This is a genomic window from Amycolatopsis sp. NPDC104587 (assembly GCF_055583645.1).
In genome coordinates this window covers 1-55,377 of sequence record NZ_JBVJNO010000022.1, presented here as the reverse complement: position 1 = coordinate 55,377, position 55,377 = coordinate 1, and the positions used below count along the sequence as shown (strand labels likewise).

The following is a 55,377-nucleotide window of genomic DNA, read 5'->3' as shown; positions in this document are numbered from 1 at the left end:
CAGAAGGTGCTCAACGACCGCCTCGACGGCACGGCGTGGATGTACGCCCTGACCGGCGTCCACCCGGTGGCCGCGCACTACGACGCCGGCGTGGTGCCCTTCGACGCCGACTACCTGGCCCGCCACTTCCGCGACTACGACAGCGACCCGCAGGTGCGCGCGGCGACGCAGCGGCTGAACGTGCACTACGTGCTGATCGGCAGCGGGACCATCCGCCGCGACACCCCGATCGCGGCGGGCCTGCAGCACCTGGACGGGCACGACTTCCTGCAGGTCGTGTACCGGAACCCGGGCGCCGTGATCTACCGGATCGTGAAGTAAGCGAAGTAAAAAGCCCTCGTGGCCGCGGCGCCCCGTGCCGCGGCCACGAGGGCCTCCCGTCCCCCAACCACCCCCCGGGGTGATCTTTGACGTCTGCCTGAAGGACGCCGTCGGGACGGCAATCGGTTTCCCGGCTAGGCGAATGTCACCCGTTCGGCCTAGCGTGCAGTTCCGGCAGGACGTCGCTCGCCACCTGCTCCAGCACCGCCTCGCGCCCTTCGTACGGCGCCGACGAGCGCGGCCAGTGCGCGATGACGTCCGTGAAGCCCAGCTCTTCGGCGCGGCCGGCGGCGTCGCGGAACGCCTCCACGCTGCTCAGCGAGAACACCGGGGACGCGTCCAAGCTCAGGTGACGCTGGATGCTCGCCCGCTCGCGGCCGACGTCGTCGAGACGCCGGTCGAACACCTCCGTGAGCTCCTTGATGCCGCTCCACCAGTCGTCCTCGGTCGCACCGCCCTTGCCGGTGGTCACCCAGCCCGCGCCGAAGCGCGCGGCCAGCGTCATCGTGCGGGGGCCGTTCGCCGCGACCACGAACGGCAGCCGCGGCCGCTGGACGGTGCCGGGCAGGTTGCGGGCGCCGCGGGCGCGGTAGTACTCGCCGTCGAAGTCGAACTTGTCGGTCATGAGCAGTCCGTCGAGGGCTTCGACGAACTCGGTGAAGCGGTCCACGCGCTGCTTGGTCGTGAGCTCCGGCGCGGCCAGCACCTGGCCGTCGTAGTGGAGGTGGTCGACGCCCGCGCCGACGCCGAGGACGAACCGGCCGTCCGAAACGTCGTCCAGGGTGGTCAGGTCACGCATGAAGGGCACCGGGTGCCGCGCGACCGGCGACGCCACGAACGTGCCCAGCCGGATGCGGGACGTCACCATCGCCGCCGCCGTCAGGGTCGGGACCGCCGAGAACCACGGCCCGTCGACCAGGTTGCGCCAGCCCAGGTGGTCGTACGTCCACGCGTGGTCGAAGCCGTACTCCTCGGCGGCGCGCCACTTCGGCTCGGCCGCCCACCAACGATCTTCCGGAAGAATCACGATGCCTACTCGCACAATGCCGGACCGTATCGGTAACCACCGACAATCGCTCGGACGGGGACGCGGCCACCCGAACGGGTCAGGGACAATGGCGGAGTGGAGAGACCCCTTCTGATCGCGTCCGACGTCGACGGCACCCTGCTCGGCCCCTCCGAAGCCCTCAGCGCCCGCACCATCGCGACCGTCCGCCGGGTGGTCGACGCCGGGGTGCCGTTCGTGCTCGCGAGCGGCCGGCCGCCACGCTGGATCGCGCCGATCGCGAAGCCGCTCGAGCTGACCGGGTACGCGGTGTGCGCGAACGGGGCCGTCCTCTACGACTGCGGCACCGAAGAGATCGTCGAGGTCCACGGCCTGCTCGCCCCGGAGCTGCTCAACGACATCGCGAGCGCGCTCGACAAGGCGCTGCCCGGCTGCCGGCTGGCGTCCGAGCGGGTCGCGACCGGCGCGGTCGACCACGACATGCGCAACTTCGTGATCGAACCGGACTACCACAACCCGTGGGGCGACGGCGAAGGCCGCGTCGGGCCGCGCGCCGAGGTGGTCGGGCACCCGGCGATCAAGCTGCTGGTCAGCCACCGCGGCATGTCGTCGGAGGAGATGGCCGACGCGCTGAACTCGCTGTTCGACCGCGAGGTCGACGTCACCTACTCGTCTTCGGGCGGCCTGGTCGAGCTGTCCGCGCACGGCATCACCAAGGCGACCGGCCTCGCCGACGTCGCCGAGCGGTTCGGCGTCGAGCCCGCGCGCGTGATCGCCTTCGGGGACATGCCCAACGACGTCGAGATGCTGCGCTGGGCCGGCCACGGCGTCGCGATGGAGAACGGGCACCCGAAGACCCAGGACGTGGCCGACGAGATCACCGGCCCGGCCGGTGAAGACGGTGTCGCGCAGGTCCTCGAGCGCTGGTTCTAGCGGCGGTCGAGCTCCGCGGCTTCCTCCGGGGTCGGCGCGGTCCCGCCCAGGTGGGCGGGCAGCCACCAGCGGTCCTCGTCCGACGCGGGCTGGTCGGGGTACTCGGCCTGGGCCCGGTCGAGCAGCGCGCTCATCCGGTCGCGCAGCTCCTTCGTGACGACGTCCCAGTCGTCGCGCTTCGCCGGGCGCATCGGCTCGCCGACGAGGATCAGGACGGGCACGTGCCGGCGCGTCAGGTCCTTCGGGCGGCCCTTCGTCCACAGCCGCTGGGTGCCCCACAGCGCCATCGGCACCACGGGGACGTCGGCCGCCGCGGCCATCCGGACGGCGCCCGACTTGATCTCCTTGACGGTGAACGACTGGCTGATCGTCGCTTCCGGGAACACGCCCACGACCTCGCCGGCCTTCAGCTTCTGGACCGCTTCGCGGTAGGAGGCCAGCCCGGCGGAGCGGTCGACGGAGATGTGGTGCATGCCGCGCATCAGCGGTCCGGCGATCCGGTTCGCGAAGATCTCCTGCTTCGCCATGAACCGCGTCAGCCGCTTGGCCGGGCGCGCGCCGAGGCCGCAGAAGATGAAGTCGAGGTAGCTCACGTGGTTGCACGCGATGACCGCGCCGCCGTGCCGCGGGATGTTCTCCGCGCCCTCGATCCGGATGCGGTTGTCGAGTACCCGGAACATCGTCCGGGCCGCCGCGATCACGGGCGGGTACACGAGGTCAGCCATCCCGCCAGGTTACGGGACCGTAGGTTCCGGGCGGCCGTTCAGCGGGGAAGAACACAAAACGGGCGAAGCTCACGCCGTCCGCACGGCTCGCCGCCGGACCGGGATCGCCAGCACGAGGGCCAGCAGGATCGTGAACAGCGCGACGGACTGGTGCTTGGTGCCTTCGATGCCGTCACCGAGGGCCGCCGTGCCGAACTGCGTCAGCGAGACGACCAGCAGGAACCCCAGCACTACACCCAACGGCCCCCGGCGTAAGAACCAGGCTCTGACCAGCACGAACAGCCAGATCGGCACCAGCACGAACAGGCCGAGCGGGGCGATCAGGCCGGTCAGCGAGGACACCACGGGCACCCGGTGCTCCTGCGCGTGCGGCGCGAAGCCGGCCGACTGGTCGAAGCTGCCGAGGTAGTCCGGGCGCGCGGTCAGCTGGTCGGTCGCCGCACGGTTGAGCACCTCGAGCGTCCGGCCGGGGTGCGTCGCGAAGTAGGTGACGACGTTGCGGCGGCTCATCTGGCCGCGGTACTGCGCGTAGAGCGGATCCGTCGTGGCCGGGTGCGGGTGCCACCAGCCGTTGCCCGCGTACTGCGCGAACGACGGCGGCAGCCCGAGGTCGGCCAGGTCGGCCTGCGTGTCGTGCCGGCCGTCGACGATGTTCAAGAAGATCGAGTTGAAGACGTTGATCTCGCGTGAATCGTCCCCGGGCCGCGCCGCGAGCGAGCCGTCGGGCGCGACGGCCGGTTCGACGCTCTGCTGCGCGTAGAGCGTCACGGCGCCGAGCGCGCCGATGACCAGCGCCGCCGACGCCCACCGCCGCGCGCCGCGCAGGCTGCCCGGCCGGACCAGCAGGATCGCCACCACGAGGATCGGCAGGATGGTCAGCGTCTGGACCTTGGCGTTGACCGCCAGCACGCCGCCCACGAGCGTCACGACCATGCCCGCGTAGCTCCACCGGCCTTCGCGGGCGGTCAGCAGCAGGCCGCCGACGGCGAGCAGCAGGCCGAGGAAGGCGGCGCCTTCGCCGAGCACCGCGGCGAAGTACCCGAAGAACGCCGAATCCGCGACGACCAGCAGCAGCCCGGCCGCGACGGCGAGCCGCGCCCGGCGCCCGTACGGCAGCCCGAGCACGATCGCGGCGACCGCTCCCGCGGCGATGATGCTGCTGAGCAGGCCCAGCACGACCAGGCTCAGCGTCGCGTGGGCGCCGACCACCCCGCCGAGGCGGACGGCCACGTCCGCGAGCCAGCTCTGCGTGAGCAGGTAGGTGGGCCGGCACGGCGCCGAGCCCGGCTCCGCGCGGTAGGCGAGGTGGATGAACGCCTCGGGCCCGCTGTGCCAGGTGATCCCGGCGCCGCACAGCACCCGGGCGCCGTCCCCGTTGTTGGACATCGCGACCGGGCGCGGCACCAGGAACCGCACCACGAACAGGGTGAGCGCCGCGCCGAACACCCCGAGCCCGAGCAGCGCTTCGGCGTCCAGCTGCCGTTTCGGGACCTCGAGCTTCACGAAGGACAGGGTACGTAGCGGAAGTCCGGGCCCCGGTCGAGGTCGATGACCACGGACTTCGCCTGCTCGGCCCGCGGGTAGACGGCGACCCAGTAGGGCGTGCCGACCCGGCGGAACGTCGCGACCTGGTACTTGCCGGCGTAGACCGGGTCGATCACACAGCGCTGGGTTTCGGCGTACCCGCCGTCGGAGGGGACGGCGACGGTCGGCCGGCGGCCGTTGACCACGTAGTCGTAGTCGGTCGTGACGCCGCCGTCGTGCCGGCCTTCGCGGGCGATGTGCTCGTCGGTGCGGCCGAGGACGTCGATGATGAGCAGCTGCCCGCCCTCGGCGGCGAGCGCGCCGGGCGCGGCGGCGCTGACCACCGAGCCGGGCGGGAGGTACGTGCCGAGCCAGCCGCCGATTTCGGTGAGCTCGGAGCCGTACGCGCGCCAGTCGCGCACGCGGTCGAGCATCTCGGGGCTGAACACGGACACGAGCACCGCGATCCCGGCCAGCCCGCCGGCGGTCACCGGGACGAGCCGGGTCGCGGCGGGCCAGGCCCGCGGCCGGGGTGACGGCTTCCCTTCGACGTCCGCCGTGAGCACGCCGTACACGGCGACCGACGCGACGGCGACCAGCGGCGGTACGGGCGCCAGCAGCCGCCACGCCGGGTCCAGGTCACCGCCGGCCAGCACGGCCACGGCGGCGAGCCCGACGACCGTCGCGAACAGCAGCCAGATCAGGGCGCGGGCCTCGAGCGCGACCCCCTTGGTCCGGCGCAGCGGCAGGGCGACCGCCGCGACCAGGCCGAGCAGCAGGAAACCCTGGTGCGCCAAGGCGAACCCGGACAGGTACGGCCAGCCGGCGGCGACCTGCGACCCGAGCGGGCCGTCGAGCTTCGCGGCCAGCGGCGCGGGGAGGAAGTGCTGGTAGAACGTCGCCCGCCAGGCCAGCCGGGGAATGAGGAACACGACCGCACCCAGGACGAACCCCACCGGCGCCCACCAGCTGTGCTTCTTCTTCAGCGCGGCGCCCAGCAGCCAGAACCCGCCCAGGACGGCGATCACCAGACCCTGCGGGCTCGTCATCACGGCGAAGGCGACGAGCACCCCGGCGACCACCGGGCGGCGCGCCGCGAGCGAGTAGCAGACGGCGAGGGTCAGGAGCACGAACAGCGGGACCTCGGAGCCGGACGGCCCGTAGACCGCGAGGCCGCCGGCACTCGCCGTGAGCACCGCGGCGGCGACCCCGATCGCCGGCCGCGGCTCGGCGCCCTCCGGCGTGGCCGCCCCGACGATCCGGTTCACCAGGAAGAACGAGACGAGCACACAGCCCAGGGTGGCGAGGACGCCGAACACGACGGCCGTCGTCCGCACGTCGGCGCCGAACGCGGCCCGCGGCAGCGCGATCAAGACCAGCCAGAGGAAGTTCGTGTAGCCCTCGACGCGTTCACCCGGGTTGAAGACCGGGCCGTTGCCGTCCGCGATGTTCTGCGCGTAGCGGAACGAAACGAGCGCGTCTTCGGTGACGGTCGCGAACATCAGCTGGTGGAGCAGGGACAACCCGAGGGTGAGCGCGACGACGAGGCCGCGCCAGCCGCGGTCGGTGTCCAGGCGTCCCCAGGTCAGCACCACGATCGCGGCGAGCACCAGCCATGCCACCACGACCGCGTAAACCACCCGGCCCCCTCGTGAAGATCACCCCGCCGGCGCCAGTCAAGCAGGGAAAGACTCTTGTCAATATAACCCGATCGGGTATCGCCTTTCGAAGTCCGCAATTGGTCCCGTTCGAACCGGCCTCCGGCGGCTTAGTCTCCACCGTGCTCTCCGTCAGCGTCGCCATTCTCGTGATCGCCCTGCCGGGCCTGCTGACCGGTCTCGCGGCCGGTTTGCGCGGCTGGGCCCTGGCCGGGCTGGCGCCGTTGCTGAGCTACGCCATCGGCGGGCTGACCGGGCCGTGGACCGCGGCGCTGGGCTGGTCGTTCACGCCGTTGACCTACGCGCTTTCGACGGTCGTGTTCACCGCGATCGCCTGGGGTGTCCGGAAACTGACGGTGCGCCGCTGGGCGCCGGAGCCGGAGCCGGGCTTGTGGGCGCGGCGAGGGCACCTGGCGGTGCTGGCGTGCCTGCTGTTCGCGGCGGCGGTCGGTCTCTCCGCGACAGTGCTGGGACTCGGCCGGATCGGCGCGCTGCCGCAGGGTTTCGACGCGGTGTACCACGGCAACGCGGTGCGCTACATCGCCGACACCGGCGACGGCGGTCTGTTCGGGACGGGCCAGGTGAACTGGTACGGCGACGCGGCACCGGTGTTCTACCCCAACGCCTACCACCTGCTGGCGTCGGTGACGTACCGGCTCAGTGGGACGTCGATCCCGGAGACGCTCGACGCGAACACCGTGCTGCTGCCCGGTTTGCTCGCGTTGTCGCTGGTGACGCTGGTGCGCGAGTTCCGCGGCCGCGCGGTGCTGGCGGGCGCGGTGGCGCTGACGGCGGTGGCGCCGGTGATGGGTGTCTACGAGTCGATGGATCGCGGACCGTTGCTGCCGTTCGCACTGGGCGTGACGCTGACGCCGCTGGCCGCGGTGGCCTTGCGCCGGTACCTGGAGTGGGTCGCGCCGGACACCGGGCTGGTGCTGGTGCTGGCCGCGGTGGGGTTGCTGTGCATCCATTCGTCGACGTTGTTCGGCGGAATCCTGTTCGCCGGGCCGCTGCTGGTGCAGCGCTGGCTCTCGTCGTGGCGCCGCATCGGCCGTGATTTAGTGGCGTTGTTGCCGATCGCGGCGGTGTCGTTGCTGGTGGCGTGGCTGCAGCTGTTCGGCGCGCTGGGCCTGGCGACGAGCGCGGTGCCGTACTACGGCTGGCCCAGCGAGTACCGCGCGTCGACGGCGCTGGGGGCGTTGCTCGGTTTCCAGCACTACGAACCGCATCCGCAGGTGTGGCTGTCGGTGGCGCTGTTCCTGGGGATCGTGTTCTTCGCCCGCGCGGGCGCACTGCGCTGGATCGGCCTGACGGCGGCGGTCACGGGCCTGGCGTACATGGCGGTGGCGTCGTCGAACGCGCCGATCGTGATGGCGTTGTCCCGCCCCTGGTGGGACGACCCGTACCGGTTCTTTTCGATGGCGGCGATCCCCCTGTGCGTCCTGGCGGCCCACGGCTTGGCGTCCACCCAGGCGTGGCTGCGCGACCGGCTCCCGTCCCGGGTGCCGGCGGTGGCGGTGGCTGCGGTGGTGTTGCTGGGTTTCGTGTTGCTGTCCAACGGCTTGTACTTCCGCTCGAACGGCGCGCGTGTGTACCCGGGGTACCAGGCGGCGGACCCGTCAACGCTGCGCGTGACCCCGGCCGAGGCGACGGCGATGGAGAAGCTGGGGACTCTGGCGGCCCCGGGCGAGTGGGCGATGAACGACCGTTTCGACGGGACGGCGTGGACGTACGCGCTCTCGGGGGTCCGGACCGTCGCCGGGCACTTCGACGAGACGTTGCTGCCTTCGGATGCGGTGCTGCTGGCGGGGCGGTTTCGGGACTACGAGACTGATCCGGCGGTGCGGGCGGCGGTTCGGCGGTTGGATATTCGGTGGGTGATTTTGGGGAAGCCGTCGAGTGAGCCGGGTAAGCCGTATCAGGCGGGGTTGGTGGGGCTGGCGGGGGAACCGTTCTTGAAAGAGGTTTACCGCAATTCGGATGCGGTGATCTATCGCTTGGTGTCGTGAATTCCGGTTAGTTTCTGACGCCTGGCGTCCCCAATGCCCCACTCGCGACGGCAGGGTCCGGACCGAGCTCGCGACGGAACCGATCTTGCGGCGCCCGCTCCTTCGGTGGTTTCGACGGTCGTCGCGGCACCGATGCTGGTGGTAGCGCCGGGCAGCCGCCATGCGTTCTGCCGGGCCGGCCGTTCGCGTACTCGCTGACTCTCCCGCCGGCACGCTGGCGGCTTGGGTGAACCGGCGGTTCAGGTGCATCTCGGTCCACCTGGTTTCGGGCCAAACGACCGCCGCCGTCCGAGCGGCCCCCGCCCTTCCCGGGCGGTTTCTAGCGGTCGTTGCAACACCGCTACTGGTCGTGGGTGTCCAGTAACTGTGTCATGCGTTCGGCTGGGGTGTCCGTGGCCGCCGCTGATCCGGGCGCACGTGCGGTCGGCAGGCGATGCGGCCGCTGCGCAACCAGCCCGCCACCTCGCGGCGCAGACCGCCGCGGGGCCTGGACACAGAGGGCCTGACAGACGGTTTCGCAGCTCACATGCCACTCCAGGCGGCCGGGATGGTCGCGGCACAGCCGGCGGGTGATCTGCTGCGGGCTCCGCCGGGCAGCCAGCCCATCGGCTCCTCAACCAACGACCTACCACGCCGCTCAGCTCGCCGCCCTGGGGCACTCAAGGCACGATCCCGATCCGGTCTGGACACGAGGCAACTCCCGAACACTCAGGTGCTGCAACCATCCCTAAAAACCGCCCTCCCAGGGGGCGTCCCCGAGTCCATTCTATCCGGGACGGGGGGGCAAAAGGCCTGGGTGAGCGGTTCTCGGGCTCAGTTGTCCACATGTGCGTAACGGCTGTGGACAACTTGGGTACAGGTGGTGGACAGCCTGGTCAGGCGGCTGTTGGCGCTGGGGGGCGGACCGTGCGGGCCGCTACTGCTGCCATGCCTGCCGTCAGGAGGTCGGCCACCGTGAACATCACTCGGGAGGCCACCGCGAACGCTGTGGCCTGGCCGACCGTCAGGCCGCTGGCCGTCAGGACCGCTACCTGCGCCACCTCGCGGACGCCCACTCCGCTCGGGAGGATGAACGCGAACGTGCCCACCGTCATCGCCACCGCCATCGCGCCCACGCAGAGCACGAAGCCGCTGAAGCCCGGGGTGCCGACCGAATTCGCCAGGAGCCACAGGTGGATTCCCTGCAGGCACCAGGCCGCCGTCGAGGCGCCGAAGACCTTGCCCACCACGCGCCAGCCCAGGGGGTGGGCCAGCGGGGGGCGGCGCAGCACCCGCAGCACCAGGGACGTGCCCCAGGTCAGGATCTTCGGGTGCAGCATCGCCAGGCCGACCGGGATGAGCACGAAGAGCCACAGCGCGCGCGGGCTGTTGCTGAACACCGCCGGGGCGGCCAGCAGGGACACCACCAGCGCCGACACCACGCCGACGCCGAGCTGGATCAGGGAGCCCGTGAAGATGCGGGCGCGGGCCAGGCCGGCCTTGCGGCCCAGCTCCATCTGCAGCAGGTACGCCCAGACCGAGCCCGGCACGTACTTGCCGAGGGAGCCGACCAGGCAGATCTGCGCGCCGCGGGCGTAGCCGATCGGTTTGCCCAGGTCGTCGACCATCACCTGCCAGCCCCAGGTCGAGACCATGATCGCCGCGACCAGGGCGACCAGGCTCAGCAGGGACGACTGCCACGCGACGTCGCTCAGGGTGTGCCAGAACTCGCCCCAGTTGGAGGCCAGCTGCTTCGCCGCGAAGCCGATGACCAGCAGGATCGCGACCCAGCGGACGACGTCGATGATCTTCGCCTTGGTCGACTTCGGCTGCTTTCCGGCAGCCGGGGTCTCCCATTCCGGCGACTCAACTGTCGTCATCGACGCATCTCCTCAGGCCTGGACCGTGACCAGGCGGCTGAATTCGGCCAGCAGATCGTAACCGTCCCAGACCGCGGAGAACGTCAGGGCGCTGCCGAACGGCACGATCCGGTCGACGCCGCGGCCCGCCAGCTCGTGCGCGAACGCCGTCAGCTCCTCGGCCGTGAAGCCGAACTGGCCGACGGTCTGGTCCTTGCGCAGGACGATCGGCACCAGATCAGACAAAGAGGACACTCGTGCGTTGGCGAACGAGCCCGCGCCGAGCCACTCGCGCGGCAGGACCGCCGGGTCGGTCAGCTCCAAAGTGGCCAGGCCGTTGCCCGCGAACTCGATGCCGCTCACCAGCCCGTCGGCCGCCGCGCCGTACGCCGAGACGCGCTTCTGGACCGCCATCGCCGGCTCGGTCACGTGCTGTTTCGTCTCCAGCACCGACGCCAGCAGGGCGCGGAACTCACTGCCCGCTGCCTGCGCGCCGGCCTCGTCGCCGACCCAGAACACCGCGCGCGGGGACGAGCAGGCGGCCTGGTCGAACCAGTACGAGTCGTTGTAGAACCCCTCGGCGGCCGCGCGACGCTCTTCCGCGGACGCCCGCTGCCAGCCCGCCACCGACGCGACGGCGAACGACGAGCGGTCCGGGAACGTCAGGTCACGCGCGTGCGGCGCGAGCGGGTACTTCCGCAGGGCCGCGACGGAACCGTCACCACCCCAGATGACGCGCAGGTCCGCGGCCAGGGACAGCGCGCCGCTCACCTCGTCGCTGCGGTCGTACGTCACCATCCGCTGGGTGGCCGTGATCGCGGCCGCGGTCGCCGAGTCCACTTCGGACAGAGCCGCGTTCAGTGCCTCCAGCACCGCCTCGGCGGCGCCGGCCGAGCGCGACGACACCCGCACGACGTTGTGGTTGCCCGCCAGCGCCGACAGCGCCCACGAGTAGACGAAGATCGTGTCGACGTTCGCCGGCGGCACGTGGAACACCAGCCCGCGCGGGAACCGCAGCGCGCCACCGGCTGTGTCCAAAGTGGACAGCGCTTTGGCGATCTCGCCCTTGCGCAGGAAGAAGCCGAGGGACGCCAGCTCAGGGAAGCGGCGTGCGGTGGCCGGGGCCAGCAGCTTGCGCGCGAACTTCGTGATGAACTCGACGACCCGCGGGTCACCGACGCGCAGCCGACCGCCGGGCGGCGACGCGCGCAGCTCGTCGACCAGGTCGGTCACCGAAACGGAAGGAGCAGCGGGAAAACGCTGGGTCAGGGAAGTCACGCCGCCGCTCCCGAGAACGTGTCCGAGCAGCCGCGCGCCTCGGCCTTGGGCAGCCGGCCGAGCACCGAGAAGTGCTTGCCCGGCCAGTCACCGTCGTCGATCCCGTTGTAGACGCCGAGATCCTCGGTGAGCAGGACGTGCCCGGGGTACGACCGCGGCAGCGTCGAGACGACCTCGATCACGCCCGGCTCCCCGACCGGCTGCTCTTCCCACGTCTCCGGGTTGCGGATCACGACGTCGGCGAAGTCCGGGCAGTACAGCGAGTTCCCGGACGGGCCTTCGAGGAACACCGTGCCGATCTGCTCGATCATCCCGTAGTAGTTGTGGATCCGGGTGAGCCCGGTGTCTTCCTTGAAGCGACGCCGGAACTCGGTGTTGTCCACCGCGCGGTCGATCAGCTTCTTCCAGCCACCACTGTGGATCAGGATGCCGTTCGACAGGTCGAGACCGTTGTCCCGCGCGACCTCGTACAGGTACAGCCACACCATGAACGTGAAGCCGAAGATCAGGAACGGCTTGTCGCCGTACTCGGCCAGGAACTTCTTGACGGCTTCGACGTCCGGCTTGTCGTTCTCGTCGAGCACGTACGTGTGCTTGCGGCCGAAGTTCGCCATGCCCAGCACGCCCGCGCCGCGCGCGGAGAACGAGCGGCGGTTCTTGATGATGCCGATGGTGTCGACCATCAGCATCGGCAGCCGCTCACCGCCGAGGACCTCCTGCAGGGTCGCGCCGAGCTGCTTGGTCTGCGCGCCCGCCGCCTCCTTGTCCAGGTAGATCCGCGACGCGCCGGCGCCGGTGGTGCCGGACGACGTCAGCGTCTTGAAGACTTCACTGTCCGGAACGGACTTGAGGTCGTGCGTCTTGAACATCCGCACCGGCAGCCACGGCAGGTCCGCGATCGTGGCAAAGGACGCGTCCGACGCGATCCCGAGCGACGACAGGATCCGGTCGTAGCCTTCGGAATTCGCCCGATGGTGTGACGTCAACGCGCCCAGCTCGGGCAGCAGCAGCTTCTCCCGGTCTGCCTGCGACCGAGTGAACACGCTCATACCTTCGCCTCCAATGACCGGTAGTCGATCTTTCCGCTGGCCAGCAGCGGCACGGTGTCGATCGGGCGCACGTCGAACCCGCTGGCGTGCAGGTGCAGCCGCTCGGACAGCGCCTTCGACGCGTCCTTGCAGATCGCCTTGTCGACGCCCTCGGCGAACAGCACCACCTTGTCGCCGGCGGGCACCGCGGCCACCACGTCGATCCCCACCGCCGCCGCGCGGGCGGCGTTTTCGAGGTCGTCGAGGCTGACGCGGTTGCCGAACACCTTGCCGATGCGCTTGAGCCGCCCGGTGATGAACAGGTACCCCTCTTCGTCGAGGTACCCGAGGTCACCGGTGGCGAGCACGCCGCCGAATTCGTCGCCCTTGGCCAGGCCGGACTCGTCGTCCGCGTAACCCAGCATCACATTGGGCCCACGGTAGACGACCTCACCGACAATTTTCGGGTGCGTGGTCTCCGAGCCGTCGTCACGGCGGACGGCGAACGCCCCGCCCGGCAGCGCCGGCCCGGCGGAACCGAGCTTTTCGGCCAGCCGTTCGGCGGGCACCGTCGTCATCCGCGGCGCGGCCTCGGTCTGGCCGTACATGACGTACATCCGGCCGCCGACGGCGGTCATCTTGTTGTTGAACTCGGCGATCAGCTCGTCGCGCAGCTTCCCGCCGGCCTGCGTCAGCGTGCGCAGCGTCGGGTACTTCGCGGGGTCGAACTTGAGCCGCCGCAGCATTTCGTAGTGGTACGGGACGCCTGAGAGGGACGTCACGCCGTGCTCGTTCACCGCGTCCCAGAAGCCGCGGCCGAGCACGCCCGACGGCTCGATCACGACGGTGGCGTCGCGCACCAGGTGCGAGTTCAGCACCGAAAGGCCGTAGCTGTAGTGCAGCGGCAGGCAGGTGGGCGCGACCTCGTCGGAGGTGATGTGCAGCACCTGCGCGATGGCGTCGGCGTTGGCCAGGACTGCCTGCCGCGAGAGCCGGACGAGCTTCGGGTTGCCGGTGGACCCGCTGGTCGGGAGCAGCACGGCGAGGTCGGGGTGCGGCTTCACGCCCTCGGCCGACGAGCGGACCCAGTCCGAGCCCTGCACGGTGTACCCAGTGGGCGCGTCACCCGAAGCCGACAGCACGGCGGCCGGGCGGAACCGCGAGACGAGCCCGGCCAGCACGTCGGCGTCCAGCGCCGGGTCGATCAGCGCGATCGCCCGGCCGGACTCGAACGCGCCGAGGTAGGTCAGCACGCTCGGCAGGTCGACCGACATCCGCGCGAACACCACGCCGGCCGGCAGCGCGGCCAGCTCTTCCATCCGCCGGCCGACCTCGGCCGACAGTTCCGCGCCCGCCAGCGTGCGGCCCCCGGCCACATCGACCAGCCGGGCTCCCGCACCCAACAGCGTCACAACACCAAGCCTCCGTCGACGCCCAGCACCTGTCCGGTGATGAAGGACGCTTCATCGCTCACCAGGAACCGGATCGCGTTCGCCACGTCTTCCGCCCGGCCGAGCCGGCCGAGCGGCGTCTTGCCGGTGTTCTCCGCCTTCGCGTCTTCGCTCAGGCCCGCGGTCAGGTCGGTCTCGATCACGCCCGGCGCGACCGCGTTGACCCGGATGCCCGAACGACCAAGCTCCTTCGCCGCCGAACGCGCGATGTTCGCCACCGCCGCCTTCGACGCCGCGTACACCGTCTGACCAGCACTTCCGTACTCGCCGACGATCGACGCGAGCACCACGATCGAGCCGGTCTTCTTCCGCATCATCGCCCGGGCCGCGGCCTGGACGGTGTGCAGCGTGCCGGCAACGTTCGTGCTCAGCGTCGTGTCGACGAGCTCCTCGCGGATCATCCCGAGGAGCGCGTCCTCCATGATCCCGGCGTTCGCGACCACGACGTCGAGCTTGCCGTGCTCCTTCGCGACACCCCTGACCAGCGAAGACACGGCCTTCGCGTCGGTGACGTCGAGCGCGAGCCCGGCCGCGGCGCCCGCGGACGAAGCCGCTTCCTTGGCGCGGGCCTCGTCGCGGCCGGTGAGCACCACCGTCGCGCCCGCTTCCACCAGAGCGCGCACGGTGGCCAGGCCGATCCCTCGCGTCCCGCCGGTGACGAGCGCGACCCGACCGGTCAGATCAGTCATTCTTCGACTGCAGCTCGGTCACCATGTCCACGGCGACCTTGAAGCTCGACATGTCGATCACCTGGTCGGTGTCGAACTCGACGTCGAACTCGTCCTCGATGGCCGCGACCAGCGCCATGTGGCCGACCGAGTCCCACGCCTCGAGGTCGCGGTACTTGAGGTTCTCGACGTCCACGTCCGCGTCGAGGTCCAGCGCCTCGACGAAGACCTCGCGCAGCTTGGGGGCGACAGACATGTGCGTGACTCCTAGTGCTCTTCGCGCGGGCGGGCGTCCCACGCCTTTACCAAGGTAGAGAGGTCTTCGGGCAGCGTGACGTCCGGGAGACCTTCCTTGCCCTTCAGCCACGGCCCGAGCGCCTCGATCGTCGCCTCGTCGAGGCCGCGGCGGGACAGGCCCACGACGTTGACGCCGGTGACGCGCGCCGGGTTGCCGACGGCGATGGTGAAGGCGCCGATCTCGCGCCGGACGGCCGAGCCCATGCCGATCATCGCGCCGGGGCCGATCACGACCTTCTGGTGCAGGATCGCGCCCATGCCGAGGTTCGCGCCGTCCCAGATGTGGCAGTGGCCGCCGGTGACGGCGTTGGACGCGACCGTCACGGCGTCGCCGACCAGGCAGTCGTGCGCGATGTGGGAGTTGCGGAGGAAGTAGCCGTCGCTGCCGATCGTCGTCGTCCGCCAGGTCCCTTGGTGGACACTCACGTACTCGCGGATGCGGTTGCGGCTGCCGATGACCACACCGTGGCCGTCGTGATCCGCGTCACCGACGGGCGCGACGGACCAGGCGTCGGGGTGGGGGCGGCCGCGGTCCTCGCCGGGCGTGCCGATCGTCACGTGCGGGCCGATCCAGTTGCCGTCGCCGATCCGCGCCGGGCCCACGATGACGGCGAACGGCCCGATCACGTTGTCGTCGCCGAGTTCGACGCCTTCACCGAGGACGGCGGTGGGGTGGATGCGGTTGGCCACGGGTCGGGTGTCCGTTCGTCGGCGGCTGGGTACTGGGCGTGCTACCGCGCCCGGTAACGTGTGGCCCGCGTTCATGCAGGGCGGCCGGGCGCAGAACCGGCGGCTCACTGTACCGGACGCGCCGAAATCGCCTGCCGAGAGAGACTGCCCATGATCCCCATCACCGTGGTCGACGTTCGCGACGCGGAGGACCTCGTCGTCGAGGTGCTGCGCTCCGGCGCCATCGCACAGGGACCGATGGTCAAGCGCTTCGAAGACGCCTTCGCGGCGGTCTCCGGGACGAAGCACGCGATCGCGGTCAACAACGGGACGACCGCGCTCGTCGCCGCGCTCCAGGTCCTCGACCTGAAGCCGGGCGACGAGGTCGTCACGTCGCCGTTCACCTTCGTCGCGACGCTCAACGCGATCCTGGAAGCCGGCGCGACCGTCCGCTTCGCCGACATCCGGCGCGACGACTTCGCGATCGACCCGGACGCCGTCGCCGCCGCCGTCACCGACCGCACCAAGGTGCTCATGCCGGTGCACCTCTACGGCCAGACCGCGGACATGGGCAAGCTCGCGCCGCTCGCCGCCGAGCACGGGCTGAAGGTGATCGAGGACTCCGCGCAGGCCGTCGGCGCGTCGTTCGAGGGCAAGCAGGCCGGCTCGTTCGGCATCGGCTGCTTCTCGCTGTACGCGACGAAGAACATCACCACCGCCGAGGGCGGCGTCATCACGACGGACGACGACGCGCTGGCCGACAAGCTGCGCGTGCTGCGCAACCAGGGCATGCGCGCCCGCTACCAGTACGAGGTCGCCGGGCACAACTACCGGATGACCGACCTGCATGCCGCGGTGGGTATTCCGCAGCTGGCGAAGCTCGACCAGCTGACCGCGGCCCGCCAGGCGAACGCGAAGCGGCTCTCGGAGGGCCTCGCCGGCACGCCGGGCCTCGACGTCCCGCAGGTGCTGCCGGGCCGCGAGCACGTGTGGCACCAGTACACCGTGCTGGTCGGGCCGCACGCGTTCCTCTCGCGTGACGAGCTGGCCGCGGCGCTCACCGAGCGCGGCATCGGCAACGGCATCTACTACCCGAAGATCGTCTTCGACTACGACTGCTACTCCGGTCACGACCTGATCCCGGGCGCGCGCGTCGAGGACTTCCCGGTGGCGCAGGCGGTTGCCGCGCAGGCGCTTTCGCTGCCGGTGCACCCGCACCTGACCGAGTCCGACCTGGACACCATCATCGAAACCGTTCGCGAGGTACTGGGCGCATGACGCATCGGATCGCTCTTGTCGGGACCGGGAACATGGGTTCCCTCCACGCCCGTGTGCTCGCCGGGAACGAGCGGGTAGACCTGGTCCGCGTGATCGATCCGCGCGAAGAGGCGGGCAAGGCCGTCGCCGACCGGTACGAGACGCAGTGGACGCCGGAGATCGGCTCACTGTCCGATGTGGACGCCGTCGTGCTCGCGTCGGCCACCGAGGCGCACTACGACCTGGCGCAGGAGATCCTCGGCCAGGGCAAGCCGATGCTGGTGGAAAAGCCGGTGTGCAATAGCTTCGAACGGTCGCAGGAGATCGTCGCGCTGTCGAAGAAGCAGGACGTCGCGCTGATGTGCGGGCTGCTCGAACGCTACAACCCGGCGGTGATGACCGCGCGGGCGCTGGTGAACGAGCCGATCCACCTGATGGCCCGCCGCCACGGCCCGTACGCGCCGCGCATCAAGACGGGCGTGGCGTGGGACCTGCTGGTGCACGACGTCGACCTGGCGATCCAGTTCTTCGGCGGCGCCACCCCGGCGCGCGTGACGTCGGGCGCGGGGTACTTCCACCCGTCGTCGGTCGAGGGCGCCGAGGACACCATCGAGACGGTGCTGTCGTTCCCGACCGGCCTGGCCACGGTGTCGGCGTCCCGCCTGGGGCAGAAGAAGGTCCGCTCGCTGGTGGTGTCCGAACTGGACCGGCTGATCGAGATCGACCTGCTGCGCCGCGACGTCACGATCTACCGCCACATCTCGCACGACTCGGTCACCCCGGACGGCCTCGGTTACCGCCAGCAGACGGTGATCGAGATCCCGGAGCTGATCACGGCGCGCGAGCCGCTGGCGACGCAGCTGGACCGCTTCTGCGACCTGCTGGAGGGCAAGATCGACGCCGACACCGAGCGCGACCTGATCCTGCCTTCGCACCACGTCGTCGAGCAGGTCCTCACGCAGGCCGCGGCCTAGCTGACCGGGGCCGGGAAGGCTGCCGGGCTTCGGCGGCCGTCCGGTCCCACCGCGCGGACGGCGAAGAAGACGTTGTCCTTCGACAGGTCGATCTTCGCCGTCAACGCCGGTCCGACGTCGATCGTGTGGGTCCAGTCCGGCGCCGTGGTCTCGCGCCACAGGACCTCGTAGCTCACCGCGCCCGGGGTGGCCGTCCAGAGCAGCTCGGAGTCGTTCGTCAAGGCCGCCGTGCGGATCTTCACGCCCTTCGGCGTGCCCGGGGCCGTGGCCAGTGACCACAGGGCCGCGCCGTTCACGCGCGCGACCCGCGTGATGTACGGGAAGTCGCAGAAGCGCGGCAGGTCGCCGTACTGGACGCCGTTCTCCACGCGGACGTTCTGGTGCTGGTGGGCGAAGTCCTCGTTCGGCTCGGTGAAGCGCGCCGCCGGGTAGCCCTGCTCCAGGAAGCCGATGTGGTCGCCGCCGCGCAGGTAGCGGTCGCGGCGGTAGATCACGCGGACCGTCATGCCGGTCGAGTCGTTCTCCGCCACCGACTTCACGAACCGGGCCAGCTGCCGCGGCGGTGAGTCGTTCTCGCCGCCGATGCTGCGGCGCAGGTCCGCCTCCTGCGGCGTCTCCGCGGTCGGGACGCCCTCGGCGAAGAGCCGGATCGTCGACGGGTCGCGCGTGCCGTCGTCGGCGCGGCTCGAGCCGACGATGTCGTCGGTGAACATCGCCTGGACGTCCGTGCCGGCCGCCTTGTACTGCCGGGCCAGGTACCGCGAGCCGTAGAGGCCCTGCTCCTCGCCGGCGACGGCGGCGAAGACGATCGTCGCGGCCGGTTGCCGGGTCGAGAGCACCCGCGCCAGCTCCAGCGAGACCGCGACGCCCGACGCGTCGTCGTCCGCTCCCGGGGCGTCGCTCGTGAAGTCCATGACGTCGGTGCAGCGCGAGTCGTAGTGCCCCGAAACGACGTACACGCGGCTCGGATCGGTGGACCCGCGAAGTGTCGCGACGACGTTCGTGATCGTCGTCGGCACCGGGATCCGGTCGGCGGGCGGCTGGACGTAGGACTGCAGCTCGACGCTCAGCCGTCCCCCGGACGCGGCCGCGACCGCCTGGAACTGCGCGAAGAGCCAGTCCCGGGCCGCGCCGACGCCCCGGGCGGGGTCGCTCTGGGACGACAGCGTGTGCCGGGTGCCGAACGCGGCCAGCCGCCGGACGGTCGCCTCGATCCGGCGTTCGTCGACCTGCCGCAGCAACGCGCGCAGGTCCGGGCCGGGCGGCTGCGGCCGGACCGGGCCGCCGGGCCCGCGGTCCCCGAGCTCGGCGGCGCCCGCCGGAACCCGCGTCGCGGCGGCGGCGCCCAGGGCGGCAGAAGCGGTGAGGAACACTCGTCGTGAGGTCACGGTGGGGTTCTTACGCCCACGCGAACCCGGCGGGTACCGCCTACTTGGTGAGCCGCTTGCCGTTCGGGTCGTACGCGACGAGCGGCGTCAGCACGTCGGAGTTCGGGACGGCGACCGGGTCGAACCAGAAGAAGACCACGTTCGGGTCCGCGGTCCACTTGGCCAGGCCGGCCTCGACCGTCTTGCCGTGCACCGTCGTCGTGATCCGCGCGACCGGGCCGGCGAAGTACCCGAAGACCGGGATCAGCTGGTCCTGGACGACCTCGCCGCCGTCGGTGGCGTGGAAGCCGTACGACCGGTCGGAGCCGCGGATCTCGTTCGTCGCCAGCACGGCCCGCACCGAGGTCCCGGAGCGGAAGCCGGCGACGAGGCCGAAGTGGATGTCCGGCAGGAGCTGCGGCTCGTCGACCGCCCGGGCGAAGAGGACGATCTCCCCCGCGCCGGTCGAGATGCCGGTGCCGACCACCTCGCCGATCGGCGGCTTTTCCGGCGGGCTACTGGTCGCCGGGGGTTTGGTGACCGAGATCGACGGCGGCTGCGCGACCGGTGCGGGCGCGGGCTGCCGCACCTGGACGGCGAACACGACCACCAGCACCACAGCGGCCGCGGCGGCGACCCCGGCGACGCTCGTCAGAACCCGGCGCCGACGCCGGATGCGGGTGCCGCCGGCCATGATCTTGGCCAGGTCCGGCTCGGCGAAAGGCTCCTCCGGCGGCCGGCGGAGGGCGGCGCGGAAGTCGTCGAGGTCGTTCATCGCCCGCTCCCCCCGATCAGCGTGTCCTCGGCGCCTGCCTCGATCCGCAGCTTGGCCAGCGCCCGCGAGTTCGTGCTCTTCACGGTACCCAGCGAAACGCCCAGTTCCCGCGCGACGTCGGCCTCGGGCAGGTCGAAGAAGTGCCGCAGCACGACGACGGCGCGTTCGCGGGCGGTCAGCGTCTTGAGCACCGCGGTGAGCCACGCGCGCTGGGTGACGGCCTGGTCGACGTCGAGGCGGTCCTGCCGCTCGGGCATCACCTCGGTGGCGTACTCGCGGACCGGGCGCCGCCAGCCGTCGATGACGTGGTTCATCAGGACGGTGCGCGCGTAGCCGTAGGCGTCCTTGTGCCGGACTCGCGACCAGGCCGCGTATGTGCGGGTGAAGGCGGTCTGGGCGGCGTCCTCGGCCTGGTGGCGATCGCCGGTGAGCAGGTAGGCGGCGTGGGTGAGCCGGGCCGACGACGCGCGGACGAACTCCGCGAACTCGTCGTCACCGCGCGCCATGCCTGCTCCGTTCGTCCTTCCCCCAGCGACGGCCGGGGCACGGAAAGGTTGCTCTCAACCTTTTTGAGCCTACGCCCGTAGTTCCCTCGGACGATCTTGTTACCGAGGGAGGAACCATGAAAAAACGCCTCGTCATCGCCGGTACGGTCACGGCCGCGTGCGGCGCACTGGTGGTGTCCTGACGGTGGCGAACGCCCAGTCCGCGCCGGCGGCGCCCCGAGCACGAGGCGCTGGTTGACGTCATCTCGTCGCCGACGGCCAGGACGTGCCGAGCTTCGGGTACTACTACGGCCCGGCCGCGAAGATCACGGCGAAGTCCGGCGTCGCGCACCAGGCGCGGTGGAGCGTCGACCCGGACGTCGTGGTGTTCTGGTTCGACGTGGGGAGCCGGACGGCCTCAAGGCCTACGACGCGGCGAGCGCCAGGCTGCCCTCGGGCAACACCGGTGTCGGGCACGGCTGAAACGTTGCGTAACCGCAATCCTGCGCTCGGTTACGGAGCGCTAGATTGTCTCTCGTGCGCTTCTTGGGGGGAATCTTCGCCGCCGCATGCCTGCTGACCTGCGTCACAGCGTGTTCGGGCGGTTCCACGACGGCGGCGCCGGCGGTCACGTCGGCTCCGCCGTCATCCACTTCCGTGAGCAAGCCGAAACCGACCACCCCGGCACCACCCGCCTTCACGCCGGCCGTCTCGCCGGCGAAGGTGACGGGCGCCTGCCCGTACCTGGGGAACGTCGAGTTCGCGCAGCTCCTGGGCACCGCGTGGAACGTGCGGGAGCCCAGCGAGATGCCGCCCGAGCCGCTCGGCCCGGGCAAGGCGTTCCGCTGCTCCTACGCGTTCGGCGAGCTGTACGTCCTGGCGGCGACGGGCGGCAAGTCACCGAGCACGATGCTCAAGCAGCTGCAGTCGGAGTGCGCCGAGCCCGCGAAGCCGGTGCCGGGCGCGGGTGAGGCCGCGGGCTACTGCTACGGCACGGGCGCCAGTTCGCTGGTCTTCGTCGCCAAGCACGCGCACGGCCAGCTGCGGGTGGCCGAAATCGAGATGGGACGCAATCGCGCCGACATCTGCGAATCCCTGGCGAAGCTCCTCGGCGACCGGCTCTGAACTACTCCGAGAAGTCCCCGGACGGCGCGCCCCAGCCGGAAGCGTCGCCGCCGCGTTCCTCGGCCAGGGCGCGGCGGAGGGCGTTCTCCGTGCGAACCCGGTCCACTTCGGACTGGATGTAGTCCTCGTCGTAGCGCTGGAAAACCCGGGCCGGGTTGCCCGCCACCAGCGTCCGCGGCGGGACGTCCTTCGCCACCACCGAGTTCGGCTGCACCGTCGCGAAGTCGCCGATCGTCACGCCCGCCATGATCACCACCAGGCCGCCGATGAAGCAGCCCTTGCCGATCTTGACCGGCTTGCGCTCGATCAGGTCGCTGCCCGAGTGGTTCTGCAGCGTCATGTTCGCGAGCCAGCTGGAATGGGTGAAGATCAGCGTGTTCAGGCCGATGCTGGTGTGCTCGCCGATCTCCAGGCCGCCGCTCGCGTCGAGCGCCGCGCCCTCGCCGACCCAGCAGTGGTCGCCCATCTTGAGGTTCTCGGGGCTGATGATCTTGACGCGCTCGCGCACGCGGCACGTCGAGGGCAGGCCGTAGAACTGCGCCCGCTCGGCGTCGTTCATGTACTGCGAGACGAGCTCGGTCAGGATCTGCGGGCGCAGCCGGTGGCTGCGCTCGTCATCGAAGAACATGAGCGTCCGACACCAGCTTCTCGAAGGTCCGCAGGTGCTCCTCGGCGACGACGTCGAGGCCGAAGTTCGCCCGCACCATCTCGCTCTCGCGCTGGGCGATCACCGCGCGCCGCTCCGGGTCGTCGAGCAGCTCGACGACCGTCGACGCCACGGCTTCCGCGTCGTCCGGGCGGACCAGCAGCACGTTTTCGCCGTTGCGCAGCTCGATGCCCGGGTAGTTGTCCTCGGTCACCGACGCGATCGTCGCCGTGCCGGAGAGCATCGCCTCCAGGGACGCCGTGCCGCAGCCGCCGTTGAGGTCGTGCGTCACGATGTCCGCCGCGGCGAAGTACGCCGGGACGTCTTCCTTCGGCACCGCGCCGGTGACGACCAGCGCGTCCGAGACGCCCAGTTCGGCGGCCCGCTTGAGGAACGCGTCGTGGTAGACGCGCCCGACGACGACCACCCGCACCCCGGGGTGCTTGTCCAAAATGGACGGCAGGGCCTCGATCAGCGGCAGCCGGTTCCGCAGCGGGATGACGTGCCCGAGCGAGACGATCAGCGGCGCGTCCCCGATGCCGTGCTCCGCGCGGACGTCCTTCGTGACCGGTTTCGCGAAGTGGCCGGTGTCGACGGCGATCGGGAAGTACTCCGAGTTCGCGTCACTCGTGCCGTAGCGGTCGACGCAGTAGTCGACACCCAGCTTGTCGAGGATCACGTACCGCGGCCGCAGGTAGGCGAGGATCGGCCGCACCAGCAGCGCGTCGAGCACCCGGAACACGCCGCCGTACAGCTTGTTGTCGCTGATCAGGAGCGTGTGGATGGTGAGAAGCGACGGAATTCCGTGGCGCCGCGCGTAGATCCCGGCCAGCCACGACAGGTCGAAGAACTGGCCGTGCAGGTGGATCGCGTCCGGCTTGAACTCGTCCAGCAGCTTCCACAGCCGCCGCCAGTTGCCCGGCCGCAGCGAGGCGAAGCTCATGTCGAAGTCGATCGACAGGCCGATCTGCGGCATCTTCACCGCCGGGAGGCGGACGACGCGGTAACCGTCGCGCTCCTCCTCGGCCGGGGCGTCCGCGTACGCCGCGGTGATCGCGAGGACCTCGTGCCCGGCCGCCACGAACTGCGCCGCCAGCGACGCCGACATGTGCGCGCTGCCGCCCACGCGGGGCGGGAAGAAGTTGTTCACCACCGCGATGCGCATCGCACGTCCTCGGGCCGGCCCCGCGGTGGCACTCACTCGGATTCCTCGACCAGCTGCCGCATGCCCTCTTCGACGGTGATCCGCGGCTCCCAGCCGAGCACGTCGCGGGCGCGCGTGATGTCGGCGGCGCGCCGCGAGACCAGCACGTCACGGTCGTTGAACAGCGGCTCGACGTCGACGCCGACGGCCTCGATCAGGATCTTCGCCAGCGCGGCGATCGACGTGTCGATGCCGGTGCCGATGTTGATCGGCAGGTTCGCCCGCTCGGACTCCAGCGCGGCGACGACGGCCCGCGCGAGGTCGGTGACGTGCACGAAGTCCATCGACTGGTCACCACGGCCGTCGATGATCGGCGGCTGGCCGGCGCGCAGGCGCTGGATGAAGTGGTTGATCACCGACGTGTAGTAGGCCTCGATCTTCTGGCCGGGGCCGTACACGTTGAAGAAGCGCAGCGCGTTCCAGGACAGGCCCTTGGTGCGCTCGTAGAAACCGAGCATGTCCTCGCCGGCGCGCTTCGAGATGCAGTACGGCGTGAGCGGCTTGAGCTCGTCGTCCTCGTGCATCGGCAGCCGCTTCGGCTCGCCGTAGACCGACGCGGTCGACGCGAACACCAGCCGCTGGACGCCTTCGTCCGCCGCCGCGGCGAAGACGTTGTGGTTGCCCACCATGTTGATGTCGATGGATTCGGCCGGGTCGGCGATCGACTTGTTGATCGACACCGTGGCGAAGTGGATGACGTGCGTGCAGCCGCGCATGGCCTCGCGCACCGCGCCGCCGTACCGGACGTCCTGCTCGACGAGCTCGACCTTGCCGGTGGCGACGAACTCGTTGACCCGGGCGCGGTCGCCGCGGGTCATGTTGTCGAAGATGCGCACGGTGTAGCCGCCTTCGATCAGCAGCGGGATCACGTGCGCGGCGATGAAGCCACCAGCCCCGGTGAAGAGCACCTTCTTGTCGGACACCAATTTCTCCTCGGTCAGGGGCTTCAGGACAGGGACTGCACGGCGGCGCGCACGACCTCGCCGACCCGCGCCACCTCGGCGTCGGTCAGGTTGGCGTGCATGGGGATGGCGAGCTGGCGCGCGAACGCGTCGGCCGACACCGGCAGCGGCGTCCGGTGGCCGTAGATCGGCTGGAGGTGGGAGGCGTAGGTGCCGAAGTTGCACTGGACGCCCTGCTCGCGGATGCGCAGGGCGAGGGTGTCGCGGCTGACCTCGGGCGCGACCGTGAGCAGGTAGGCCTGCCAAGGGTGCTCGCGATCGGACAGTTCGACTGGGACGGTCAGCGCGTCGACGTCGGCGAAGGCCTCGTGGTAGCGCTTCGCCACGGAACGGCGGGCGGCGAGCAGGTCCGGCAGGCGGTCGAGCTGGACGTTCATGATCGCGGCCTGCACGTCCGACATGCGGAAGTTGTACCCGAGCTCGTGGAACTCGGGGATCGGCAGCGTGTTCGAGCCTTCGCGGCTGATCGCCGGCTCGATGCCGTAGGTGTGCAGCTTGCGGGCGTGCGCGATGAGGTCCTCGCGGTCGGAGACCAGCGCGCCGCCTTCACCGGCGGTGATGCCCTTGCGGCCGTGGAAGGAGAACGCGGCGAGGTCGGCGAGGCTGCCGGCCGGGCGCGTCTTGTACGTCGCGCCCGCGGCGCACGCGGCGTCCTCGAAGAGCCAGAGGCCGTGCTTGTCGGCGATCGCGCGGTACTCGTCGAAGTCACCGGGCTGGCCCGCGACGTCGACCACGAGGATGCCGACGGTCTTCGGGGTGATAAGGGACTCGACGTGGGCCGGGTCGGCGCTGAAGACGTCCGGGCGGATGTCGGCGAACACCGGGGTCGCGCCGGCCTGCACGACGGCGTGGCCGGTCGCGGGGAAGGTGTAGTCGCCGACGATGACCTCGTCGCCGGGTTGCACCCCGAGGACCTTGAGGCCGAGGAAGAGCGCCGAGCCGCAGTTCGCGGTCGTCAACGCGTGCGCGGTGCCGGTGACCTGCGCGAACCGCTCCTCGAAGCGGCGGCACGCCGGTCCGGCCCCGGCCAGCCAGCCGGATCGGAAGACCTCGGCGACGGCCGCGAGCTCCTCTTCGCCCACGGTCGGCTGACCTAGGGCAATGCTGTCGGTCGACATACCTCTCCCATTGCGTGGGGACCCGGCGAAGTGTATAGACGCACGCTCAGGTGATTCACAGGCCCACGCCGAAGACCACTTTCGAGTGACGCCCATCCGGGGGCGAAAGACGTCCTACGCTGGGCACATGCGATTCGGGGTCTTGGGGGCCGTCACCGCGTGGCGCGAGAACGGCACGCAGGTGGCGGTCGGCGGCCCGCGGTCGCGGATGCTGCTCGCGCTGCTCGCCCTCGAGGCGGGCCGGTTCGTGCCGGCCGAACGGCTGATCGACGGGATGTACGGCGAAAACCCGCCGGACGGCGCGGCGAACGCCCTCCAGTCCCAGGTGTCCCGGCTGCGGACGGCGTTGAAGGAGCTGGCGCCGGTCGAGTTCACCGCGGCGGGCTACCGGCTCGCCGTCGAACCGGACGAAGTGGACGTTCACGCTTTTGACCGTCTCGTCCGCGAAGGCCGGGCGCTGCTGAAGAACGGCGAGCACGTCCGCGCGGCGTCCACTTTGGGCGAAGCGCTGGCGCTGTGGCGCGGGACCGCGTTCAGCGACCTGGCCGACGCGCCGTTCGCCGCCGCCCGAGCCACCCGGCTCGAGGAGCTGCGGGCGGACGCGGCGGACGACCACGTCGAGGCCCGGCTGGCGCTGGGGCAGGCCGAAGACGTCCTCGCCGGGCTGCGCGAGACCGTCGCCGCGCAGCCGCTGCGGGAACGCCCGCGCGCGCAGCTGGTCCGGGCGTTGGGGGCGGCCGGTCGGTCCGCCGACGCGCTGGCCGCGTTCGAGGACGCCCGCCGCACACTGGCCGACGAGCTGGGTGCCGACCCCGGCCCGGAGCTCGCCGAAGCCCACCTAACCGTGCTTCGCGGCGAGACCGAGAAGCCGGTTATCTCTGCGTTGCCCGCCCAGCTGACCACCTTCGTCGGCCGGGACGGCGAGCTGCGGCAGGTCGCGGAGCTGCTCGCGCGCAGCCGGCTGGTGACGCTGACCGGGCCCGGCGGCACCGGCAAGACGCGGCTGGCCATCGAAATCGCGGCGGCCGAGCCCGGGCCGGTCGGGTTCGCCGAGCTCGCCCCGCACAGCGGCGCCGACGTCCCCGGCGCGGTGCTGGGCGCGCTCGGCCTGCGCGAGAGCTCGCGCGGCGGCCCCCAGGACCCGGCCGACCGGCTGATCTCGGCGCTGCGCGACCGGTCGACGCTGCTGGTGCTCGACAACTGCGAGCACGTGGTCGACGTCGCGGCCCGGCTGGCAGCGCGGCTGCTCGCCGCGTGCCCGGGTCTGCGGGTGCTGGCCACCAGCCGCGAGCCGCTCGGCATCACGGGTGAGCAGCTGGCGCCCGTGCCGCGGCTGGCCGTCCCGCCGCCGGGGACCCCCGCCGCGGAAGCCTTGACCTACCCGGCGGTCCGGCTGTTCGCCGACCGCGCGGCCGCGAGCGACCCCGCGTTCACCGTGGACGAGACGACGATCGGCGACGTCCAGCACGTCTGCGCGGCCCTCGACGGCCTGCCACTGGCCCTCGAACTGGCCGCGGCGCGCGTCCGGGCGCTCGACCTCGGCGAGATCGCGATCCGTCTCGACGACCGGTTCCGGCTGCTGGGCCGCGGCAGCCGGACGGCCGAGGCCCGGCACCGCTCGCTGCGCGGCGTTGTCGAGTGGAGCTGGGACCTGCTGAGCGAGGAGGAGCACGAGCTCGCCCGCCGCCTGACGGTGTTCGCCGGCGGCGCGACGCTCGGCGCGGCGGCCGAGGTCTGCGGCGCGGACGCGGACCTGCTGCTCGAGCTGGCGGACAAGTCGCTGGCCGAGGCCGTCGGCGGCCGGTTCCGGATGCTGGAGACGATCCGCGCGTTCGGCGCGGAGAAGCTCGCCGACGCGGGCGAGACCGAGACGGTCCACCGCGCGCACGCGGAGTACTTCCTGCGCTTCGCCGAGGAAGCCGACCCGATGCTGCGGACGGCGTCACAGCTGGAGTGGCTGGACCGCGTCGACGCCGAGTACGACAACCTCCTGGCGGCGCTGCGCTGGGCGACCGAGCACGACGTCGAGCTCGCGCTGCGGCTGGTGCCGCTGCTGGCGATGTACTGGTGGATGCGCGGACGCCGGTTCGAGGGCGCCGGGCTGTCGCTGGCCGTGGTGTCGCGGTGCCCGCCGGAGCTGCGCGAGCGGTACGCCGAGGAGTTCGTGATGTGCGTGCTCGGGGCGATGTCGGGGGCGCCGCACGAGTCGCTGGAGCAGTACCTGCCGCTGGTCCGGCGCTACGCGACGGACGGGACGCTGGCCGTCCACCACCCGATGCTCGTGATGCTGCTGGGCGTGGTCGCCGGCCCGCCGGGCGAGGACGACCAGGTGACCGGCCGCGGCGAAAGCATGCTGGCCAGCGGGGACGCGTGGAGCTGGGCGCTGCTGCCGATGGGCATCGGCCTGCGGTCGATGATGAACGGCGACCTGGCCGACGCCGAGGAGAACCTGCGCGAGGGCGCCGTGCAGTTCCGCGCGCTGGGCGAGCGGTGGGGCCTGTCGATGGCGCTGGACCACCTGTCGCAGCTGCTGACCTGGCGCGGCGAGCACGAGGCCGCGCTGCCGCTGATGGACGAGGCCCTCGGCCTGATGCACCAGATCGGCGCGACGGACGACGCCGCGGACCTCGTCTGCCGCCGGGCGTGGACCCGCCTGCTGTCGGGAGACGACGCCGGAGCCCGCGCCGACTACGAACTGGCGGCGTCGACGGCCCGCCGCACGGGCATGCCCGAGTCCCGCGCGACGGCGTACATCGGGCTGGCGAACCTCGCCCGGCACGAAGGCGACCTGACGGCGGCCCGCCGGCTGTGCGAGCGAGCGCTGTCGGAATGCCCGGGCGGCTCGTTCGCCGCGGAGACGGCCCGCGCCACGGCGTTCATCTCGCTGGGCTGGCTGGCCTCGGCCGAGGGCCGCCTGGCCGAGGCGGCCGAGCTGCACCGCTCGGCGCTGCTGACCGGACGGCAGTGGCACGCGGGCGACGTCGTGGCGTTCGCCCTGGAGGGCCTGGCTGGAGCGGCGTCCGCCCCGGCGGAGGCGGCGGTGCTGCTGGGCGCGGCCGCGGCGGTGCGCGGGACGGCGATCAGCGGCGACCCGGACGTGTCTTCGGTACGGCTCCGGGCGCAGGAGTCGCTGGGGGCGGCCGGGTTCGAGCGGGCTTATGGGGTGGGGCTGGGGATGAGCGCGCAGAAGGCGCTGGAGCACTCGATCGAGGGAGCGGTGTCGACGAGTTCGGACGCGTAGGTTGCCTCCATGCCGAGGACGGTCACCGTCACGCCGCGAATACGCACTCTCGCGGCATCGATGCGCGAGGCGCGCACGGAGGCGGGGTTCGGTGTCCGCGAACTGGCCCGCCGGATCGGGGTCGACTTCCAGCTGATCAGCCAGTGGGAGTACGGCCAGCGAACCCCGCGCCTGGAGGACGTGACAGCGGTCCTTGGTGCGCTGGGCGTGGTCGGCGCGCGGAAGCAGCAGATCCTCGGCTTGGTCAAAGGGGCTTCGGAACCCGGCTGGATCACCTACGGCACGCCAGGGATTCCGCATCAGCTCGCGGCCGTGATCGAGTGCGAGAAGGCGGCCGAATCGATCGTCGAGTGGTCGCCGATGGGCATTCCCGGACTGCTGCAGACACCTGCCTACGCCCGCGCGCTCTTCGCCAACGGCAACTCGGAGTACGACATCGACCATCGGGTGATGCTGCGGATGGAACGGCGCCGCCTCATCGTCGAGCCCGACCCGACTCCCTTCGAAGCGCTGATCGGCGAAGCCGCACTCCGAGACCACATCGGCACTCCCGCGACGATGGCTGAGCAGTTGCGCTTCCTTGCCGAGGTCGCCGAGTTCCGCACCATCACGATCCGGATGGTTCCGGCCCACTGCGGATGGCATCCCGGCATCGCGGGACCTTTCATCCTGTACTCCCTCGTCGATAAGAGCGCGGTGGTGTATTTCGAACATCTGAGTTCCGGCGCGTTTGTGCCCGACGACTACGATGTGCGGAAGTACCGCGCGGCGATCACCGGCATCCGCGCGGTCGCGATGAGCCCGGGCAAGTCTGCGGGCTTTGTCGCCCGGCTCGCGGAGGAACTCGATGGCGCTGAGGCCTGGGATATGGGGAAAGAGCAGCTATAGCCAGCAGGAAGGCGCTTGTCTCGAAGCGACCTGGCGGAAGAGCAGCTATAGCGGCCAGGAAGGCGCCTGCGTCGAGGTGGCACTCGCTGCCGGAGTTCTGGTTCGCGACTCGAAAGATCCCGCCTTGCCCGCACAACACCACACTGCCGAGGCCTGGCGGGCCTTTCTCACCCTGCTCGGCCGCTGACCAGCGGGACAGCGTGCCTGTCGCCGGAGCGGACCATCGCCAGCAAGGGCTTCGTCAGCACGCTCACCACCCTCGCCGCCAGGGGGCGGCCGTTGCGCCTCGCGATGTCCGGGCCGAAGCGGTCCATCAACGTCACCAGCCCCGGCAACGTGCGCACGAAGAGCGTCGCCTCTTCGATCAGACCCTCGTCGTCCAGTCGGAGCAGTGCCGCCTCCTCGATCGGCTCGCCGCCGAGCAGGGCCGTGTAGACCACCGCTCGTGTTCGGGTGTCGCCGATGTCCGTGTGGAAGCGGATCTCCGACAGGTGCGCGTACGCCACCTCGATCAGCGGCCGCAGCTGCGCGTGGCCGGTGAAGCGCACCCGGGACGTCAGCGGTGAATGCAGCACCGCGTCCGGCGCGAACGCCGTCATCGCCAGGTCGACGTCGCCCGTTTCCGCAGCTAGGCAGTAGTTCTCCGTGCTCATCTCTCCCCCTTCACCAGTGTGGCGAGCCCGCGCCAGAGCAGGTCCACCGTCAGCGCGACCACCTCTTCGCGCGGCACCTCGCGGTGGCCCCACCACCACGTCGCGACCGCGTTGAGCGCGCTCTTGCAGGCTTCGGCCAGGACCTCGTCGGCCAGCGGACGCGGGATGCGGGCGGTGAGGTCGAGCGGCACGCCGTGGAACAGCGCCGCCAGGTTGGCCGTCGCCCGTGCCTGGCCCGTGCGGTGCACCGAGGCCACCGCCGGGTCCGACGGCGTCTCGGCGAAGATCATCCGCCAGCCGCGTTCGTGCGTCTCGATCCACGCGAAGATCGCCGAGACGCGGCTGCGCAGCAGGACCTCCGGGTCGTCCGACGGCGGGAGCGCGGCCCAGCCCGCCAGCAAGCCGTCCACTTCGGACTCCAGCAGGGCCGCGTACAGCTGCGCTTTGGCCGGGAAGTGGTCGTAGAGCACTGGAGTGCTGATGCCGGCCGCCGCGGCGACCTCACGCATGCCCGCCGCGTCGTACCCCGCCGACGCGAACACCCCGCCGGCCGCGGTGAGGATCCGCTCGCGGCGCGCTTCTCGCGTCAATCGCTTACCTGACATTGGTTAGGTACTGTACCTGACAGCTGTCAGGTTCCGCCAGGGAACAGCACCCGGCGGGCACTCGCGTAGCCTGGTCGATCGTGCGCAACGTGGTGGTCGTCGGGGGCGGGATCGTCGGACTGGCCGTGGCCTGGGAGCTGACCAGGCGCGGGCTGGACGTCACCGTGCTGGAAAAGGAGCCGCGCTGGGCGGCGCACCAGACCGGGCACAACTCGAACGTCGTGCACGCCGGGCTCTACTACAAGCCCGGCTCCTTCAAGGCGCGGATGTCCGTCGCCGGGAACCGGTCCATCGTGGACTTCGCGCGCCAGTACGGCGTGCCGGTCGAGGTGTGCGGGAAGCTCGTCGTCGCGACCGACGAGAAGGAGATCCCGGCGCTGAACACGCTCGCCGAGCGGGCCGAGGACAACGGCGTCCCGGCGAAGAAGATCTCGCCCGCCGAAGCGCGCGAGTACGAGCCCGAGGTCGCCTGCGTCGCCGCGCTGCGCGTCGAGTCCACCGGGATCATCAACTTCCCCGGCGTCTGCGAAGCCCTCGTCCGGCTGCTCGACGAAGCCGGCGTCGACCTCCGCCTGAACAGCCCCGCGCTGGCCATCCGCGCCGGGAGCAACGGCGGCGTCGAGGTCGCGACCGGAGAAGACGTCATCGTCGCGGACGGGCTCGTCAACTGCGCCGGCCTGCACTCCGACCGCGTCGCGCGGCTGGCCGGGCTGACGCCGTCGGCGAAGATCGTGCCGTTCCGCGGGGAGTACTACGAGCTCAAGCCTGAGCGCCGCGGCCTGGTCAAGGGCCTGATCTACCCGGTGCCGGACCCGACGCTGCCGTTCCTCGGTGTGCACCTCACCCGCATGCTCGACGGCAGTGTGCACGCGGGCCCGAACGCCGTGCTCGCGCTGCGCCGCGAGGGCTACCGCTGGGGCGACTTCTCCGCGAAGGACGTCGCCGAGGTCGCGGCCTTCCCCGGCGTCTGGCGGCTCGCGAAGAAGTACGCGTTCCCGACCGGGCTCGACGAGGTCCGGCGCTCGTTCTCGAAGAAGCGGTTCGCCGCCAGCCTCGCGCGACTCGTCCCGGCCGTCACCGAGGACGACATCGTGCGGCACGGCTCCGGCGTGCGCGCGCAGGCGATGCGCCGTGACGGCTCGCTCGTCGACGACTTCCTCATCGAGACCGCGCGCGACCAGGTGCACGTCCTGAACGCGCCGTCGCCGGCCGCGACGAGCGCGCTGGAGATCGCGCGCCATATCGCGGACCAGGTGTCGGCCTAGCCCGGCAGGTTCGCGGTCACCAGCGGCAGGCCCTGCTTGACGAGGTCGCAGGTCTTGCTGTCGTCACCGATGAACCCGCTGACCACCTGCACCGATGACGTCTCGGTGATCGGCAGGTAGGCGCCGCACGTCACGCGCAGGCCGCCCAGGTTCGGGTAGACGCCCCACTGCTTGCCGCCGACGTCGACGGTCTCCTGCGGCTTGACCCCGTTCACGCCGGGCCAGTCCGCCACCGGGGTGCTGGGGCCGAACCAGACTTCGAACGCCTTCTGGCCCTCGCTGCCGTCGGTGTCGTCCCACAGGCAGTAGGACGCGTTGGGCACCGTGGTGGACGTGTCCTTCTCGCCCGTCGGCGCGATGTCCTTCAGCTGCGCGACCTGCTCCGGCTTGAGCATCGCGCACGGGTCGGCCGAGAGCAGCGGCCCGCCCGGCTCGGTCTTCGCCGGGGCGGTCGGGGTGATCGACGGCGCGTCCTGCCCGCCCGGCAGGTGCGCCGCGACCTGCGGGACGACCGTCTTCGCCAGCTCGCACGACTTCTCGAGCGGCGGCTCGGACACACTGACGTATGCGAAAGACTTGTCTCCCAGGATGGCGTAGAGCACGCAGTCGTCGGCGAGGATCGACGGGTACTGCCGCCAGCTGAACCCGGCGATCCGCTGCGGTTCGCCCTTCGGGACGGCGCCGGCGATGTACTCGTTGAAGTCGATGTCCGTCGTGTAGCCGACGTTCAGGATCGCCGACGGCTCGATGTCGTCCTTCGTGTTCCACAGGCACATCGCCGTCTGGTTCCGGTCCTTGACCTCCGGCACCGAACGGCCCTTGGTCTCGTAGCCGAGCGCGTCGAGCTGGGACTCGTCGAGCAGCGTGCAGGCGTCGACGTTCTTGACGACCGGCCCCTGGCCCGGCACCGGCGACGCCGAGCCGCCGACGGCCACCGTGCAGCCGGACACCACGGTCAGGGCCGCCAGGGCCACCGCGACCTGCCACTTCATGCGCATGCGAAGAGTCCTCTCCCGTTCGGCCCGGACCTTACTGGGCCGAACGGGTGCGCACCCGGCATAACCGCGAATCAGCGGGGCGTGAGGACTTCCTGGCCGCCGACGAACGGGCGCAGCGCCTTCGGCACGCGGACCGAGCCGTCTTCCTGCTGGTGGTTCTCGACGATCGCGACGATCCAGCGGGTGGTGGCCAGGGTGCCGTTGAGCGTCGCGGCGATCAGCGGCTTGCCGTTCTCGCCGCGGTAGCGCACCGAGAGGCGGCGGGCCTGGAACGTCGTGCAGTTGGACGTCGAGGTCAGCTCGCGGTAGGTGTCCTGGGTCGGGATCCACGCCTCGCAGTCGAACTTGCGGTGCGCGGACGTGCCGAGGTCTCCGGTCGCGGTGTCGATGACCCGGTAGGGCACCTCGATCTTCGCGAGCATCTGCTCTTCCCAGCCGAGCAGCCGCTCGTGCTCGGCCTCGGCGTCCTCCGGCTTGGTGTAGACGAACATCTCCACCTTGTCGAACTGGTGGACGCGGATGATGCCGCGGGTGTCCTTGCCGTACGAGCCGGCCTCGCGGCGGTAGCAGGACGACCAGCCCGCGTAGCGCTTCGCGTCGTCGTTCAGGTCGAGGATCTCGTCGGCGTGGAAGCCCGCGAGGGGCACCTCCGACGTGCCGACGAGGTACAGGTCGTCGTCCTCGAGGTGGTAGATCTCGCTCGAGTGCTGGCCGAGGAAGCCGGTGCCGGCCATGATCTCGGGACGCACCAGCGACGGCGTGATCATCGGCGTGAAGCCGTTCTCGAGCGCCTGCGCGATGGCCATGTTGAGCAGGCCGAGCTGCAGCTGCGCGCCGACGCCGGTGAGGAAGTAGAACCGCGAGCCCGAGACCTTCGCGCCGCGTTCCATGTCGACGCCGCCGAGCGCTTCGAGCAGCTCGAGGTGGTCCTTCGGGGTGAAGTCGAACTTCACCGGCTCGCCGACGTGCTTGACGACGGTGAAGTCGTCTTCGCCGCCGACCGGCGCATCCGGGTGCACGAGGTTCGGCACGGTCCGGAAGAGCTGGTCGAACTCCTCCGACGACGTGTTCTGCTCCACCTCGGCCGCCTTGACCTGCGCGGCGAGCTCCTTGGCCGTGGCCAGCAGCTGCTGCTTCTCCTCGGGCGGCGCCTTCGGGATCTGCTTGCCCAGGAGCTTCTGCTCGTTGCGCAGCTTGTCCGCGGCCGCGATGGAAGAGCGGCGCCGGGTGTCGAGGGAGAGCAGCTTGTCGACCACTCCCTCGTCTTCACCACGGGCGCGCTGCGACGCGCGCACGGCTTCCGGGTCATCGCGCAGAGTCCTGGGGTCAATCACGAGGACTGAGGGTAGTCCGTACAGACTGTGCGTCCCTACTGGGTTATCCCGACAGTCTGATCGTTGAAGCGCTGTTCGCGGGCTCCTCATACTCCAGGGAAACCACCGGAGGAGGCGTCTGATGTCCGACGAGCTGCTGGCCCGGCACCGCGCAGTCATGCCGTCCTGGATGTCGCTGCTCTACGAAGAGCCGATCGAGATCGTGCACGCGCACGACCGGCGGATGACCGACTCGCAGGGCCGCACCTACCTCGACTTCTTCGCCGGCGTGCTGACCAACTCGATGGGCTACGACGTCGCCGAGATCGGCGACGCGGTCCGCAAGCAGCTCGACACCGGCATCCTGCACACCTCGACGCTGTACCTGATCCGCTCGCAGGTCGAGCTGGCCGAGCGGATCGCGAAGCTGTCGAACATCCCGGACGCCAAGGTGTTCTTCACGAACTCCGGCAGCGAGGCGAACGACACGGCGTTGATGCTCGCGACGCAGTTCCGGCGCAGCAACCAGGTGCTGGCGATGCGCAACTCCTACCACGGCCGGTCGTTCGGGACGGTCGCGATCACCGGCAACCGCGGTTGGTCGGCGTCGGCGCTGAGCCCGGTGAAGGTCAACTACGTCCACGGCGGCTACCGGTACCGCAGCCCGTTCCGGGACATGTCGGACGCGGACTACATCAAGGCCTGCGTCGCGGACCTGGTCGACGTGCTCGACACGGCGACCGCGGGCGATGTCGCGTGCCTGATCGCCGAGCCGATCCAGGGTGTCGGCGGCTTCAGCCTGCCGCCGGACGGCCTCTTCCGGGCGATGAAGGAGGTGCTCGACTCCTACGGGGTGCTGTTCGTCTCGGACGAGGTCCAGACCGGTTGGGGCCGCACCGGCGAGCACTTCTGGGGCATTGACGCGCACGGCGTGACGCCGGACATGATGACGTTCGCGAAGGGCCTCGGGAACGGCCTCGCGGTCGGCGGGGTGGTGGCCCGCGGCGACGTGCTGGACTGCTTCCAGGCCCAGTCGTTCTCGACGTTCGGCGGCAACCCGGTGTCCATGGCCGGCGCGACGGCGGTGCTCGACTACATCAAGGACCACGACCTGCAGGCGAACTGCGCCGCGCGGGGGACGCAGCTCATCTCCGGGCTCCGGGCCGCCGGGTCGCCGATCGTGGCCGAGGTGCGCGGCAAGGGCCTGATGATCGGCGTCGAGCTCGTCGAGCCGGGGACCACCAAGCCTTATGTGGCCGCGGCGGCCCGGATGCTGGAAGAGACGAAGAAGCGCGGGCTCCTGATCGGGAAGGGCGGGCTGCACGGGAACGTCCTGCGGCTGGGCCCGCCGATGACGTTGACGGCGGACGAGGCCCAGGAGGGCCTGGACATCCTGGTGGACGCGCTCGCGGCCACCCACGCGGCCCTGTCCTGACCTGAACAGCCCCCGATTCCAGCCTACTGAGCAGGCCCGACGGTTTCGGGCCTGCTCAGCCGGGCTTGCGGAACAGCAAGTACGCCTGCGGGGTCTTCTCCAGCGGCCCTTCGGGCTCTCGCACCAGCCGGGCCTCCACCGCCAGGCCCGCCGCGGTGGCCAGGCCGGTCACGAAGTCCGGCTGCAGGCGGTACGCGTCCAGGGAGACCTCGTGGCCGTACCCCTGGGAGACGTGACGGCGTTCGTCGCCGACCTGGAACGCCGTCAGCAGGCGGCCGCCCGGGGCCAGCACCCGCGCCAGCTCCGCGAACACCGGCGACAGCCGCTCCGGTGGGGTGTGGATCAGCGAGTACCACGCCAGCGCGCCGGCGAGGCTCCCGTCGTCGAGCAGCAGCGCCGCCAGCGAACCGACTTCGAAGCGCAGTTCCGGGTGCGCCCGGCGGGCCGCGGCGACCATACCGGGTGAGAGGTCGACGCCGAAGACGTCCAGGCCGAGCGACGCCAGGTGACCGGTCAGCCGGGCCGGGCCGCAGCCCAGGTCGCCGACCGGGCCGGCCGGGCCGACCAGCTCGGCGAACGTGCCCAGCATCGCCCGGTCCCACGGGTTGGCGTCCAGCGCGTCCCGCAGCGTCTCGGCGTACGAGTCGGCGACCGTGTCGTACGCGGTGCGGGTCTCGGTCACGTAGCCGGGTTCAGCCACGGACGAACCGCACCACGTGCTCGGCCAGCTCCGCACCCGCGTCTTCCTGCAGGAAGTGACCCGCGCCCTGGATCACCGGGTGCGCCAGCCCCTGTGCGCCCTTCAGCGAGCGCTGCAGGACCGGGGCCATCCCGCCGGTGATCGGGTCGCCGTCGGAGAAGGCCACCAGGAACGGGATCTCCAGCTCGGTGAGGGTCTCCCACGCCGCGCGGTTGGCCGCCGACGCCGGGTTGTCCGGCCGGTAGGGCACCAGGCCGGGCATCGCCCGCGGCGCGGCCTTGTACATCTCGTTCGGGAACGGCGCGTCGTACGCCGCGCGGACCTCCTCCGAGAGCGGCGACTTGCAGCCCGACTGGACGAGCCGGGCGACGTCCAGCACCTGGGCCTTCTCGACGGCCTCGCGGAAGGCGTGCCACACCGCCGGCATGTCGTGGTCGCCGGTCGGCAAGCCCGTGTTGGCCGCCACCACGCGCGCGAACCGCGAAGGGTGCTCGGCGACCAGGCGCAGGCCGATCAGGCCACCCCAGTCCTGGCCGACGAGCGTGACGTCCCGCAGGTCGAGGGCGTCGAACGCGAACCCGCGCAGCCAGTTCACGTGCCGGGCGTAGGTGTGGTCGACCATGTCGCCGGGCTTGTCGGAGCGGCCGAAGCCGACCAGGTCCGGCGCGATCGCGCGGAGCCCGGCGGCGGCCAGCACCGGGAGCATCTTGCGGTAGAGGAACGACCAGCTGGGCTCGCCGTGCAGGAGCAGCACCGGCGGTCCGTCGGCCGGGCCCGCCTCCACGTACCCCACTCTGATCACGCCGCCGTGCGGGTCATCGAGCTCGACGTACTTCGGCTCGAAGGGGAAGTCGGGCAGGTCCGTGAACCGGTCGTCCGGTGTCCTCAGCAGGCGCACGAACCCCACGCTAGTGGGAACGGAAGAGCCGGGCCACGCGCCGCGTGCCCCGGCTCACACCCGAGGTCAGGAGATGCCGACCGCCACCACGAGGCCCAGGCCGAGGTGCGCGGCCGCGACGACGATGCTCACCGGCGCGAACTTCTCGCTCTCGATGGTCGACGCCACGTCGATCCGGGTCGCCCACTCCAGCAGCCGGACCGCGATCACCTGGACGATGATCCCGAGCAGGCCGTAGACGAGCGAGGTGATCAGGCCCTCGGTGAGGTCGCTGGCCGAGTTGAAGATCGCCACGACGACGATGAACGCCATCGAGAGCATCCCGGACGCGGTCACGATCACCGCGTTCGGCAGGCCCTGCGTGACCAGCTTCGACAGCTTGCCCGGCGTGGTCCAGTCGATCGCGTAGAACCCGGCGAACATCAGCAGCAGGCCGATGACGCCGTAGAGCAGGATCGCGCCGATCCCCCGCACGAGGTCGGAGCCGAACGTGTCGGACAGCGCAAGGGTCGTGTTCACGAGTTGTCTCCCAGGAGGAAAGAGCTGATCAGCGACGGTGTTGTATCACGCTTCGGGGATGCGATGTGGGACAAATGCCGCACCGTCGTCGGTGACCAGGCCGCCGGTCTCGCGGATGCCCAGGCCCGCCGAGCTGTCGCCGACGATCCACGCGCCGAGCGCCGGCCGGTAGCCGTCGAACTCGGGCAGCGGGTCGAACGCCTGGTAGACGAACCCTTCGGCGCCGTAGACACCGTCGGTCTGGGTCTCGTAACCGGTGGCGACGATCTGCACGTTCGCGCCCTCGCGGCCCAGCTTCGGCTTGCGGACGTACTCGGTGAGGATGCCGGGGTCGTCGGCGAAGGCGGGCAGCAGGTTCGGGTGGCCCGGGTAGTTCTCCCACAGGATCGCCAGCAGCGTCTTGTTGGAGAGGATCATCTTCCAGAGCGGCTCGATCCACAACGTCCGCGGCAGCGACTCGACGGCGTTGCGGCCGAACTCCTCGTCGACCACCCACTCCCACGGGTACAGCTTCAGCACGGTCGCCATCTGCGACTCTTCGAGGTCGACGAACCGCTTGAGCAGCGGGTCCCAGCCGATCTCCTCGATCGCCAGGCCCACCGTGTCGAGCCCGGCCTCGGCCGCGGTCTCCTGCAGGTACGCCGTGGTGACGTTGTCCTCGCCGGACGGGTCGGCCGCCGACCAGGTGAAGTGCAGCTCGTTCGACGGCAGCTTGTCCTGCAGGAACGCCCAGCGCTCGACGAGCTTCTCGTGGATCGAGTTCCACTGGTCGTCGTCCGGGAAGACGTCGGTCTTCCAGTGCCACTGCAGCAGCGACGCCTCGAGCAGCGTGGTCGGCGTGTCCGCGTTGTACTCCAGCAGCTTCGCCGGCGACTTGCCGTCGTAGCGCAGGTCGAACCGGCCGTAGACGTGCGGGTCCTGCCGCTTCCACGACTCCGCGATGTGCGGCCAGACCCACTCCGGGATGCCGAAGCGCTGGTAGCCCTCGGTCGTCACGACGTTGTCGACGGCCTCGAGGCACATCGAGTGCAGCAGTTCGACGTCGGCTTCGAGGGAGAGGACCTCGTCCATGTCGAAGACGTAGTGCACGGACTCGTCCCAGTAGGGCCGCATCCGCCCGCTCGCGTCGCGGGCCGGCGTGCCGTAGACGAGCCCCTGCTCCTCGACGATCCGCTGCCAGTCGCGCCGCGGCTCACGCCGGTCCCGGTACACCTACGATCCCCCGCTCTTGCCGCTGCCGCCGGTCCCGCCGGTGCTGCCGCTCTTGCCGCTGATGCCGAAGCCGCCGCGCTGGACGGACTTGCCGGACTTCGTGTTGACGTTGGTCCGCGACGACGGCGCGTCGTACGAGCCGCCGGACACGCGCTGCCCGATGACGCCGGTGCCGCCGTAGTTGTACCGGTAGCTGTTGTAACCGCCGCCCGGGATCGGGAGGAACAGGAAGCCACCGCTGTGGTAGCCGCCGTGGCTGGTCACGTAGTTCTCGTCGCAGTTGTCGTCGTTCTGGATGACACCGTTGTTGTCGGTGCAGACGGCTGTGACGTCTCCCGCCGGCTTCGCGACGGCGTAGAACGTCGCGACGAGCCCGACGAGCCCGACCGTGACCCCGCTGCCGATCAGGATCTTGCGCCGGGTCGCCGCCTTCGCGTCGGCCTGGCGCGCCACCTCGGCGTCGCGTTCCTCCTGCACGAGCGCCTGCTGGCGGGCTCGCTGCTCCGCAACCGACGGCTGGCGGGGCTGTGTGTTCGAGTCCTGGAATCTCATGGAACCGCGCTTCGGCGGTTCCGGGGGCGGCTGGTCCCCAGTGTTGTTGTCCTGCGTCATGTGCGCTCCGTAATCCCGGCCACCACGAAACCGTGACCCACCCTAACCACCCTAGGTCGCGCACGTCTCGCGCGGCGCGGGCATCATGGACTGCGATGTCTCCCAGCGCCGATCGGTTCCCCACCGCCACGCAGACGCTGCGCACCCGCGTCGTGATGGGCGGGATCTTCGCGGGCGCGTTGATCGCGCTCGCCCTCAGTGTCGTCTTCTCGTGGGGCGGTGACATCGCGGGCGGCGCCGGTGGTGGCGCCGGCAAGCTGTCCCCGGCGGCCCAGGAGGCCTTCCACTCACCGCCCGGCAGCTGCCTGACCTGGGACAACCCGGACGCGAGTGACGCGCGCAAGGTCGACTGCGCCCAGCCGCACCTGTTCGAGGTGACCACGCTCGTGGACATCGGCGCCCAGTTCCCGGAGGGCGCGCCGGTGCCGTCGCTGGAGCAGTGGCAGCAGATCGCGCAGCAGAAGTGCACCGCGGACGTGAAGCCGTACCTCGGGCACGGCCTCGACCCGTACGGCAAGCTCACGACGAACCTGCTGCGCCCGACGCCGTCCCAGTGGGACGACGGCGACCGCCAGCTGCGCTGCGGCCTGCAGTGGGCGGGCCCCGGCGGCAAGCTGCTGCCGACGACCGGGCCGGCGAAGGGGCAGGACCAGTCGCTGGTCTTCGAGCCGGGCACGTGCCTGGCGCTGCAGGGCAAGGGCGTCGGCGACCCGGTCGAGTGCACCAAGCCGCACTCCTACGAGATCATCGCGACCCTCGACCTCAAGACGAAGTTCAAGGACGCCTACCCGTCGCAGGAAGACCAGAAGAGCTGGCTCGACACCGAGTGCACCAAGCAGGCGGCGGACTACACGGGCGGGGCCGACCTGAACGCGAAGCACCTGATCCTGACCTGGGACCTGCGGGAGCAGGAGAGCTGGGACGCCGGCTCGACCAAGGTCAACTGCAAGGTCGCGGCGAAGCTGCCGGACAACAGCGGCCTGCAGGCGGTGACCGGCAGCGTCAAGGCCGCGCCCGCGGGTCCCGACGGCGGCCAGCCGGGTGACGGGCCCCCGGGCGACGGCCCGCCCTCGGACGGGGGCGGCGGTCCGGACGCGTCGAGCTCCGCGCCGCCGACGTCGAAGACGAGCGGCTGATGCCCGTCGAGATGAGCCGGGAGCGGTTCGAAGAACTGGTCTCGGAGGCCCTGGACGAGGTGCCGCCGGAGTTCGCCAAGGCGATGGACAACGTCGTGGTGCTCGTCGAGGAGTTCAACGACGAGGCGCCGGACATCCTCGGGCTCTACCACGGGATCGCGCTGACCGAGCGGACGTCGTCCTACGGCGGGGTGCTGCCCGACCGGATCTCGATCTACCGGCAGCCGATCCTCTCGATGTGCGAAGACGAGGACGAGGTCGTCGAAGAGGTGCTGATCACGGTGGTGCACGAGCTGGGCCACCACTTCGGCATCGACGACGCCCGGCTCCACGAGCTCGGCTGGGGCTGACCCGCACCAGTAGTGACACTGTGACCACCATCGGGTGAACTCGCGCTTATCCTGTTACCCGAAGTCATGGGGTGACTGCGATCGGTGCTGGGGGGGGCTTCGATGGACGGTGCGCGAAGACTCAGGTGGCTGCTGACGTCGAGTGCCGCGTCTCACCTGGGGGACGGTGTCGGCAAGGTGGCCCTGCCCCTGCTCGCCACGACCCTGACGCGCGACCCCGTGCTCATCGCCGGGCTGTCCGCCACCCAGTTCCTCCCCTGGCTGCTGTTCGCCGCGGTGGCCGGCGCGCTGGTCGACCGGATCGACCGGCGGCGCGCGATGATCGTCGCGAACACCGCGCGGGCCGGCGCGGTCGGCGCGCTCGCGGTGCTCGTCGCGGCCGGCGGGATGACGATCTGGCTGGTCTACCTCACCGCGCTGGTCATCGGGACCGCCGAGACCATCGCGGACAGCGCGGCGAACGCCCTGATCCCGGCCGTGGTCGGGGACGGCTCGCTCGACGCGGCCAACAGCAAGCTGCAGGCGTGCGAGATCGTCGGCCAGACGTTCCTCGGCGGCCCGATCGGCAGCCTCACCTTCGCGGTCTTCGCGGCCTTCCCGTTCGTCCTCAACTCCGCGGGGTTCGCGATCGCGGCCGCGGTGCTGCTCGGGCTCACCGGCACCTACCGGGCGAAGGCCGAGGCGACCGTTCGCCCGGCGAAGCTGCGCACCGACCTGGCCGACGGCCTGCGCTGGCTGCACGGGCACCGGCTGCTGCTGCGGCTGGTCGCGATCGCGGGCCTGCTCAGCCTGGTCAGCGAACTCGCGCAGGCGCAGCTGGTGCTCTACGCGCTCGAAGACCTCCACCTGTCCGAAGCGACCTTCGGGCTCTTCGCGTTCGTCGGCGGGATCGGCGGGCTGCTCGGCGCCGGTCTCGCGCCACGGCTGGTGCGCGCGGCCGGCCGGCGGGCGGTCGTCATCGGCGGCATCGCCGGCTGCGCCGCCGGGTTCGGCGGGATGGGCCTGGTGCGCTCACCGGTCGCGAGCGCGGCGCTGTTCGGCCTCTTCGCGGCCGCCGTGGTCGCGGTGAACGTCGTGCTCGCGACCGCGCGGCACCGGCTGGTGCCCGGCGAGCTGCTCGGCCGGGTGCTCGGGGTGTGGCGGACGGTCGTCTGGGGCGCGATCCCGCTCGGCGCCCTGCTCGGCGGGGTGCTGACCGAGGCGCTCGGCACGGCGGCGCGGACGTTCGCCGTGTCCGGCGTCGCGATGCTGGTGATCGCCGGCTTCGCGGCGGGTGCGTTGTGGCGGTCTTCGCTGGATGACGAATCGGACTCAGCCACGGCGCTCCTGCCCCGGAATCCGGGTTCATGAGCTGAAATGTCTCATCACCCAGGTGGTGGGAGGCGGCTTATGCGCACCGTGGACACCGGCACCGACGCCGATCCCGACTTCGACGAGCCCTCGGCCGAGACCGAGGAGGTCGCGGCGGGCCCACCGCCGTCGCGGCGGCTGCTCGTGCTGTCCGCGGTCGCCGGGTTCGTGCTGGGCGGCGGGGTGCTCGGCCTGCTCTGGGGCCTGTCCGGGGTGCACGCCGGCGCCCTCGACGACGCGCTGGCGGCGTGCCAGGCGCTCGACCGCGTCGGCGAGCTGCCCGACACGAGCCGGGACGCGCAGCCGTCGCTGACCCCCGGCCTCTCCGGGGAGCGGCTGCACCGGATGACGGCCGCGCGCGAGCTCGCCGCGGCGGCCGCCCAGGTGAACGCCAACTACCAGCCGCTGGCCGACCACATCGACGGCGTCAGCCGCATGGTGCTCAGCCTGCACTTCAACGACATCTCCGGGCAGCGGCACCTGGTCCAGGCGAAGGAGATCTGCGCCCGGATCTAGGCCGGGTGGACCGTCTTCACCGCGAGCTGGTTGCCGGGGATCTTCGTGCTCGCGCAGGCGGTGCCGTCGGACGGCACGAAGTTCGACGCGGTCTCCTGCGGCAGGTAGATCCGCAGACCCTTCACCGCCGTCGGCTGGCAGGTGCCCGAGTCGAAGTTCCGCACGTTCACGAACTGGATGTCGGCGATCGCCGACTGCCCCGGGTTCAGCTTCACCGCGTTGCCCTTGGTGCCCTCGCGGAAGGCGTCCTTGCCGACCTGGTGCCCGTCGGTGCCGGCCACGTACGAGACGCCGGGGAAGCCCTGGATCTCGCACGGCTTCGAGCTGCTGTTCTTGATGACCAGCGGCCGGTACACCGAGCCCGCGCCCGCGTCACCCTGGCCGAGCGACAGCGTGACGTCGCCGGCCTTGCAGAGCCCGTTGTCCACCGGCGCGACCGTCGGCGACGGCGCCGGGGCCGAGCTGCTGGGGCTCGACGCGGCCGTGGTGGCCGTGGTCGAGCTCGGGGTCTCCGACGTCGTCGGGGTCGAACTGCTGGCGGCCGGCGTGGCTCCCCCACCGCAGGCGGACAGCGCCAAGACGCCCGCCGTGGCCGCTACGACCGGGAACAACCGTGAAAGCTGCACTCCACTCGCCTCCCTAGTTGGGTGCTCCTGGTCGGTAGACGTACCGGCCCCCGGATGGGTTGGCTCCCACCCGTTAATTACCCACACACTCTATTTCCATGTGGTGCACTTCCGCGATCGCGCGAACACGTTCCGGTGACCTCTCAGAGCGGGGTGTCGGCCCAGCTCAGGCAGTGCCAGCGCCCGTCCGAGCGGGCGTCGAGCTCCACTAGACCGGTGTTGGGGATCAGCGCGGCGTTCGCGATGTCCGCGTGGACGTTGGGCGCCAGCCACTCGCCGGCCAGCCGGATCGCGCCGCCGTGGCTGACCAGGACGACTACTCCGTCCGGGTCGGCCTGCTCGTGCTTGGCGCGCAGCCCGGCGACGGCGTCGAGCATCCGGGTGCGGACGCTCGTGCCGCTCTCGCCGCCGGGCAGGGACGGCTCCAGGTCGCCGAGCGTCCACTTCCGGACGGTCTCCATGTAGACCCGGATCGAGCCGTGGTCGGTCGCGCCCTCGAGGTCACCGGCGACCACCTCGTGGACACCGTCGACGACCTGCACGTCGAGGGAGAACTGCGCGGCCAGCGGCGCCGCCGTCTGCTGAGCGCGGGTCGCTTGTGACGCGTACACCGCGACCACCGGCTCGCCCGCGAGCCGCCCCGCGAGCGCGGCGGCCTGCGACTGGCCGAGCTCGGTCAGCGGCGGGCCGGGCAGCGCGGTGTCGAGCGCGCCCCGGACGTTGCCGTCGGTCTGGCCGTGGCGGATGAGCAGCAGCCTCACGCCAGCTCCCCCTTGCGGACCGCGTCGGCCCAGGCGGCCGCCTCGGTGAACTCGTCGTTGCCGAAACCGGGCTCGATCGTCGAGCGGGTCCCGTCCGCCCGCGGGTGCGAGCCGAGGAACCGCAGGTGGTGGCAGTGCCGGCGCAACGCCGTGAGCGCGTCGTGGATCCGCGGCTCGGCCACGTGCCCCTCGAAGTCCATGAAGAAGCGGTACTCGCCGAAGTTGTTGCGCGTCGGCCGGGCGTCGAGGCGGGTCAGGTTGATCCCGCGGTCGGCCAGCGCGGTGAGCAGCTCGGCGAGCGTGCCGGTGCGGTTCACCGCCGCGGCGACCACGGACGTCCGGTCGGCGCCGGTCGCGGCCGGCAGCGCACCCGGCTGCCGCACCAGCAGGAACCGCGTCGCGGCGTCGGAGACGTCGCCGACCTCGGTGGCCAGCACCTCGAGGTCGTAGTGCTCGATGGCGACCGGCGCGCAGACCGCGGCGTCGAACTCGCCTTCGAGCACGCCGACCGCGGCCGCCGACGTCGAGGAGGACGCGACCGCGTGGGCGCCCGGCAGGTTCGCCTCGACCCACTCGCGGACCTGGGCGAGCGCGTGCGGGTGGCTGGCGACGGACTTGATCTCCCCGGCGCCGTGGCGCGTCAGCACGCTGAAGTGGATCGGCAGGATGGCCTCGGCCACGGCGACCAGCGGGGTCGACTCGCTGAGCGCGTCGAGCGTCGCCGGCACGACCCCTTCGACGGAGTTCTCGATCGGCACGCACGCGGCGTCCACCTCACCCGTGCGGACGGCGGTCATCGCCAGCCGGACGGTCTCCAGCGGGACCAGCTCGTCGCCGTCGGCGAGGATCCGCGCGGCCTGTTCGGTGAAGGTCCCCTGGGGGCCGAAGTATGCGATCCGTGACACCGGCTCAGGCTACGGGGGTGGCGACTTTCACTCGGACAGCCGGTACGTGAACCGGTTACGCCGGGTGGCATTTTTTGCGATGCTTAGGCGCGTGACCGCCGACTCGGGCACGCACACCGGCCGTGAGGGCGCACACCCGCCGGTCTCCCCCCGCTCCCCGGAGCTGGTGCTGTGCGCCGTTGACGAACCACTCGCCACCGCCTGGACCGCCGCTGCCGAAAAGCTGGCCGGCCGGGTCCAGGTGCACCGCGGGTCGGTGCTCGACGTCGTCGCCCAGGCGGTGGTGAGCCCGGCCAACTCCTACGGCTGGATGCGCGGCGGCATCGACGCCGTCTACGCGCAGGCGTTCCCCGGTGTGGAGCAGAGCGTCCGGAGCGCCGTGCTGGCGTTTCACGGCGGCGAGCTCCCCATCGGCGAGGCCGTGATCGTCCCGACCGGCGAAGCCGAGCCGGCGTGGCTCATCAGCGCGCCGACGATGCGCGAGCCCGGCGAGCGGCTGCCCGCCGACACCGTGCACCCCTACCTCGCCGCCCGCGCGGTGTTCCTGAACTGGCGGGACGGCCGGCTCGACCACGGCCCGGTGCGCGAGTACGTCGACACCATCGCGATGCCGGGCCTCGGCACCGGGATCGGCGGCGTCGATCCCGCGACCTGCGCCCGCCAGGTCGCCGCGGCCTGGGACGAGGTCTTCGGCCGCCGTCACCCTCGGTGATCACCCGAAGTTAGTGGGGTGGACTACATCACAGCGCGTTCACCGGCCGTAAGCCCTACCGTTAATCACGCAGGTGAACGTCCGCCAGTGCAGGCGACGGCCGGAGGAGTGTGCGATGACCCGGGTCCGCGAACTCAGCCCGTATGTCGAGCTGCACCGGGAACAGTGGAAAGAACTGCGAAGTTCGACGCCCTTGCCGCTGACCGCGGCGGAGCTGCTGAAGCTGCGCGGTCTCGGTGAGCAGGTCGACCTCGCCGAGGTGGCCGACGTCTACCTCCCGCTGTCCCGCCTGATCAACCTTCAGGTCGCCGCGCGCCAGCGGCTCTACGAAGCCACCACGACGTTCCTCGGTGACGACTCCCGCGGCACGAAGGTCCCGTACGTGATCGGCATCGCCGGGAGTGTGGCGGTCGGCAAGTCGACCACCGCCCGCATCCTGCGCACGCTGCTCGCCCGCTGGCCGGACCACCCCCGCGTCGACCTGGTCACCACCGACGGCTTCCTCTACCCGCGCGCCGAGCTGATGCGCCGCGGGATCATGCACCGCAAGGGCTTCCCGGAGAGCTACGACCGCCGCGCGCTGCTGCGGTTCGTCACCGAGGTCAAGTCGGGCGCCGAGCGGGTCGCCGCGCCGGTGTACTCGCACCTGGCCTACGACATCCTGCCCGGCCAGGAGCAGGTCGTGCAGCAGCCGGACATCCTCATCGTCGAGGGCCTGAACGTGCTGCAGCCGGGCCCGCGGCTGATGGTGTCCGACCTCTTCGACTTCTCGCTCTACGTCGACGCGCACACCGACGACATCCAGCGCTGGTACGTCGAGCGGTTCCTGGAGCTGCGGCACACGGCGTTCGCGGACCCGGCGTCGCACTTCCACCACTTCGCCGGCCTGCCGGACGACGAGGCCCGCGCCGAGGCACGGCACCTGTGGCACTCGATCAACGAGCCGAACCTGATGGAGAACATCAAGCCGACCCGCCCGCGGGCCACGCTCGTGCTCCGCAAGGACGCCGACCACACGATCAACCGGGTCCGCCTGCGCAAGCTCTGACCCCGTCACCCACATGCGACTCATTCCCACGCTCGGCGAACGACCGGGCACGCATCGTGGTGCGCTCGCGACTCTCCGCGCCGGAACCCGGCCGATCGGCCGAGGTGCCGTAACCGGTTGGCCGATACCGGTGCGGGGGCGGGAAAGCGACCCTGAAGAAGACAGGAACACGGCTCTGAGCTGGGGAGGAGGCCCACGATGTTCACGATGATCCTCACGTGGGTCGGTGCGGTGCTCGGTCTGGCCTTGCTGATCGCGATGGCCGCCGGAACGTTCGTCGTCGACTTCGACGACCGGCTGCAGGAGCGCCGCCGCAAGGTGAAGCCCGCCGAGCCGGCGGGCCCCCTCCCCTGAGCCGTCAGAGTCCGGTGAGCGCCTCGACGTAACCGTCGGCGTCGTACTCCAGCGTTTCCGAATCCAGCAGGCTGCCTTCCAGCGCGTCGATCAGCTGCTCGAAGATCTCGTCGCGGTCGAGCTCGCCCTCCTGCAGGCGCTGCACGGCCTGCCAGGCCTCGGCGGGCTCGTCGTCCCACAGCTGGTCGACGATCGTCGCGCGCAGCACCAGCCGCTGCTCTTCCTCGTCTTCGTCGGCTTCGGCGATGACGAGCGCGCGGCGCTGCTCGGGGTCGGTGGGGTCGAGGTCGACCTCTTCGTCCTCGATCTCGGTGGTCAGCGACGGCACGGCGAACATCCGGCGTTCCAGCGCGTCCGCCAGCTCGGTGGGCGACAGCTCGCCGATGTCGCCGAAGTAGCGCTCCAGCGGGGAGTCGTCCTCGTCGGCGTACTCGCTCAGGTAGTCGGCGACGGCTTCGTCGAGCGCGGCGATCGCCGTCTCGGTCAGCCCAGCGCGCTCCGCCGTCCACTGCACCCAGGCCAGGACGACCGGCTCGACGGCGTCTTCGTACTCGGCGTCGAGCTCGTACTCCTCGCCGAGCAGGCCCTCGAGGAACCGCGCGAGCTTCTCCGGGCCGACGCGCAGCGGGCTCGCCGGGTCGGTGCGCACCCCGTGCTCCAGCAGCAGGCCGCCGATGGCGCGCGCGGCGCCGGCGTCCTCCCCGCTCGCCGCGACGAACTGCTCGACGACGGCCGCCCGCTCGGTGTCGGACCATTCGGCGATCTCGGGGACGAGCGCGGGCTCCGGCAGCGCGCGGCTCCAGGTCAGCGCGACGGCGTGGAAGCGCGCGTAGTCCTCGCTGACGTCGGCCTCGTCGAGGTGGTCGGTCGCCGCGAGGCCGTCGGCGAGGAGGCGGTGCGCCTCGGCCGGCTCGACGGCTTCGAACAGCACGAGCTCGGGGTCCGCTTCGGCCTGGGCGCGCATCTCGGCGAGGACCTCACCGGGCTGCTCGATGACCACGAGGTCGCGCACACGGCCGGTTTCGCTGAAGTCGAGCAGCGCGAGCAGGCCGTGCTGGACGTCGCCGTGGGAGAAGACGCAGAGCAGGGACGACTCGTCGCCGTAGACGTCCCCGGTCCGCCAGCACTCGCCGGCGGTGACCCGGCCCAGCCCGGGGGCCCAGCCGGGCGCGGGGATGCCGCGGCCGAGGACGACCTGCAGGCCGTCTTCGGCGGCCTTGCGCTCGACGTCGGTCTCGGCGACGACCTTGAGCGCGGCCAGCAGCGCGGCCGCGCCCGGCGTGATCTTGCGCTGCGCGAAGGCGATCAGCTCGAGGCCGAGCGGCTCGTCGCCCGCTTCGAGGGGCACGTCGTGGAACTGGCCGAGGACTTCGGACGCGAGGAGCTCGACGTCCACCGGCGAGGGGTCGGCGCCCAGCGCCGAGAAGTCGTTCAGGACGTCCTTGAACAGACCGGTCACGCTGTGCGTGACCGGCTGCGGGTTCTTCTTGCGGGCGCGACTCACCGGGCTCATGAACTCATAGTTTCAGAGCTGGTCGCGGTGGCCCTGGCGCGGGTCCCGCCGCGTGCTCGACGGGGAGGCGCCGAGCCGGACGGCGGGACAGGGCCACCGCGACGTAGCTGGCCAGAGCGGAAGACCGCCTTGGCGGGATCTCGATGAGCGGTGCACGTGAATCACCGGCTCACCTCGGTCAACGAGGTGCGCGCGGGGAAGATACGGGCTTCGGCAGGGCAATGCGCGCGGTCCGGATTTCCGTGATCAGCCGGGTTTTCCGGCGGTGGGTTTCCACCAGCCCGCCGAGGTACGCGGTGAACTCCTCCGGGCTTTCCGCCCGCTTGTGCAAGGTGCGCAACAGCTTCAGCCGGCGCGCGGCTTCCTGGTAGGCCTGCGGGTCCTTCCGCTCGATGAGCTCCTCGACGTGCTCGCGGAAGACCGGGATCGTCTCGGCCGGGTGCTCGGCGGCGCGCTGTTCAGCCAGTTCGAGCTTCAGCTCCGGCGAGGCCCCGAACCGCACGCAGGCGCGCCACGCTTCGTCGGGACGGCCGTCGTCGAGCAGGACGCGAGCCAGCTCGTCGGCCTGCGCGGCGCCCTCGGCGGCCAGCTCACGCAGGCGGGCGAGCGCGGCCCGGCGCTGCGTCGTCCACTTCCCGTCGCCGGTCGCGGCTTCGCGCAGCGCGGCGAACGTCTCGCGGTCCGGGTGCGCGTCGAAGTCCTTGCGACGGCGGGAGGTTTCGTCGTCGGGTTCCGGGGGCTTCGGGTTCTTGTCGTGGGTGAGCGCGCGGGCGGCGTGCGCGATGGCCTCGCTGTGGCGGCCCGCGGCGCGCAGCACCCGGACGATCTTGAGGCTGACCTCACGCCGCGGCGGTTTCGCCGAGAGGATCGCGACCAGCTCGTCGACGTCGCCGAGCACCTCGGCCAGCTGTTCCCGCAGCCGTTCGGCCACGTCACGCCGGTGTCCGGACCCGCTCGCGGTGAGCACGTCGTCCACAGTGGACTTGATCCGGCGGAGCCCGGGCTCGCCCAGCGCCGTCGCGAACTCGGCGAGGTCGATGACCGGCCGGCCGGGGCCGTCGAACTCGACCTCGAGGATCCAGTCGGCCAGCTTCTCCGGGTCCGGCGGCCGGGCGGTGCACGCGCGGGCGTACAGCTCCACGGCGCGTTCGAGCCGGTCGCCGAGGTCGCCGGTGTGGTCTCCGGACTGCTCGAGTACCTCGCTGACGTCGTCGACCGTGCGGCGGGCGAGCGGGGCCAGGTCGGCGGGGCTGCCGGCGTCGAGCAGCCGCTGCAGCGTGTCGAGCACCGCGCCGATCTTCGCGGTGTACTCGACGTTCCCGTCGGTCACCGCGGTGTCCAGGAGCCGGTGCGCCTCACTGACGTCACCGGATTGGGTGGCCGCGCGCAGTTCGAGCGAATGCCGTAGCTCAGGGTCACGATCGGCGTGGGCGTGCAGCAGGTCCGCCAGCGTCTCCGCGTCCAAAGTGCGCAGGTAGGGGCGAAGATCCGAGTGGGGACTCACGCGGACCAGTCTGCCCGACCGCGACGGCGTGGCGTGTGGGCCAACCGCGTGCTCTTTTCGGAGTAGTTCATGACTCTCCGTCACGGGCTCAGAAGCGCCGCAAGTCGTCGAGCACGGCTTTCAGCGGCCACGGCTCGGGGGTGCGCGGCCGTTGTGACCGAGCGTGGCGGGGTCGCGGGATGGCCGGGTGGACCGTCGGCACCATGATCGGGACGACCGGCACCGGCACCCGCGCGACCAGCCGCCGCACGACGACCAGCAGGAGCACGGCGAACAGCAGCAGCGCGGTGCCCGCGGCGAGCGCGCCGGCCAGCGTGCGGCGGCCGTCGTCGAGGGTGAGCTGCACGGCGTACTGGCTCTGCTGCGAGTACAGCCGGCCGAGCTGGTCGGAGACGCTGTAGGCGGCGCTGCGCCAGGTGGACTCGGGCACGGGCAGCGGTTCGTCGGTGGCGAACGCGTCCTCGGCGGCGGCCAGCCTGCTCCAGTCGGCGCTGCGGATGAGCGCCTCGTACGCCATTCGGCCGCTCTCGGTCAGCTGCGGCTCGACGCGGGCCAGGTCCGCGCGGTAGGCGGCCACGGCCGCGGCGTACGGCCGCCGGGTCACCCCGTCGATCCCCGCCAGGGCAAGGGAATCGGAGCGATCCAGCCCTTCGGCGGCGGAAAGCAGCTCGACGGCGGTCGTCTGCTGGTAGCCGGACTCCGCGTTCGGCGCGCGGCGCGCGTAGTCGCGCAGCCCGGCGATCGCGCCGTCGATCCGCTGGGTGAAATTCGCGTACGCCCCGGTCCGGTGGTCGGGCGCGGCCATCGCGTCACTGCGCTGGGCCTGCAACACGACCACGGCGCGGGCCGTCCGGTCCGCGGCGCCCGCCGTCTCCATGGCCAGGTCGCTGGTCCGAACCGCTTGCTGCACCAGGAAGAACGCGATCACCAGAGCCACGACGACCAGCCCACCGCCGGGGATGAGCGCGATGCACAGCATGCGTCCGCGGACGGATCGCAGGTACTTCAAGACGGTCCTTCCCGTGCCCTGGGCCCCGCTGTCATCCCGACGGACGTCAACCTATTGAGTGAGAGATTCACCGGTCAACGGCAGTCCGCCATACGGCCGTTAGCGGTCCGTGACCGCCGGGGACAATCGGCCCGTGACCTTCGACGACGTGACCCAGCGCCTCCGCGGCTTCGCGGCCGCCCGCGCCTGGGAGCCGTTCCACACCCCGAAGAACCTCGTGATGGCCCTGTCCGGTGAGGTCGGCGAGCTGACCTCGCTGTTCCAGTGGCTGACGCCGGAGGAGTCGGACGCGTGGCGCGCGGACCCGGCGCTGGAGGCGAACGTGCTCGACGAGATCGCGGACGTCACGCTGTACCTGCTCCAGCTGGCCGACCGCCTCGGCGTCGACCTGGCGGAGGCGGCGCACGCGAAGATCGACCGCAACGAGGTCCGCTTCCCGCCGCCGTCCTGAGTCAGAGCTGCGCCAGCAACGGCGGCGGAGTGCTCGCGACGGGCGCGTCCGGGTCGGCGAGCCACCCGCCGGCGCCGTCGGGCCGCAGCATCGACCAGATCCCGAACTCGTCGAGCGACAACCGCGCGATTTCCCGTTCCCCGGCGCCGTCCGCCGATTCGACGATGACCACGGCGCGCTCCAGCACGCGGCACCCGGCGGAACCGCGCTGGGCACACCACCGCTCGATCTGCCGCATCGCGAATTCGGGGATCGCCGCCATACCGACCAGTGAACCGGAAAGCCTCAGCCCGCCCGCAGGTGGGCGAGCACGGCGTCGTAGGTGGCCTCGGGCGCGAGCCCGTCGGTGGGCACGACGGCACACCGCGGCCGCTGCGGCAGGTAGGCGGTGAGCTGGTCGTGGATCCGCTCGACGATGGCGGTGCCACCGCGGCCTTGGACGACGTCGTCGACGCCTCGGGTCACCTCGTCCCCGGCCGCGGCCCGCGCGGCGAACCGCCCGAGCGCGACCGGCTTCGCCGCGGTCAGCAGGATTTCCCGGTACTCGGCCCCGCACCCCGCGGCCGCGGCTTCGAACGCCTCGATGTCGACCACGCGGGTGGCGAGCTGCGGCATCACGACGTCGTGGCCGGTGCGCAGGTGCGTCTCGGCCATGACGAGCGTGAGCAGCTGCGCGGCCTTGAAGGTCTCGAAGAAGGTCTCCTGCCAGCCGCCGATGAGGCAGACGACCCGGTCGGTGTCGAGGTTGAGCACCCCGGGATGCCGCTCGGCGTAGGCCCGCGCGATCGTCGACTTCCCGATCCCGGACGGGCCGTTCAGGTGGATCAGTCGTGGCACCGGGCCGACGGTACCGAAACTCCGCTCACCGCGGCGCGGGCTCGGCGATCCACCAGCCGCCGAGCAGGGCGCCGACGCCGAAGACGCTCAGGAAGATCCCCGCGACCACCGGCGTACCTCCGAACATGCCGATGACAACCAGGAACATCAGCAGCAATCCGACGCCCATGAGGATTCGTCCACCGAGCACTCGGACCGAGAGTCCGGGCTTCGCTCCGGCCGGCTGGGGCGCAGCCGAGGTTGTCATTTCCGGCCGGGCCTGCGGCACCGCCGGACGAGGCATCGGAACGACCTGGGTAACGGTCCGCGGCGCGGCGGGCGGACGCGGACCTGGTCGAGCCACCGCGGCCGCCTCGAATCCCAAGGCGACCGGCGCCGCGGCAAGGTCGACGACCACGGCGCCGAGCTCCGCTGCCCGCGCCAACCTGGGCTCGTGCGCCGGAACCGTCTCGTCGCGAACGAGGTGCGTCACGGTCGCGGTCAGCTTCTTGGCGAGCTGGACACCTTCGGCGAGTACCCGGGCGCGGAACCGGTCCGCCGCGACCGTGGTCCCGAGCACCAGGACTCGCGTCGGTCTGCCGCCACCGGACGGCCGCAGATCGCCGACGAGTTCGGCCATTCCGAGCGCCGTCGCCACCTGCTGGAGCTCGCGGGCTTCGGCAGTGGTGACCACCCCGTCCCTCTCGGCGACATTCCTCAGGGCCTGCACGAACTGCTCGTGAGCCCCGCGCACCTGGGCTTCGGGCAGCTCCGCCTCGGTGGCCAACGCGGCCAGTGCCCACACCTCGTCGTGGGTCAGGTGTGCGTCGGCGACCGCCCCGGCAAGCAGGTCCAGGTAAGCGTAGGCGGTGGCCGGCTCACCGGTGGTCGAGCCGATCGTGATCCGCTCGATCACACCGGCCATCCAGCCTGGGTCGTCCGGAGTCGCGTCCGCGCGAGGCCGGAGCTGGCCCGTCGCGGCGTACCTCGGCAGCACCGGGAACCCCGGCACCACCCCGAAGCTCAGCCCGTGCCTGCCGAAGAGCGTGACCGCCAGCTGCGCGACGGTGCGGGCGCCGGTCAACGCCGGCTGAGCCGGGGTGCCCGGCACGCCGACCGCGTGGGCAACCGTCGCGAGCCGGTAGTTCGGCAAGGCGATGACGGTTTGCGCCGCCACGAGCGTGCACACGCCCGGCAGGAGCGGCAGGCGAACACCGAGCCGGGCGGTTTCGGCGTCCAGGAAGCCCGCGACTTGCGGCAGGTTGTGCGCCACGACGACACTGCCGGCACAGAGGTCCAGCAGTGGACCGAGCACAGCTCCGAACGGCGGCGCTCCGGTGAGCTCCTCCGGCGTGATTCCGTGCACGAACGCCGACCCTGCCGACACCCCACGGCCGGGATCGACCAGCGTCGTGAACTCACCGGCGACCGAACCGTCGGACCGGACACGCACCGCGGCGAGCTCGACCACGTGCCCCGGGCGCAGTCCCGTCATGCGAATTTCCACGGCGGTGAAGTCGATGCCGTGCGCCGGGTGGCCGCCCGGCCCGGACAGCGGAAGAGATTCGATCACGTCGAGGAGATCGCGCCATCGGACAACGGCGTCACAGATTTTCGGGAATCATCAAGGATTCGTGATCCGATCGTGACAGAAAGATTCCGCCGAATAACAGATGATGGTCCGTTACGCGCCCGGGCGTAACGTCGGCCGTTGTTTTCACGAACCCAGGGTCGGCACGTCGCGTCAAGGAACGAGGAATTCCCCATGCATCCGTCCGACCAGGGGCCGCCCCGCGCGAAAAGGCGCGTTCCGAACTGGCTCAAGATCACATTGGCCGCCTTTGCCGTCCTGTTCCTTCTCGGTGCGATTTTCGGGAAGTCACCGGAGGTGAACACCACCGCGGCACCGGCCACGACGGCCACTCCGACAACCAGCAGCAGCACCACCACGACCGCTGCGACCGCTCCGGTCACCTACACCGTCACGAGCGTGACGGACGCCGCGAACCTCGACGTCGCCGGCAGCGACGGCACCCACCGAACCGTGCGCGTCCAAGACGTCAGCACACCCGGGACGACCAGCGACTGCTTCGGACCGGAAACGGTGGCCTGGGCCGGCTCCAAGCTGATCGGTACCGCGGTCCGGCTAGGCGCCGACACCGCGTCCGGCGTCACCGTGGCACTGGCCGACGGTCAGGACTACGGCACCCTGGCCGTGTCCAACGGCTACCTCAAGGCCGCCGGTTCGGCGTTGGCGGCGGCCGAAACCGCTGCCCACCAGGCCACCAAGGGGTTCTGGGGCCCGCCGTGCAACGGTTCGCTGACTCTGGCGGCGCCGGTTCCGCAGCCCGATCCGCAGCCGACCTCGGCGCCGCCCGCACCGGCCACCAAGGCGGCGCCGAAGCCGCCGCGCACGACGGCGGCGGATCCTCCTGCTCCGGAGCCGGACAACAACAGCGTGTACTACAAGAACTGTTCGGAGGCAAAAGCCGCCCATGCGGCACCTCTGCACGTCGGCCAGCCCGGGTACCGTCCCGAACTGGACAGAGACCACGACGGTGTGGCCTGCGAGACGTGAGAACACCGGTCCCGGGGGGGGGGGGGGGGGGGGGGGGGGGGTGGGGGGGGGGGGGGGGGGGGAAGAGTTGTCTTCGATTGTGTGTGGGTGG

General features: G+C 71.1%; 56 protein-coding genes (1 of these 56 only partly in view). 20 read left to right on the top strand and 36 right to left on the bottom strand.

The annotated features are described in order from the left end of the window. Positions 1-321, top strand: the 3' end of a protein-coding gene (locus tag ACZ61C_RS44505) for a DUF6541 family protein (RefSeq protein WP_465314016.1). Its footprint begins 1,689 nt before the window's first position; only the last 321 of its 2,010 coding nucleotides appear in the window; its start codon lies off the left edge, out of view; its stop codon occupies positions 319-321. A gap of 145 nt (positions 322-466) precedes the next feature. Here ACZ61C_RS44505 and ACZ61C_RS44500 read toward each other — a convergent pair whose 3' ends face one another. After that, positions 467-1,363, bottom strand: coding sequence for an LLM class flavin-dependent oxidoreductase (locus ACZ61C_RS44500; protein WP_465314015.1), 897 nt, complete (start codon positions 1,361-1,363; stop codon positions 467-469). A gap of 96 nt (positions 1,364-1,459) precedes the next feature. Between ACZ61C_RS44500 and ACZ61C_RS44495 the strand changes: the two genes are divergently transcribed. Then, on the top strand, positions 1,460-2,260 hold the full coding sequence (locus ACZ61C_RS44495) for an HAD family hydrolase (protein WP_465314088.1): 801 nt from the start codon (positions 1,460-1,462) through the stop codon (positions 2,258-2,260). Here the strand turns inward: ACZ61C_RS44495 and ACZ61C_RS44490 are convergent. The 3 genes from ACZ61C_RS44490 to ACZ61C_RS44480 form a co-directional block, all read right to left on the bottom strand. Next, positions 2,257-2,985 carry a lysophospholipid acyltransferase family protein gene (locus ACZ61C_RS44490; RefSeq protein ID WP_465314014.1) on the bottom strand — a complete coding sequence of 243 codons (729 nt, stop codon included), beginning with the start codon at positions 2,983-2,985 and terminating at the stop codon, positions 2,257-2,259. The two genes, ACZ61C_RS44495 and ACZ61C_RS44490, sit on opposite strands and share 4 nt — an antisense overlap. Positions 2,986-3,054: 69 nt before the next feature. Next, positions 3,055-4,488: a glycan biosynthesis hexose transferase WsfD gene (gene wsfD / locus ACZ61C_RS44485; protein ID WP_465314013.1), complete on the bottom strand. Its 1,434-nt coding sequence runs from the start codon at positions 4,486-4,488 to the stop codon at positions 3,055-3,057. Next, on the bottom strand, positions 4,485-6,149 hold the full coding sequence (locus ACZ61C_RS44480) for an ArnT family glycosyltransferase (protein ID WP_465314012.1): 1,665 nt from the start codon (positions 6,147-6,149) through the stop codon (positions 4,485-4,487). Before ACZ61C_RS44480 ends, wsfD begins: the two co-directional genes overlap by 4 nt. A 140-nt stretch (positions 6,150-6,289) precedes the next feature. On the opposite strand from ACZ61C_RS44480, the gene ACZ61C_RS44475 reads away from it, so the two are divergent. Next, positions 6,290-8,176 carry a DUF6541 family protein gene (locus tag ACZ61C_RS44475; protein ID WP_465314011.1) on the top strand — a complete coding sequence of 629 codons (1,887 nt, stop codon included), beginning with the start codon at positions 6,290-6,292 and terminating at the stop codon, positions 8,174-8,176. Positions 8,177-9,051: 875 nt separating this feature from the next. Here ACZ61C_RS44475 and ACZ61C_RS44470 read toward each other — a convergent pair. The 7 genes from ACZ61C_RS44470 to ACZ61C_RS44440 are packed head-to-tail and all read right to left on the bottom strand — an operon-like array spanning position 9,052 to position 15,426. Beyond that, positions 9,052-10,035 (bottom strand): lysylphosphatidylglycerol synthase transmembrane domain-containing protein, encoded by a 984-nt coding sequence (locus ACZ61C_RS44470; protein WP_465314010.1) that lies wholly within the window; start codon positions 10,033-10,035, stop codon positions 9,052-9,054. Between the two features lie 12 nt (positions 10,036-10,047). Further along, a complete protein-coding gene (locus ACZ61C_RS44465) occupies positions 10,048-11,292 on the bottom strand; it encodes an acyl-CoA reductase (RefSeq protein ID WP_465314009.1) in 1,245 nt (414 codons plus the stop codon). Continuing rightward, the gene (locus ACZ61C_RS44460; RefSeq protein WP_465314008.1) at positions 11,289-12,341 is read right to left on the bottom strand and encodes a LuxE/PaaK family acyltransferase; all 1,053 of its coding nucleotides are present in this window, start codon (positions 12,339-12,341) and stop codon (positions 11,289-11,291) included. The genes ACZ61C_RS44465 and ACZ61C_RS44460 overlap by 4 nt, the downstream gene beginning before the upstream one ends. Next, positions 12,338-13,732 (bottom strand): AMP-binding protein, encoded by a 1,395-nt coding sequence (locus ACZ61C_RS44455; RefSeq protein WP_465314007.1) that lies wholly within the window; start codon positions 13,730-13,732, stop codon positions 12,338-12,340. The genes ACZ61C_RS44460 and ACZ61C_RS44455 overlap by 4 nt, the downstream gene beginning before the upstream one ends. Continuing rightward, positions 13,729-14,460: an SDR family NAD(P)-dependent oxidoreductase gene (locus ACZ61C_RS44450; protein ID WP_465314006.1), complete on the bottom strand. Its 732-nt coding sequence runs from the start codon at positions 14,458-14,460 to the stop codon at positions 13,729-13,731. Before ACZ61C_RS44450 ends, ACZ61C_RS44455 begins: the two co-directional genes overlap by 4 nt. Next, the gene (locus tag ACZ61C_RS44445) at positions 14,453-14,695 is read right to left on the bottom strand and encodes an acyl carrier protein (protein ID WP_465314005.1); all 243 of its coding nucleotides are present in this window, start codon (positions 14,693-14,695) and stop codon (positions 14,453-14,455) included. Before ACZ61C_RS44445 ends, ACZ61C_RS44450 begins: the two co-directional genes overlap by 8 nt. 11 nt (positions 14,696-14,706) lie before the next feature. Further along, positions 14,707-15,426, bottom strand: a complete 720-nt coding sequence (locus ACZ61C_RS44440; protein WP_465314004.1) for a UDP-N-acetylglucosamine acyltransferase — start codon at positions 15,424-15,426, stop codon at positions 14,707-14,709. 150 nt (positions 15,427-15,576) lie between these two features. Between ACZ61C_RS44440 and ACZ61C_RS44435 the strand changes: the two genes are divergently transcribed. Together ACZ61C_RS44435 and ACZ61C_RS44430 are read left to right on the top strand one after the other, a co-directional pair. Beyond that, a complete protein-coding gene (locus ACZ61C_RS44435) occupies positions 15,577-16,683 on the top strand; it encodes a DegT/DnrJ/EryC1/StrS family aminotransferase (RefSeq protein ID WP_465314003.1) in 1,107 nt (368 codons plus the stop codon). Next, positions 16,680-17,636: a Gfo/Idh/MocA family protein gene (locus ACZ61C_RS44430; RefSeq protein ID WP_465314002.1), complete on the top strand. Its 957-nt coding sequence runs from the start codon at positions 16,680-16,682 to the stop codon at positions 17,634-17,636. The genes ACZ61C_RS44435 and ACZ61C_RS44430 overlap by 4 nt, the downstream gene beginning before the upstream one ends. Here ACZ61C_RS44430 and ACZ61C_RS44425 read toward each other — a convergent pair. The 3 genes from ACZ61C_RS44425 to ACZ61C_RS44415 are packed head-to-tail and all read right to left on the bottom strand — an operon-like array spanning position 17,633 to position 20,284. Beyond that, positions 17,633-19,024 (bottom strand): M20/M25/M40 family metallo-hydrolase, encoded by a 1,392-nt coding sequence (locus ACZ61C_RS44425; RefSeq protein ID WP_465314001.1) that lies wholly within the window; start codon positions 19,022-19,024, stop codon positions 17,633-17,635. The genes ACZ61C_RS44430 and ACZ61C_RS44425 overlap by 4 nt on opposite strands. Before the next feature lie 40 nt (positions 19,025-19,064). Continuing rightward, a complete protein-coding gene (locus ACZ61C_RS44420) occupies positions 19,065-19,778 on the bottom strand; it encodes a hypothetical protein (RefSeq protein ID WP_465314000.1) in 714 nt (237 codons plus the stop codon). Then, positions 19,775-20,284, bottom strand: a complete 510-nt coding sequence (locus tag ACZ61C_RS44415) for a SigE family RNA polymerase sigma factor (RefSeq protein ID WP_465313999.1) — start codon at positions 20,282-20,284, stop codon at positions 19,775-19,777. The genes ACZ61C_RS44420 and ACZ61C_RS44415 overlap by 4 nt, the downstream gene beginning before the upstream one ends. A 516-nt stretch (positions 20,285-20,800) precedes the next feature. Between ACZ61C_RS44415 and ACZ61C_RS44410 the strand changes: the two genes are divergently transcribed. Further along, positions 20,801-21,388 (top strand): hypothetical protein, encoded by a 588-nt coding sequence (locus ACZ61C_RS44410; RefSeq protein WP_465313998.1) that lies wholly within the window; start codon positions 20,801-20,803, stop codon positions 21,386-21,388. Position 21,389: 1 nt separating this feature from the next. Here ACZ61C_RS44410 and ACZ61C_RS44405 read toward each other — a convergent pair whose 3' ends face one another. The 4 genes from ACZ61C_RS44405 to ACZ61C_RS44390 are packed head-to-tail and all read right to left on the bottom strand — an operon-like array spanning position 21,390 to position 25,318. Beyond that, positions 21,390-22,016 carry an acyltransferase gene (locus tag ACZ61C_RS44405; protein WP_465313997.1) on the bottom strand — a complete coding sequence of 209 codons (627 nt, stop codon included), beginning with the start codon at positions 22,014-22,016 and terminating at the stop codon, positions 21,390-21,392. After that, positions 22,003-23,199, bottom strand: a complete 1,197-nt coding sequence (locus ACZ61C_RS44400) for a glycosyltransferase family 4 protein (protein WP_465313996.1) — start codon at positions 23,197-23,199, stop codon at positions 22,003-22,005. The genes ACZ61C_RS44405 and ACZ61C_RS44400 overlap by 14 nt, the downstream gene beginning before the upstream one ends. A 32-nt stretch (positions 23,200-23,231) precedes the next feature. Next, entirely contained in the window at positions 23,232-24,161 is a 930-nt protein-coding gene (locus ACZ61C_RS44395; protein WP_465313995.1) for an NAD-dependent epimerase/dehydratase family protein, read from the bottom strand. A 23-nt stretch (positions 24,162-24,184) separates the two neighbouring features. Further along, positions 24,185-25,318 carry a DegT/DnrJ/EryC1/StrS family aminotransferase gene (locus ACZ61C_RS44390; RefSeq protein WP_465313994.1) on the bottom strand — a complete coding sequence of 378 codons (1,134 nt, stop codon included), beginning with the start codon at positions 25,316-25,318 and terminating at the stop codon, positions 24,185-24,187. Between the two features lie 127 nt (positions 25,319-25,445). On the opposite strand from ACZ61C_RS44390, the gene ACZ61C_RS44385 reads away from it, so the two are divergent. Genes ACZ61C_RS44385 through ACZ61C_RS44375 form a run of 3 tightly spaced genes read left to right on the top strand, consistent with a single transcriptional unit; the run spans position 25,446 to position 29,634 of the window. Continuing rightward, entirely contained in the window at positions 25,446-28,559 is a 3,114-nt protein-coding gene (locus tag ACZ61C_RS44385; RefSeq protein ID WP_465313993.1) for an AfsR/SARP family transcriptional regulator, read from the top strand. Between the two features lie 9 nt (positions 28,560-28,568). Continuing rightward, the gene (locus ACZ61C_RS44380) at positions 28,569-29,447 is read left to right on the top strand and encodes a helix-turn-helix domain-containing protein (protein WP_465313992.1); all 879 of its coding nucleotides are present in this window, start codon (positions 28,569-28,571) and stop codon (positions 29,445-29,447) included. Beyond that, positions 29,407-29,634, top strand: coding sequence for a DUF397 domain-containing protein (locus tag ACZ61C_RS44375; RefSeq protein ID WP_465313991.1), 228 nt, complete (start codon positions 29,407-29,409; stop codon positions 29,632-29,634). The genes ACZ61C_RS44380 and ACZ61C_RS44375 overlap by 41 nt, the downstream gene beginning before the upstream one ends. On the opposite strand, the gene ACZ61C_RS44370 is transcribed toward ACZ61C_RS44375, so the two are convergent. Both ACZ61C_RS44370 and ACZ61C_RS44365 read right to left on the bottom strand, forming a co-directional pair. Continuing rightward, positions 29,615-30,100: a nuclear transport factor 2 family protein gene (locus ACZ61C_RS44370; RefSeq protein WP_465313990.1), complete on the bottom strand. Its 486-nt coding sequence runs from the start codon at positions 30,098-30,100 to the stop codon at positions 29,615-29,617. The genes ACZ61C_RS44375 and ACZ61C_RS44370 overlap by 20 nt on opposite strands. Continuing rightward, the gene (locus ACZ61C_RS44365) at positions 30,097-30,705 is read right to left on the bottom strand and encodes a TetR/AcrR family transcriptional regulator (RefSeq protein WP_465313989.1); all 609 of its coding nucleotides are present in this window, start codon (positions 30,703-30,705) and stop codon (positions 30,097-30,099) included. The genes ACZ61C_RS44370 and ACZ61C_RS44365 overlap by 4 nt, the downstream gene beginning before the upstream one ends. Before the next feature lie 80 nt (positions 30,706-30,785). On the opposite strand from ACZ61C_RS44365, the gene lhgO reads away from it, so the two are divergent. Next, positions 30,786-31,970: an L-2-hydroxyglutarate oxidase gene (gene lhgO, locus ACZ61C_RS44360; RefSeq protein ID WP_465313988.1), complete on the top strand. Its 1,185-nt coding sequence runs from the start codon at positions 30,786-30,788 to the stop codon at positions 31,968-31,970. Here the strand turns inward: lhgO and ACZ61C_RS44355 are convergent. Together ACZ61C_RS44355 and serS are read right to left on the bottom strand one after the other, a co-directional pair. Beyond that, entirely contained in the window at positions 31,967-32,968 is a 1,002-nt protein-coding gene (locus ACZ61C_RS44355; RefSeq protein WP_465313987.1) for a DUF3558 family protein, read from the bottom strand. The genes lhgO and ACZ61C_RS44355 overlap by 4 nt on opposite strands. A 71-nt stretch (positions 32,969-33,039) precedes the next feature. Next, positions 33,040-34,302 (bottom strand): serine--tRNA ligase, encoded by a 1,263-nt coding sequence (gene serS / locus ACZ61C_RS44350; RefSeq protein ID WP_465313986.1) that lies wholly within the window; start codon positions 34,300-34,302, stop codon positions 33,040-33,042. A gap of 121 nt (positions 34,303-34,423) precedes the next feature. Here serS and ACZ61C_RS44345 point away from each other — a divergent pair, with 121 nt between their 5' ends. Next, positions 34,424-35,716 carry an aspartate aminotransferase family protein gene (locus ACZ61C_RS44345; protein WP_465313985.1) on the top strand — a complete coding sequence of 431 codons (1,293 nt, stop codon included), beginning with the start codon at positions 34,424-34,426 and terminating at the stop codon, positions 35,714-35,716. 55 nt (positions 35,717-35,771) lie between these two features. Here the strand turns inward: ACZ61C_RS44345 and ACZ61C_RS44340 are convergent, their stop codons facing one another. From ACZ61C_RS44340 to ACZ61C_RS44320, 5 genes are all read right to left on the bottom strand, one after another. Further along, positions 35,772-36,416: a class I SAM-dependent DNA methyltransferase gene (locus ACZ61C_RS44340; protein ID WP_465313984.1), complete on the bottom strand. Its 645-nt coding sequence runs from the start codon at positions 36,414-36,416 to the stop codon at positions 35,772-35,774. Next, positions 36,409-37,314, bottom strand: a complete 906-nt coding sequence (locus ACZ61C_RS44335; RefSeq protein ID WP_465313983.1) for a haloalkane dehalogenase — start codon at positions 37,312-37,314, stop codon at positions 36,409-36,411. The genes ACZ61C_RS44340 and ACZ61C_RS44335 overlap by 8 nt, the downstream gene beginning before the upstream one ends. A gap of 66 nt (positions 37,315-37,380) precedes the next feature. Then, positions 37,381-37,833 carry a DUF350 domain-containing protein gene (locus ACZ61C_RS44330; RefSeq protein WP_086678937.1) on the bottom strand — a complete coding sequence of 151 codons (453 nt, stop codon included), beginning with the start codon at positions 37,831-37,833 and terminating at the stop codon, positions 37,381-37,383. A gap of 45 nt (positions 37,834-37,878) precedes the next feature. Beyond that, entirely contained in the window at positions 37,879-39,045 is a 1,167-nt protein-coding gene (locus ACZ61C_RS44325) for a glutathionylspermidine synthase family protein (RefSeq protein WP_465313982.1), read from the bottom strand. Then, entirely contained in the window at positions 39,046-39,597 is a 552-nt protein-coding gene (locus tag ACZ61C_RS44320) for a hypothetical protein (protein ID WP_465313981.1), read from the bottom strand. 155 nt (positions 39,598-39,752) lie between these two features. Here ACZ61C_RS44320 and ACZ61C_RS44315 point away from each other — a divergent pair, with 155 nt between their 5' ends. The 4 genes from ACZ61C_RS44315 to ACZ61C_RS44300 all read left to right on the top strand — a co-directional run bounded on the left by ACZ61C_RS44315 (position 39,753) and on the right by ACZ61C_RS44300 (position 43,009). Further along, a complete protein-coding gene (locus ACZ61C_RS44315; protein ID WP_465313980.1) occupies positions 39,753-40,793 on the top strand; it encodes a septum formation family protein in 1,041 nt (346 codons plus the stop codon). After that, the gene (locus ACZ61C_RS44310) at positions 40,793-41,143 is read left to right on the top strand and encodes a metallopeptidase family protein (RefSeq protein WP_125305989.1); all 351 of its coding nucleotides are present in this window, start codon (positions 40,793-40,795) and stop codon (positions 41,141-41,143) included. The genes ACZ61C_RS44315 and ACZ61C_RS44310 overlap by 1 nt, the downstream gene beginning before the upstream one ends. Before the next feature lie 102 nt (positions 41,144-41,245). After that, positions 41,246-42,493, top strand: coding sequence for an MFS transporter (locus tag ACZ61C_RS44305; protein ID WP_465313979.1), 1,248 nt, complete (start codon positions 41,246-41,248; stop codon positions 42,491-42,493). A 39-nt stretch (positions 42,494-42,532) separates the two neighbouring features. Next, positions 42,533-43,009 (top strand): hypothetical protein, encoded by a 477-nt coding sequence (locus ACZ61C_RS44300; RefSeq protein WP_465313978.1) that lies wholly within the window; start codon positions 42,533-42,535, stop codon positions 43,007-43,009. Here ACZ61C_RS44300 and ACZ61C_RS44295 read toward each other — a convergent pair. The 3 genes from ACZ61C_RS44295 to pheA form a co-directional block, all read right to left on the bottom strand. Beyond that, entirely contained in the window at positions 43,006-43,620 is a 615-nt protein-coding gene (locus ACZ61C_RS44295) for a DUF4232 domain-containing protein (RefSeq protein ID WP_465313977.1), read from the bottom strand. The genes ACZ61C_RS44300 and ACZ61C_RS44295 overlap by 4 nt on opposite strands. Positions 43,621-43,778: 158 nt before the next feature. Continuing rightward, the gene (locus tag ACZ61C_RS44290) at positions 43,779-44,396 is read right to left on the bottom strand and encodes a histidine phosphatase family protein (RefSeq protein WP_465313976.1); all 618 of its coding nucleotides are present in this window, start codon (positions 44,394-44,396) and stop codon (positions 43,779-43,781) included. Then, a complete protein-coding gene (gene pheA, locus ACZ61C_RS44285; RefSeq protein WP_465313975.1) occupies positions 44,393-45,301 on the bottom strand; it encodes a prephenate dehydratase in 909 nt (302 codons plus the stop codon). The genes ACZ61C_RS44290 and pheA overlap by 4 nt, the downstream gene beginning before the upstream one ends. Positions 45,302-45,392: 91 nt before the next feature. On the opposite strand from pheA, the gene ACZ61C_RS44280 reads away from it, so the two are divergent. From ACZ61C_RS44280 to ACZ61C_RS44270, 3 genes are all read left to right on the top strand, one after another. Then, positions 45,393-46,013, top strand: coding sequence for a macro domain-containing protein (locus tag ACZ61C_RS44280; RefSeq protein ID WP_465313974.1), 621 nt, complete (start codon positions 45,393-45,395; stop codon positions 46,011-46,013). Between the two features lie 115 nt (positions 46,014-46,128). Beyond that, positions 46,129-47,061 carry a type I pantothenate kinase gene (coaA, locus tag ACZ61C_RS44275; protein ID WP_465313973.1) on the top strand — a complete coding sequence of 311 codons (933 nt, stop codon included), beginning with the start codon at positions 46,129-46,131 and terminating at the stop codon, positions 47,059-47,061. A 198-nt stretch (positions 47,062-47,259) separates the two neighbouring features. Next, positions 47,260-47,415: a hypothetical protein gene (locus ACZ61C_RS44270; RefSeq protein WP_465313972.1), complete on the top strand. Its 156-nt coding sequence runs from the start codon at positions 47,260-47,262 to the stop codon at positions 47,413-47,415. Positions 47,416-47,419: 4 nt separating this feature from the next. Here ACZ61C_RS44270 and ACZ61C_RS44265 read toward each other — a convergent pair whose 3' ends face one another. The 3 genes from ACZ61C_RS44265 to ACZ61C_RS44255 all read right to left on the bottom strand — a co-directional run bounded on the left by ACZ61C_RS44265 (position 47,420) and on the right by ACZ61C_RS44255 (position 51,441). Further along, complete coding sequence (locus ACZ61C_RS44265; protein WP_465313971.1) at positions 47,420-48,928, bottom strand: hypothetical protein; 1,509 nt, start codon at positions 48,926-48,928, stop codon at positions 47,420-47,422. A 178-nt stretch (positions 48,929-49,106) separates the two neighbouring features. Beyond that, entirely contained in the window at positions 49,107-50,432 is a 1,326-nt protein-coding gene (locus ACZ61C_RS44260) for a DUF6880 family protein (RefSeq protein WP_465313970.1), read from the bottom strand. Between the two features lie 88 nt (positions 50,433-50,520). After that, positions 50,521-51,441: a nitrate- and nitrite sensing domain-containing protein gene (locus tag ACZ61C_RS44255; protein WP_465313969.1), complete on the bottom strand. Its 921-nt coding sequence runs from the start codon at positions 51,439-51,441 to the stop codon at positions 50,521-50,523. A 133-nt stretch (positions 51,442-51,574) separates the two neighbouring features. Between ACZ61C_RS44255 and ACZ61C_RS44250 the strand changes: the two genes are divergently transcribed. After that, on the top strand, positions 51,575-51,892 hold the full coding sequence (locus ACZ61C_RS44250; RefSeq protein WP_465313968.1) for a nucleotide pyrophosphohydrolase: 318 nt from the start codon (positions 51,575-51,577) through the stop codon (positions 51,890-51,892). Between the two features lies 1 nt (position 51,893). Here the strand turns inward: ACZ61C_RS44250 and ACZ61C_RS44245 are convergent, their stop codons facing one another. The 3 genes from ACZ61C_RS44245 to ACZ61C_RS44235 are packed head-to-tail and all read right to left on the bottom strand — an operon-like array spanning position 51,894 to position 54,281. Then, complete coding sequence (locus ACZ61C_RS44245) at positions 51,894-52,154, bottom strand: DUF3024 domain-containing protein (protein WP_465313967.1); 261 nt, start codon at positions 52,152-52,154, stop codon at positions 51,894-51,896. A 23-nt stretch (positions 52,155-52,177) separates the two neighbouring features. Beyond that, entirely contained in the window at positions 52,178-52,729 is a 552-nt protein-coding gene (locus tag ACZ61C_RS44240) for an AAA family ATPase (RefSeq protein WP_465313966.1), read from the bottom strand. A gap of 25 nt (positions 52,730-52,754) precedes the next feature. Further along, positions 52,755-54,281 carry a 3'-5' exonuclease gene (locus tag ACZ61C_RS44235; protein WP_465313965.1) on the bottom strand — a complete coding sequence of 509 codons (1,527 nt, stop codon included), beginning with the start codon at positions 54,279-54,281 and terminating at the stop codon, positions 52,755-52,757. A 192-nt stretch (positions 54,282-54,473) separates the two neighbouring features. Between ACZ61C_RS44235 and ACZ61C_RS44230 the strand changes: the two genes are divergently transcribed. Further along, the gene (locus tag ACZ61C_RS44230; RefSeq protein ID WP_465313964.1) at positions 54,474-55,286 is read left to right on the top strand and encodes an excalibur calcium-binding domain-containing protein; all 813 of its coding nucleotides are present in this window, start codon (positions 54,474-54,476) and stop codon (positions 55,284-55,286) included. The last annotated feature ends 91 nt before the right edge of the window (positions 55,287-55,377 follow it).

What these genes read in the sequence shown, in the direction of transcription:
- coaA (WP_465313973.1), top strand. Translation starts at nt 46,129, where the DNA reads ATGACCCGGGTCCGCGAACTCAGCCCGTATGTCGAGCTGCACCGGGAA.
- ACZ61C_RS44270 (WP_465313972.1), top strand. Translation starts at nt 47,260, where the DNA reads ATGTTCACGATGATCCTCACGTGGGTCGGTGCGGTGCTCGGTCTGGCC.
- ACZ61C_RS44400 (WP_465313996.1), bottom strand. Translation starts at nt 23,199, where the DNA reads ATGCGCATCGCGGTGGTGAACAACTTCTTCCCGCCCCGCGTGGGCGGC.
- ACZ61C_RS44490 (WP_465314014.1), bottom strand. Translation starts at nt 2,985, where the DNA reads ATGGCTGACCTCGTGTACCCGCCCGTGATCGCGGCGGCCCGGACGATG.
- ACZ61C_RS44405 (WP_465313997.1), bottom strand. Translation starts at nt 22,016, where the DNA reads ATGTTCTTCGATGACGAGCGCAGCCACCGGCTGCGCCCGCAGATCCTG.
- ACZ61C_RS44390 (WP_465313994.1), bottom strand. Translation starts at nt 25,318, where the DNA reads ATGTCGACCGACAGCATTGCCCTAGGTCAGCCGACCGTGGGCGAAGAG.
- ACZ61C_RS44370 (WP_465313990.1), bottom strand. Translation starts at nt 30,100, where the DNA reads ATGAGCACGGAGAACTACTGCCTAGCTGCGGAAACGGGCGACGTCGAC.
- ACZ61C_RS44450 (WP_465314006.1), bottom strand. Translation starts at nt 14,460, where the DNA reads ATGACTGATCTGACCGGTCGGGTCGCGCTCGTCACCGGCGGGACGCGA.
- ACZ61C_RS44245 (WP_465313967.1), bottom strand. Translation starts at nt 52,154, where the DNA reads ATGGCGGCGATCCCCGAATTCGCGATGCGGCAGATCGAGCGGTGGTGT.
- ACZ61C_RS44445 (WP_465314005.1), bottom strand. Translation starts at nt 14,695, where the DNA reads ATGTCTGTCGCCCCCAAGCTGCGCGAGGTCTTCGTCGAGGCGCTGGAC.
- ACZ61C_RS44430 (WP_465314002.1), top strand. Translation starts at nt 16,680, where the DNA reads ATGACGCATCGGATCGCTCTTGTCGGGACCGGGAACATGGGTTCCCTC.
- ACZ61C_RS44320 (WP_465313981.1), bottom strand. Translation starts at nt 39,597, where the DNA reads ATGAGATTCCAGGACTCGAACACACAGCCCCGCCAGCCGTCGGTTGCG.
- ACZ61C_RS44460 (WP_465314008.1), bottom strand. Translation starts at nt 12,341, where the DNA reads ATGAGCGTGTTCACTCGGTCGCAGGCAGACCGGGAGAAGCTGCTGCTG.
- ACZ61C_RS44380 (WP_465313992.1), top strand. Translation starts at nt 28,569, where the DNA reads ATGCCGAGGACGGTCACCGTCACGCCGCGAATACGCACTCTCGCGGCA.
- ACZ61C_RS44470 (WP_465314010.1), bottom strand. Translation starts at nt 10,035, where the DNA reads ATGACGACAGTTGAGTCGCCGGAATGGGAGACCCCGGCTGCCGGAAAG.
- ACZ61C_RS44375 (WP_465313991.1), top strand. Translation starts at nt 29,407, where the DNA reads ATGGCGCTGAGGCCTGGGATATGGGGAAAGAGCAGCTATAGCCAGCAG.
- ACZ61C_RS44435 (WP_465314003.1), top strand. Translation starts at nt 15,577, where the DNA reads ATGATCCCCATCACCGTGGTCGACGTTCGCGACGCGGAGGACCTCGTC.
- ACZ61C_RS44310 (WP_125305989.1), top strand. Translation starts at nt 40,793, where the DNA reads ATGCCCGTCGAGATGAGCCGGGAGCGGTTCGAAGAACTGGTCTCGGAG.
- ACZ61C_RS44315 (WP_465313980.1), top strand. Translation starts at nt 39,753, where the DNA reads ATGTCTCCCAGCGCCGATCGGTTCCCCACCGCCACGCAGACGCTGCGC.
- ACZ61C_RS44415 (WP_465313999.1), bottom strand. Translation starts at nt 20,284, where the DNA reads ATGGCGCGCGGTGACGACGAGTTCGCGGAGTTCGTCCGCGCGTCGTCG.
- ACZ61C_RS44230 (WP_465313964.1), top strand. Translation starts at nt 54,474, where the DNA reads ATGCATCCGTCCGACCAGGGGCCGCCCCGCGCGAAAAGGCGCGTTCCG.
- ACZ61C_RS44420 (WP_465314000.1), bottom strand. Translation starts at nt 19,778, where the DNA reads ATGAACGACCTCGACGACTTCCGCGCCGCCCTCCGCCGGCCGCCGGAG.
- ACZ61C_RS44355 (WP_465313987.1), bottom strand. Translation starts at nt 32,968, where the DNA reads ATGCGCATGAAGTGGCAGGTCGCGGTGGCCCTGGCGGCCCTGACCGTG.
- ACZ61C_RS44365 (WP_465313989.1), bottom strand. Translation starts at nt 30,705, where the DNA reads ATGTCAGGTAAGCGATTGACGCGAGAAGCGCGCCGCGAGCGGATCCTC.
- ACZ61C_RS44305 (WP_465313979.1), top strand. Translation starts at nt 41,246, where the DNA reads ATGGACGGTGCGCGAAGACTCAGGTGGCTGCTGACGTCGAGTGCCGCG.
- ACZ61C_RS44385 (WP_465313993.1), top strand. Translation starts at nt 25,446, where the DNA reads ATGCGATTCGGGGTCTTGGGGGCCGTCACCGCGTGGCGCGAGAACGGC.
- ACZ61C_RS44265 (WP_465313971.1), bottom strand. Translation starts at nt 48,928, where the DNA reads ATGAGCCCGGTGAGTCGCGCCCGCAAGAAGAACCCGCAGCCGGTCACG.
- ACZ61C_RS44300 (WP_465313978.1), top strand. Translation starts at nt 42,533, where the DNA reads ATGCGCACCGTGGACACCGGCACCGACGCCGATCCCGACTTCGACGAG.
- ACZ61C_RS44345 (WP_465313985.1), top strand. Translation starts at nt 34,424, where the DNA reads ATGTCCGACGAGCTGCTGGCCCGGCACCGCGCAGTCATGCCGTCCTGG.